At 41.5% G+C, this 57671-nt stretch carries 55 protein-coding genes (1 of these 55 running past the window's edge); 25 read left to right on the top strand and 30 right to left on the bottom strand.

The genetic code is table 11. The annotated features are described in order from the left end of the window. Positions 1-587, top strand: the 3' portion of a protein-coding gene (locus RMX69_RS09315) for a HEAT repeat domain-containing protein (RefSeq protein WP_289795386.1). The gene continues 322 nt to the left of window position 1, outside the view; the window shows 587 of its 909 coding nt (coding positions 323-909); its start codon lies off the left edge, out of view; the stop codon is at positions 585-587. A gap of 157 nt (positions 588-744) precedes the next feature. Here the strand turns inward: RMX69_RS09315 and RMX69_RS09310 are convergent, their stop codons facing one another. The 4 genes from RMX69_RS09310 to RMX69_RS09295 all read right to left on the bottom strand — a co-directional run bounded on the left by RMX69_RS09310 (position 745) and on the right by RMX69_RS09295 (position 3189). Beyond that, a complete protein-coding gene (locus RMX69_RS09310; RefSeq protein ID WP_289795385.1) occupies positions 745-1350 on the bottom strand; it encodes a HEAT repeat domain-containing protein in 606 nt (201 codons plus the stop codon). Between the two features lie 257 nt (positions 1351-1607). Then, positions 1608-2102 carry a bleomycin hydrolase gene (locus RMX69_RS09305; protein ID WP_289795384.1) on the bottom strand — a complete coding sequence of 165 codons (495 nt, stop codon included), beginning with the start codon at positions 2100-2102 and terminating at the stop codon, positions 1608-1610. A 78-nt stretch (positions 2103-2180) separates the two neighbouring features. Then, a complete protein-coding gene (locus RMX69_RS09300) occupies positions 2181-2738 on the bottom strand; it encodes a bleomycin hydrolase (protein WP_289795383.1) in 558 nt (185 codons plus the stop codon). Positions 2739-3018: 280 nt separating this feature from the next. Then, entirely contained in the window at positions 3019-3189 is a 171-nt protein-coding gene (locus RMX69_RS09295; RefSeq protein ID WP_416211620.1) for an NblA/ycf18 family protein, read from the bottom strand. Positions 3190-3482: 293 nt separating this feature from the next. Between RMX69_RS09295 and RMX69_RS09290 the strand changes: the two genes are divergently transcribed. The 3 genes from RMX69_RS09290 to RMX69_RS09280 all read left to right on the top strand — a co-directional run bounded on the left by RMX69_RS09290 (position 3483) and on the right by RMX69_RS09280 (position 5848). Further along, on the top strand, positions 3483-4100 hold the full coding sequence (locus RMX69_RS09290; protein WP_094349981.1) for a phycobiliprotein lyase: 618 nt from the start codon (positions 3483-3485) through the stop codon (positions 4098-4100). Then, on the top strand, positions 4101-4643 hold the full coding sequence (locus RMX69_RS09285) for a hypothetical protein (protein ID WP_322637258.1): 543 nt from the start codon (positions 4101-4103) through the stop codon (positions 4641-4643). Between the two features lie 437 nt (positions 4644-5080). Beyond that, positions 5081-5848 carry a phycobilisome rod-core linker polypeptide gene (locus tag RMX69_RS09280; protein WP_289795381.1) on the top strand — a complete coding sequence of 256 codons (768 nt, stop codon included), beginning with the start codon at positions 5081-5083 and terminating at the stop codon, positions 5846-5848. A gap of 200 nt (positions 5849-6048) precedes the next feature. Here RMX69_RS09280 and RMX69_RS09275 read toward each other — a convergent pair whose 3' ends face one another. The 5 genes from RMX69_RS09275 to RMX69_RS09255 form a co-directional block, all read right to left on the bottom strand. Then, positions 6049-6966, bottom strand: a complete 918-nt coding sequence (locus tag RMX69_RS09275; protein ID WP_289799901.1) for an RluA family pseudouridine synthase — start codon at positions 6964-6966, stop codon at positions 6049-6051. A gap of 456 nt (positions 6967-7422) precedes the next feature. Continuing rightward, positions 7423-7773, bottom strand: a complete 351-nt coding sequence (locus tag RMX69_RS09270) for a DUF952 domain-containing protein (protein WP_322637257.1) — start codon at positions 7771-7773, stop codon at positions 7423-7425. After that, on the bottom strand, positions 7770-8213 hold the full coding sequence (locus RMX69_RS09265; protein ID WP_322637256.1) for a KGK domain-containing protein: 444 nt from the start codon (positions 8211-8213) through the stop codon (positions 7770-7772). Before RMX69_RS09265 ends, RMX69_RS09270 begins: the two co-directional genes overlap by 4 nt. Positions 8214-8491: 278 nt before the next feature. Then, positions 8492-9997: a thioredoxin-like domain-containing protein gene (locus tag RMX69_RS09260; RefSeq protein ID WP_322637343.1), complete on the bottom strand. Its 1506-nt coding sequence runs from the start codon at positions 9995-9997 to the stop codon at positions 8492-8494. 460 nt (positions 9998-10457) lie between these two features. After that, the gene (locus tag RMX69_RS09255; RefSeq protein ID WP_289795380.1) at positions 10458-10931 is read right to left on the bottom strand and encodes a hypothetical protein; all 474 of its coding nucleotides are present in this window, start codon (positions 10929-10931) and stop codon (positions 10458-10460) included. 377 nt (positions 10932-11308) lie between these two features. Here RMX69_RS09255 and glsA point away from each other — a divergent pair, with 377 nt between their 5' ends. Next, entirely contained in the window at positions 11309-12223 is a 915-nt protein-coding gene (gene glsA, locus RMX69_RS09250) for a glutaminase A (protein ID WP_322637255.1), read from the top strand. On the opposite strand, the gene RMX69_RS09245 is transcribed toward glsA, so the two are convergent. Next, positions 12200-13885, bottom strand: coding sequence for a hypothetical protein (locus RMX69_RS09245; protein WP_322637342.1), 1686 nt, complete (start codon positions 13883-13885; stop codon positions 12200-12202). The genes glsA and RMX69_RS09245 overlap by 24 nt on opposite strands. A gap of 539 nt (positions 13886-14424) precedes the next feature. Between RMX69_RS09245 and psaA the strand changes: the two genes are divergently transcribed. The 3 genes from psaA (at position 14425) to RMX69_RS09230 (ending at position 19686) form a co-directional block, all read left to right on the top strand. After that, a complete protein-coding gene (gene psaA, locus RMX69_RS09240; protein WP_069070058.1) occupies positions 14425-16683 on the top strand; it encodes a photosystem I core protein PsaA in 2259 nt (752 codons plus the stop codon). Between the two features lie 134 nt (positions 16684-16817). Then, on the top strand, positions 16818-19043 hold the full coding sequence (gene psaB, locus RMX69_RS09235) for a photosystem I core protein PsaB (RefSeq protein ID WP_069070059.1): 2226 nt from the start codon (positions 16818-16820) through the stop codon (positions 19041-19043). Positions 19044-19215: 172 nt separating this feature from the next. After that, on the top strand, positions 19216-19686 hold the full coding sequence (locus tag RMX69_RS09230) for an REP-associated tyrosine transposase (RefSeq protein WP_322637254.1): 471 nt from the start codon (positions 19216-19218) through the stop codon (positions 19684-19686). 84 nt (positions 19687-19770) lie between these two features. Here the strand turns inward: RMX69_RS09230 and RMX69_RS09225 are convergent, their stop codons facing one another. Then, positions 19771-20184 carry a tetratricopeptide repeat protein gene (locus RMX69_RS09225; protein ID WP_322637253.1) on the bottom strand — a complete coding sequence of 138 codons (414 nt, stop codon included), beginning with the start codon at positions 20182-20184 and terminating at the stop codon, positions 19771-19773. A gap of 285 nt (positions 20185-20469) precedes the next feature. On the opposite strand from RMX69_RS09225, the gene RMX69_RS09220 reads away from it, so the two are divergent. Then, positions 20470-21357, top strand: coding sequence for a site-specific DNA-methyltransferase (locus RMX69_RS09220; protein WP_322637252.1), 888 nt, complete (start codon positions 20470-20472; stop codon positions 21355-21357). Between the two features lie 97 nt (positions 21358-21454). Here the strand turns inward: RMX69_RS09220 and RMX69_RS09215 are convergent, their stop codons facing one another. After that, the gene (locus tag RMX69_RS09215; RefSeq protein ID WP_289795375.1) at positions 21455-21667 is read right to left on the bottom strand and encodes a hypothetical protein; all 213 of its coding nucleotides are present in this window, start codon (positions 21665-21667) and stop codon (positions 21455-21457) included. A gap of 904 nt (positions 21668-22571) precedes the next feature. Between RMX69_RS09215 and RMX69_RS09210 the strand changes: the two genes are divergently transcribed. Together RMX69_RS09210 and RMX69_RS09205 are read left to right on the top strand one after the other, a co-directional pair. Next, a complete protein-coding gene (locus RMX69_RS09210; RefSeq protein WP_322637251.1) occupies positions 22572-23627 on the top strand; it encodes an SGNH/GDSL hydrolase family protein in 1056 nt (351 codons plus the stop codon). 132 nt (positions 23628-23759) lie between these two features. Beyond that, positions 23760-24116 (top strand): DUF4864 domain-containing protein, encoded by a 357-nt coding sequence (locus tag RMX69_RS09205; protein ID WP_289799897.1) that lies wholly within the window; start codon positions 23760-23762, stop codon positions 24114-24116. Between the two features lie 25 nt (positions 24117-24141). Here the strand turns inward: RMX69_RS09205 and larE are convergent, their stop codons facing one another. Beyond that, positions 24142-24969 carry an ATP-dependent sacrificial sulfur transferase LarE gene (larE, locus tag RMX69_RS09200; RefSeq protein WP_289799896.1) on the bottom strand — a complete coding sequence of 276 codons (828 nt, stop codon included), beginning with the start codon at positions 24967-24969 and terminating at the stop codon, positions 24142-24144. A 91-nt stretch (positions 24970-25060) separates the two neighbouring features. After that, positions 25061-26953: a hybrid histidine kinase/response regulator HrmK gene (gene hrmK / locus RMX69_RS09195; RefSeq protein WP_322637250.1), complete on the bottom strand. Its 1893-nt coding sequence runs from the start codon at positions 26951-26953 to the stop codon at positions 25061-25063. A 208-nt stretch (positions 26954-27161) separates the two neighbouring features. Between hrmK and RMX69_RS09190 the strand changes: the two genes are divergently transcribed. Next, the gene (locus RMX69_RS09190) at positions 27162-28028 is read left to right on the top strand and encodes a branched-chain amino acid ABC transporter permease (protein ID WP_289795372.1); all 867 of its coding nucleotides are present in this window, start codon (positions 27162-27164) and stop codon (positions 28026-28028) included. 21 nt (positions 28029-28049) lie between these two features. On the opposite strand, the gene RMX69_RS09185 is transcribed toward RMX69_RS09190, so the two are convergent. Both RMX69_RS09185 and lipA read right to left on the bottom strand, forming a co-directional pair. Then, on the bottom strand, positions 28050-28190 hold the full coding sequence (locus RMX69_RS09185; RefSeq protein ID WP_289795371.1) for a photosystem I protein PsaX: 141 nt from the start codon (positions 28188-28190) through the stop codon (positions 28050-28052). Positions 28191-28341: 151 nt separating this feature from the next. Further along, on the bottom strand, positions 28342-29286 hold the full coding sequence (gene lipA / locus RMX69_RS09180; RefSeq protein WP_322637249.1) for a lipoyl synthase: 945 nt from the start codon (positions 29284-29286) through the stop codon (positions 28342-28344). A gap of 234 nt (positions 29287-29520) precedes the next feature. Here lipA and RMX69_RS09175 point away from each other — a divergent pair, with 234 nt between their 5' ends. The 6 genes from RMX69_RS09175 (at position 29521) to RMX69_RS09150 (ending at position 37779) form a co-directional block, all read left to right on the top strand. Further along, a complete protein-coding gene (locus RMX69_RS09175) occupies positions 29521-30171 on the top strand; it encodes a response regulator (RefSeq protein WP_289795369.1) in 651 nt (216 codons plus the stop codon). Between the two features lie 1353 nt (positions 30172-31524). Further along, on the top strand, positions 31525-32844 hold the full coding sequence (locus RMX69_RS09170; RefSeq protein WP_322637248.1) for a response regulator: 1320 nt from the start codon (positions 31525-31527) through the stop codon (positions 32842-32844). A gap of 42 nt (positions 32845-32886) precedes the next feature. After that, a complete protein-coding gene (locus RMX69_RS09165; protein WP_289795367.1) occupies positions 32887-34038 on the top strand; it encodes an FIST signal transduction protein in 1152 nt (383 codons plus the stop codon). A gap of 6 nt (positions 34039-34044) precedes the next feature. Then, positions 34045-35088 carry a sensor histidine kinase gene (locus RMX69_RS09160; protein ID WP_322637247.1) on the top strand — a complete coding sequence of 348 codons (1044 nt, stop codon included), beginning with the start codon at positions 34045-34047 and terminating at the stop codon, positions 35086-35088. A gap of 674 nt (positions 35089-35762) precedes the next feature. Beyond that, positions 35763-36305 carry a methanogen output domain 1-containing protein gene (locus RMX69_RS09155; RefSeq protein WP_289795365.1) on the top strand — a complete coding sequence of 181 codons (543 nt, stop codon included), beginning with the start codon at positions 35763-35765 and terminating at the stop codon, positions 36303-36305. 82 nt (positions 36306-36387) lie between these two features. Beyond that, positions 36388-37779, top strand: coding sequence for an ATP-binding protein (locus tag RMX69_RS09150; RefSeq protein WP_322637246.1), 1392 nt, complete (start codon positions 36388-36390; stop codon positions 37777-37779). A 251-nt stretch (positions 37780-38030) separates the two neighbouring features. Here RMX69_RS09150 and RMX69_RS09145 read toward each other — a convergent pair whose 3' ends face one another. From RMX69_RS09145 to RMX69_RS09130, 4 genes are all read right to left on the bottom strand, one after another. After that, positions 38031-39635, bottom strand: coding sequence for an NAD(P)H-quinone oxidoreductase subunit N (locus RMX69_RS09145; RefSeq protein ID WP_322637245.1), 1605 nt, complete (start codon positions 39633-39635; stop codon positions 38031-38033). Positions 39636-39964: 329 nt separating this feature from the next. Beyond that, a complete protein-coding gene (locus tag RMX69_RS09140; RefSeq protein ID WP_289795363.1) occupies positions 39965-40237 on the bottom strand; it encodes a hypothetical protein in 273 nt (90 codons plus the stop codon). A 60-nt stretch (positions 40238-40297) separates the two neighbouring features. Next, on the bottom strand, positions 40298-41359 hold the full coding sequence (locus tag RMX69_RS09135; RefSeq protein WP_322637244.1) for a WD40 repeat domain-containing protein: 1062 nt from the start codon (positions 41357-41359) through the stop codon (positions 40298-40300). Positions 41360-41440: 81 nt separating this feature from the next. Next, entirely contained in the window at positions 41441-42412 is a 972-nt protein-coding gene (locus tag RMX69_RS09130) for a GTP-binding protein (RefSeq protein ID WP_322637243.1), read from the bottom strand. Between the two features lie 300 nt (positions 42413-42712). On the opposite strand from RMX69_RS09130, the gene RMX69_RS09125 reads away from it, so the two are divergent. Then, on the top strand, positions 42713-43657 hold the full coding sequence (locus RMX69_RS09125; protein WP_322637242.1) for an all3515 family Zur-repressed PEP-CTERM protein: 945 nt from the start codon (positions 42713-42715) through the stop codon (positions 43655-43657). Positions 43658-43709: 52 nt separating this feature from the next. Here the strand turns inward: RMX69_RS09125 and RMX69_RS09120 are convergent, their stop codons facing one another. From RMX69_RS09120 to prfC, 6 genes are all read right to left on the bottom strand, one after another. After that, a complete protein-coding gene (locus tag RMX69_RS09120) occupies positions 43710-44624 on the bottom strand; it encodes an alpha/beta hydrolase (protein WP_322637341.1) in 915 nt (304 codons plus the stop codon). A 94-nt stretch (positions 44625-44718) separates the two neighbouring features. Then, positions 44719-45159, bottom strand: a complete 441-nt coding sequence (locus RMX69_RS09115) for a SufE family protein (protein WP_289795359.1) — start codon at positions 45157-45159, stop codon at positions 44719-44721. A 400-nt stretch (positions 45160-45559) separates the two neighbouring features. Next, a complete protein-coding gene (locus RMX69_RS09110; RefSeq protein WP_322637241.1) occupies positions 45560-45982 on the bottom strand; it encodes a hypothetical protein in 423 nt (140 codons plus the stop codon). Between the two features lie 846 nt (positions 45983-46828). Further along, the gene (locus RMX69_RS09105; protein ID WP_289795357.1) at positions 46829-47341 is read right to left on the bottom strand and encodes an RNA recognition motif domain-containing protein; all 513 of its coding nucleotides are present in this window, start codon (positions 47339-47341) and stop codon (positions 46829-46831) included. Positions 47342-47972: 631 nt separating this feature from the next. Continuing rightward, positions 47973-50243 (bottom strand): M48 family metalloprotease, encoded by a 2271-nt coding sequence (locus RMX69_RS09100; RefSeq protein ID WP_322637240.1) that lies wholly within the window; start codon positions 50241-50243, stop codon positions 47973-47975. A 194-nt stretch (positions 50244-50437) separates the two neighbouring features. Further along, entirely contained in the window at positions 50438-52066 is a 1629-nt protein-coding gene (gene prfC, locus RMX69_RS09095) for a peptide chain release factor 3 (protein WP_322637239.1), read from the bottom strand. A gap of 123 nt (positions 52067-52189) precedes the next feature. Between prfC and RMX69_RS09090 the strand changes: the two genes are divergently transcribed. The 4 genes from RMX69_RS09090 (at position 52190) to RMX69_RS09075 (ending at position 54771) form a co-directional block, all read left to right on the top strand. After that, entirely contained in the window at positions 52190-52549 is a 360-nt protein-coding gene (locus RMX69_RS09090) for a DUF4870 domain-containing protein (protein WP_322637238.1), read from the top strand. Between the two features lie 388 nt (positions 52550-52937). Next, on the top strand, positions 52938-53918 hold the full coding sequence (gene hemB / locus RMX69_RS09085) for a porphobilinogen synthase (protein ID WP_193945206.1): 981 nt from the start codon (positions 52938-52940) through the stop codon (positions 53916-53918). A 185-nt stretch (positions 53919-54103) separates the two neighbouring features. After that, complete coding sequence (locus RMX69_RS09080) at positions 54104-54358, top strand: hypothetical protein (protein ID WP_322637237.1); 255 nt, start codon at positions 54104-54106, stop codon at positions 54356-54358. Then, positions 54355-54771, top strand: coding sequence for a type II toxin-antitoxin system VapC family toxin (locus tag RMX69_RS09075; protein ID WP_322637236.1), 417 nt, complete (start codon positions 54355-54357; stop codon positions 54769-54771). The genes RMX69_RS09080 and RMX69_RS09075 overlap by 4 nt, the downstream gene beginning before the upstream one ends. Before the next feature lie 51 nt (positions 54772-54822). On the opposite strand, the gene RMX69_RS09070 is transcribed toward RMX69_RS09075, so the two are convergent. The 4 genes from RMX69_RS09070 to RMX69_RS09055 form a co-directional block, all read right to left on the bottom strand. Beyond that, the gene (locus RMX69_RS09070) at positions 54823-55419 is read right to left on the bottom strand and encodes a hypothetical protein (RefSeq protein ID WP_322637235.1); all 597 of its coding nucleotides are present in this window, start codon (positions 55417-55419) and stop codon (positions 54823-54825) included. Between the two features lie 34 nt (positions 55420-55453). Then, complete coding sequence (locus tag RMX69_RS09065; protein ID WP_322637234.1) at positions 55454-55873, bottom strand: putative toxin-antitoxin system toxin component, PIN family; 420 nt, start codon at positions 55871-55873, stop codon at positions 55454-55456. Next, positions 55870-56139 (bottom strand): hypothetical protein, encoded by a 270-nt coding sequence (locus RMX69_RS09060; RefSeq protein WP_322637233.1) that lies wholly within the window; start codon positions 56137-56139, stop codon positions 55870-55872. The genes RMX69_RS09065 and RMX69_RS09060 overlap by 4 nt, the downstream gene beginning before the upstream one ends. Positions 56140-56217: 78 nt before the next feature. Next, on the bottom strand, positions 56218-56376 hold the full coding sequence (locus RMX69_RS09055) for a hypothetical protein (protein ID WP_322637232.1): 159 nt from the start codon (positions 56374-56376) through the stop codon (positions 56218-56220). 461 nt (positions 56377-56837) lie between these two features. Here RMX69_RS09055 and RMX69_RS09050 point away from each other — a divergent pair, with 461 nt between their 5' ends. Further along, positions 56838-57017 (top strand): hypothetical protein, encoded by a 180-nt coding sequence (locus tag RMX69_RS09050; protein ID WP_322637231.1) that lies wholly within the window; start codon positions 56838-56840, stop codon positions 57015-57017. A 9-nt stretch (positions 57018-57026) separates the two neighbouring features. Beyond that, positions 57027-57671: tetratricopeptide repeat protein (locus RMX69_RS09045; RefSeq protein WP_322637230.1), on the top strand; the 645-nt coding region annotated here is incomplete at its 3' end.

Genomic DNA, 57671 nt, shown 5'->3' with positions numbered 1-57671 from the left:
CTTTGGTCAATGCCCTCTTAAATGATGAAGATATGGTAGTCAAAACCTCGTCGGTGGGGGGGCTGGCCAAAATAGGTGAAGCAGCTGTACCAGCATTGCTGAAAATCTTAGCGTCAACTGAGTATCCAGAAAGTGCCAAAGGTCATGCAGTATGGGCGTTAGGATTTATTGGTGCAGAAGCGAAGGAGCATTTATATCGAGAGATTAACTCAGACTCCGCTGAAGTTCGGGCTGCGGTAGTGGGTGCGATCGCTAAAATTGCTCAAGAAGGTACTCAAGAAGGAGCATTTAATATTTTAATTAATGCCCTCAACGATCCATCTGAAATTGTCAGGTGTGAAGCCGCAGCAGCTTTGGGTAGCCTCACCTATCGCTCGGCAATTCCTAGTCTTGTTGAATTACTACATCATCCCGATTGGGAAACTCGAAAAGCAGCGGCTCTGGCATTGATGAAGATTGGCGACGGTGCTGCTTTAGAACCCCTGCAAGCCGCATTAATGGAGGAAGAAGAAGCGGGGGTTCAAGCAGTGATGAAGTTGGCGATTTCTCAAATTGAGAGGCAGTTAGAGGAAGAAGCTTGGGAATAAAGCGATGGACAGAATATGACAAAGGTAAATGGAAAATGATCCTTACTTTTGACCAAGCTGCTTATAGTAGTCTACTAGCTGAAGTTTATCTAAATGTATGCGCCCTATTGGGATTGATAAAAGTAGTTGTAAGAGCGATCGCTACTCTCTCTTATATTTATCTCTTATATTTAATCACTTGATCTAATCGGGGCAAAGCACTCACCGCTGACTCCCGAACATAAGGATCGATAGATTCATCATTTGTCAATGCCGTCAGCACTTCCACCCCTCGGATATCGCCCATAGAACCGATTGCATTAACGATCGCCACAGCCACTGCAACATTATCTATTGTTTTCAGAGCTTCAGTCAAAATCTCAAAGGCGGGAGAACCAATCTCACCCAATGCCATTACTGATGCGATATAAACAACTGGATTTGGGTCATTGAGCGCTGTTTGCAATCCCTGTAAGCCCTCATTTGGGAAGGGAACATCAGGATGATTAGCCGCAACCTGTGCTAGAGCTTTAGCACAACTACCCCGAATGGTCGCATTATCACTATTTACTAATGACTCTACCAGTAGCGGTACAGCATCTATACCAATAGCACCCAGTGCTTTTACCGCAGCTCGACGATAGGTGACATCTTCTTCATCTAAAATACCCATCAGTCGAGGAATAGTATTTTCATCACGGACATCAGCCAGTTCCCACATGGCTCGTTCTCGCAAATTGGGGTTGGGGTGTTTTAACTGTGCAAATAAAGAATCTATTGTCATAAAAGAAAACTTCCCTGTTTAAATCCCCCAAGTTCAATCATTAATTACGAATTACGTTAGCGAGTCCGCGTACTCTTACAGAGAAGCAAGCTACGCTTTTAGCATCTCGTAGAGAGCGTCATTACGAATTACGAATTATTAACAACAGAGGGACTCTTGTTCAATCACTCAACCTGATACAGGCAAAGCAACAGACTGAGAGTCCCTGAGTTTTAGAGTATGACGATCACTCGTCTACGTCTAGTCAATCCCTATTACTATGAAAGGGAGTTGATTACGTAGTCAAGAAGAGAGCGGAACTCAACTAACGCTTGAGGAGACAAGTCGCGAGGAGAGCAAGCGCGATCGCGAGTATAAGTCAACGCGGTAACGTAGGGAGCGGTGGGCAGACCCAAAGAGCGATAAACTTCACGAGCACCTGCAATACCCCACTCATCCAAAGGACCAGTACCGCCCACAACTAAGCTGTAGTTGATCAAGCGTAAGTAGTGCTTGATGTCGCGGAGGCACTTGTCTTTCTTAACTTGAGTGTCGCCAGCTTCACCATCTTGGCTCAGGTAAGGATATTTCTTGAAGGCAGCATCATAACCTTCCTTAGCTACGTTATCGATACCAGAAGCTAGCTTTTCAGCAGCTTCTAGACGAGCATTAGCACGCTGAATGCTACCTTGAACGGATTCTAGATCGGAACTGCTTGGAAAACGACCTGCTGCATCAGCAGATCCAATAACTGTAGTGATAACTGATTTCATTGCTTTTTATACTCCAGATTAGATTTGATCGAGTTTTAATTTCAGTTTGCTTGGCTAACAGCCTTTAGCCATGAGCGATTAGCTCAAAGCAGAAATTACGCGATCGAAGTAGCTAGCAGCTTCAGCAGCTAGAGCAGAGCAGTCGCCTTGAACAACTTCTTGTTTACGGAACTTTTTACCAGCGTTAGCTTCAGTGTTGGTGTTGGTGATGTGAGCGACGCTGATAGCCTTCAGGATTTGGAAAGCCCGTACAGAAGAGCCAGTGGGTACGCCCAAAGCTGTGTAGGTTTCTTTCAAACCGTTCAAAGCACGATCATCCAATACGGAAGAATCACCAGCCAATAGTGCGTAGGTTACATAGCGCAGAACGATTTCAGCATCACGCAAGCAAGCAGCCATCCGGCGAGTGGGATACAAGTTACCACCAGCTTGTAGCAAACCTGTATTTTCACAAGCAATCCCAGCAATAGCATCAGAAACCGCGCAGCTAGCGTTGCTGGCGATCGCATTCACTGCATCAAGGCGCTTGTTGCCTTCAGCGATGAAAGACTTCAGGGCTGCCAAGTCAGCACCACCGATAGGAGCGGTTTTGGCATCAGCCGCAATTACAGCTCTGGAAAAAGCATCAAGAACCATGAGTTCTCCTTAATATTCACAAATGGCGGATATTATTTCTGGCGTGTTCTCGATCAGGTTAACTGTGAGTAGCCAAACAAAAACATAGGGGATCAATAGTACCCTAGTCTTTACTATGAGAGACAAAGTAATAATCTGTAATATTTACCTATAATTTTGGCTTTCCCGATCAAAAAATCAAAATTTAGCCGAAATTGGGCAAAAAAATTAAGACTTACGCATTTTTATGGAACTCTGCCATTGCGTAAGTCTTAAGGAAAAAATCTTGGTTTTTACTGTATCAAGCTTGTTTTAACAGATGTTTGACCAAATTATCTTTTACCATCATCTGCCGTAAAACTTCTAGTAAATATTCTTGAGCCTCTTGTTGACTCAAACTTTTTACTTGGTCTTTCAAATTTTGTAAGCGAAACTGTTGTTCTAAAGTTAATTCGACTGGAAAGTCCATCATTCACTCCTGTGATTGACTGAATCGAAAGGTATTTGTTGTTATTGGAAGACGATCGCTTTCTAATAGTCTAGCACTTGGACATTAAAATGTCTACATTGTCAAGCTATAAAGAACCATGCTTATAAAAGTTTACAATTACATAACAACACTTCTGTATCTCCTTTTTCAGGGTGTTTCTTGAAGCTGGCCGCTAATCGCTGTAATGTTTAGAATGTTTATATACCAACTACTCTAAAAAGAAAGACCTCGTAAAACATCATCCGCAGGAGTAATAAGTAGGAGTCAGAAGATTGATAGACGCAATGGAATTTTTTCAGCTAAGTGCTGGTAAGTGGCGATCGCAACGTGCAACTCATCATCTGGCGTTCAAGCGCTCAGAGATAGGAGAATCGGATATACAGGTAGAAACTCTCGATGCCGATCATCCAGAAATCATTGAACTGTGCCAGTATCATGAGATTGACCCCAGCCTTTCAGTCGGTGGTTCGCGTGTGCGTTGGCTAGGAACAATGGCTTGGGATCGAGAGGGTGAGGAGAATCATCAGGGGAAAACTATATTTGCGATCGTGCCTGATGGCGATAACCCAAGGCAAGGTAAATTACTCCGCGAAAGAGGCTACGCCGAAATAGTGCCTGTAGTCGGTCTTTTTCACATGGATGATGAAGATGGACTAGTGTTGACAACCGAATACGAAACAATGAGTTCCATTGAGCGATTCTGGTTCGCCAGCCCAAATATGCGACTACGAACCAGTACAGTCAAACGGTTTGGTGGCTTTAGCACCGCATCATTTTGTAGTGAAAGCCGCATTGAAACTTCTGTTGAGGTTTCTAGCCCAGAAGAAGTAACAGAAAAACTTGGGACGGATGTTCTGGAAAAAAGACAGTTTTATTCAGTTTTGGGCTGGTGAATGATTCTTAAGCAGAGCGATGCTTTTACTCGTGGGCAAGATTATCTGCGTCTGGTACAGGGACTTGCCCTAGAACCGGGTATGGTGGATGTGTTTGATAACCTGCGCGATCGCATCCCCATTTGCACTTGGATCGGCGAGAATATTAACGCTGTAAACGCTCAGATCAACACCTATCTGGAAGTTTGTCATGAGTGCTTTCATCCCCAAGAACGTCGCCAAATCCAAATTTTTGCAGTCCCCATAGCTCAATCCTTCGGCATAGATGGGCTGTGCAATATTCTCACAAACCCAATCACTATTCTGGTAGATGTTGGTCGAGTTGCACCTAGAGATTGGTTTGGTGTAGTTGTCCATGAATACGCCCATGCCCATCTAGGAGAGTTTGGTCACAATGAGCAGTTTGCTAGTATCCTATCTCATCTATGCTTAGGATTGGGATTGGAACCACCCTCCTGGCAGGCAGGAATGGAAGCAACTTTGCGTAGTTGGCCTTACTGTAAATCAACCATAGATCCCCTGGAATTTTGGATAGGTCGCTGACTCGCCGAGGGGGCAGGGGAGCAGGGGAGCAGGGGAGATGAGGGGACAAGGAGATAAACAAAACTCTTAACTCCTAACTCCTAACTCCTAACTCAGCACTCCTAACGCCCAATGCCCCATATTCTATTAATTTCTTTTGCTAAATGTTAAAAATTATTGCTTCAATTCAAAAAGGTGAAACTGAATCTCCTAATCTAAAATATGTGAATAAAATTTTTTAGTCGATTTACGTAGTCATTAAGCTAGAAGTCTGATTACCTATTTATTGATTAGCTATGGGTTGAATCCAGCAGACTAATCATTTATCCTACGAATACTTAAATTCTGCTTAGTTAAGTTTCGTGAAATTTTATCAGAATCTGAAGTTCTGATACAACTACTCCCTTAATATGTGATTAAAAGTTGTTAACTTTAATTAAGAACATGGAGGCTTTAGAGTGCCACTTCCTCTGTTAGAATATGAACCTTCAAGTCAAAATCAGCGTGTAGCTGGATACGAAGTACCTGGTGATGAGCAGCCCAGGATTTTTACTACAGACAATATACTTTCTCCGTCAGATTTAGGCGATCTGATCGAAGCAGCATATCGTCAAATTTTCTTTTATGCTTTTGCTGCCGATCGCGAAACATATTTAGAGTCTCAACTCCGTAATGGACAAATTACAGTACGGGACTTTATTCGTGGGTTGGTGCTTTCCAACACCTTTAAGAAAAGCTTCTACGACCTCAACAATAACTATCGCTTTGTTGAGCAAGTAATTCAGCGGGTTCTAGGACGCGATCCATACAGCGAGCGGGAAAAAATCGCTTGGTCAATTGTGGTCGCTACCAAGGGGATTGTAGGCTTTATTGATGAAGTGCTCAACACTGAAGAGTACCTGAGCAATTTTGGATATTCCACAGTGCCTTATCAGCGCCGTCGGATACTGCCATCCCAGTCTGCGGGTGAGTTGCCATTCAACATCAAATCTCCGCGATACGAAGATTATCACCGTGCCAAATTGGGTTTCCCCCAAATCATTTGGCAGGTCGAAGTACGCAGATTCCTTCCACAAGAGCAAAAGCCCAAGGCTGGCGATCCAGCTTTATTCTTGGGTTTGGCACAAAGTATCAATGCAACTGGCAATGCTCCACAACGGATCTCGCCATACAACATCGATATCGAAAAGTCTGTACCTTATCGGCAACTGTCAGGAATTAAATAACGATTTTTGGTCGGTGGCTGGCTAGTACATCCATTGGATCGTTTTATAGCGTGCATAAGTCTTGGGTTATGTAGGAGTTTTATTTAGATATAACTAAGTGAAACAAACTCTATCCCATGTCTAATGCACGCTAGTTGTTAATGGTTTTTTATCAATACTTGATGTATTTAAAACCGGGTTAGATTCAAGCGTGGATGAGGTTAAAGTGTAGTTCGTCTTTTTAGCATCTCTAAAAGTTTTGTAAAGTGGGCGGGAGGAGTAGCTGTCACCTCAATCAACTCCTCAGATAGGGGATGCTGCAATTTGAGTCGCCAAGCGTGTAGTGCTTGACCAGGCAAATTTACACCCACTGAATGGCCAGAACTATAAACTGGGTCGCCGACAATGGGATGACCAATTTTGCTGCTGTGGACGCGAATTTGATGGGTGCGTCCAGTTTCTAATTGAAAGTGGATTAAGGTGAAGTTACCAAGGCGTTCTAGTACTTTCCAGTGAGTGACGGCGACTCGTCCGCCTTGTTCAACAGGCATAACAGCCATTTTTTTGCGGTCTTGGGGATGGCGACCAATAGGCAAGTCAATAGTGCCACTTTCAGTTTTTGGCGCACCATAAACTACGCCCAAGTATTCTCGTCGTGCAGTTTTTGCTTTCAGTTGTGCTTGTAGATGATGATGGGCAATATCTGTTTTAGCAATCGCGATCGCACCTGTAGTATCCTTATCCAATCTATGGACAATTCCCGGACGTTGGACTCCGCCAATTCCTGGTAAATTGGGACAGTGAGCCAGCAGGGCATTTACTAAAGTACCATCTGGATGACCGGGCGCAGGATGGACAACTAAACCTGCGGGTTTGTTGAGAATAAGTAACTGGTCGTCTTCATATAGGATATCTAAGGGGATATCTTCTGCTTGCAATTCTAAAGGTTGAACTTCTGGGATTTCGAGAGTGATGCGATCGCCTAGCTTGACATTGATCTTCTTAGATGTGCAGACTCGATCGTTAAGTTGGACGTTACCCTGTTCGATTAACTGTTGGATGCGAGAACGAGATAAATCTGGTAATTCTTGGGAAAGGTAACGGTCGAGGCGATCGCTTTTGGTGTTGACGCAGTGTATCGTACTCTTAAGGGGAAGCAAGCTAGGTAAAGCATCCTCCAGTGGAGTTGACAAGCGATCGCTATTTTCTTGGATTTGTAAATTAAATTCGGTCACAATTGCTCTAGATTAATTCCCGTTCTTTAAGTAAAGCGCGAAATACTTTAAAAGGGCGTTATAAATCACGTCTACCAAGGCAAAACCTTGATTTTACCTTAGAGGTTGTTTGAAAAGTTTGAAAAGTCTAAATTATTACTTGCCCTACACAAGCAAAGTCCGTCTGCGCGGACTAACACAAAATCAAGCTTCTTAACCCACGTAGGTGGGTTTCGTCTGTGTAGTCGCGATTTCCAATCGCCCAAAACTTTTCAAACATCCTCTTAGCGAACGAGAATTAAATTTGAGATGTAGCAAATGCTCTAACCAAAAAGCGTCTCCTCCTCTCCTTCTCCGTGTCCTCTGCGCCTCTGCGGTTCGTTATTCTAAATCTATAACTTCTTGCGGCAACTCAAATAAACCATCTTCCCCAGCTTCAAAATCAATCACCTGATACACAGCATCAATATTTAACTCACCATAAATGTGAGGAAATAATTCTACTATTTCAGCAGGTTCATAGCGAATTTCAGCTTGGACTTTTTCAGAATCAATCAAAAGTAGTACCAATTCTTTTTGATTATCAAAAAATCTCTTTGCAACCTTGAGTATTTGCGTAGATTTTGAACAATGTATAAAACCTTCACTGTCTAACGAATCAGCGCGATATGTGCCAAGATTTTTTGCTTGTTCCCATTGTTGACGTTTGGTAATATGGAGAATGGTGTTCATGTCGCTTGTATCATTTTACGAATATCATCTAAAGGCGATTCAGGTTCATTAGGATTATCAGGATAAAATTCTAACACTACAGTAATATTTAGGTTGCCATGTTCCCTCTTCATGAATGGAGAAATAATTTCTGTATATGCTTTTATTCTAAGTTTTCCTGATTGCCAGCCTGTAGAGCCAACTCTGAAAACTTGACAGTTTATGCCTTCGGTAGAAGATTGCCATGTAATATCTTCAACTTGAAAATTGACTTCGTTTATACACAGTCTTTTAAAAAGTCCTGAAACTGAAAAATCAACATGATTTTCCCTTAATGGTGTACGAAATTTATGACTAAAATTTTCAGATATCAATTCTTTGAATCTGCTAACGATATATGTATCTTTATTAAATAACAAAACATCAGCATCAAAGTCTAATAGTTGGCATATCTTGTTCATATTAATCCTAGTAGTTAATGTAAATTAGGAATTGTCAGCATGATAGTTTAAAGTAATCAACTATTTTAATCGGTAATTATTAACATCAATTCAGTGATAGTACTGATATTCAAGCTGCTCAAGATAGTTTAGCAATCCTAAATAAGTTACGAACAAAAAGATCCCCGACTTCTTTAAGAAGTCGGGAATCTGAGTCTCTGGAGTTTGCAAATCAAATAGGATTGCTATTAATTATAATGCGGCTGTAAATTTTGACTGGCTTGGCTTCTTCAATAAAATTACGGAATACAAACATCTGGCGCACATAAACCAGGAAATTGAAGAGTTGTCACCTTAAAAGTATCCAAATCTACACAACGAATAGCATGGTTATTAGTATCAGCAATATATAAAAAAGAACTCAAAGCACTCAATCCCGAAGGTTCAAAAAAGCGGCTATTTTTACTTTGACCATTTTGTAAACCAGCAAAACCATCTCCCAAAACTGTTTGACAATTCCCACTAGGACTAACTAATTTAATTTTATGGTTATAAGTATCTGCTACCCACAAAAAATTCTGCGCGTATTCCACTCCTAAACAGTGTTGTAAACGGACATCTTCACCTTGTCCATCAACATCGCCAAAACCAAATAAACCGCCACTACCGCAAACAGTTCTTACTTGATACGGTTCGACAATTCCAATACCACGAATTGAACTAACTTCACTGTCAGCAATATATAATTCTTGCCCATTATTAGTAATACCACTAGGTTGAGCAAAGGCAGATTCGGTAAGTGAACCATCAATACACGCTTCTGCACCAGTACCAGCATAAGTTTTGATAATGCCAGTTTCTAAATCCATTTCCCAAATTTGATGCGGCCCAGCCATTGCAATAAATAGAGTATTTCCTACTTTCACTAAATCCCAAGGGGAATTCAGCGCGGTTTCTAAAGCAGCACCGCCATGAGGATGAATATTGCGGCTTTGTTCACCAATTCCCGCAATAGTTTTGACTACTTGGCGCTTTAAATCAACTCGCCGTAGCGCATGATTTTCTGTATCAGCAACGTAAAGAATCTGATTTTCGGCATCATAAGCCATTCCTTGCGGTGCAAAGAATTGCGCTTCGTTAAAAGCACCATCGGTTAAGCCAGATTGTCCAGTCCCAATTAATTGTAAAATTTCCCCATCAAAGCTACTCATAACTAGGCGGTGATGTCCAGAGTCAGCGATGAATAAACCTGCTTGAGTAGCTAGAACTTTACCAGGAAAAGCTAAAGGTGTGATTAATGGTTGGCGCTGTTTTTCTAAAGTTAAACTTATTTCTTGGAAATTAATTGTGCCTTTGTTTTGGTGTTGCTGAATTAACTTTTGAATCAACTCGTCTAAAGTATCACGGTTTCCTTCACCAGAAATCTGGCCAATCACGTAACCTTCTGGATCGATAATTATTAACGTAGGCCAAGCACGCACAGCATACTCTTCCCAAATCCGAAAACCTTTGTCAACTACAACTGGATGTTCAATGTCATAGCGCAGAATAGCTTGGCGAATATTTTCTGTTTCTTTTTCATTTTCAAATTTGGCAGAGTGAACGCCGATAATAGTAAGGCTATCTTTATATTTTTGTTCTAAATATTTCAGGTTTGGCAGAATATGCAGACAATTAATGCAGCAGTATGTCCAAAAGTCTAAAATTACGACTCTACCCTTAAGTTGTTTAAGAGACAATGGTTTATCGGTATTGAGCCAAAAATAATTTCGCGGTAATTCTGGCGCTCTGACACGGGGAATCATACTAATTGGTAATTCGTAATTAAGCTCGACTTTATCCATTTTCTAGCAACGCGATACTCCTACAGAGTCGTTGCACTAATGCTAATGCTAAAACCTATATGGGGTATTATTTTTACTTTTTAGTAGGACTTATGCACGAGTCACGGAATAACGAACCATAGAGGCACAGAGAGAGGGCACGGAGAAACAGAGTTTGAGAGATAATTTGTGTAAGTCCTATTTAGATTTCACCGTGAATTCAGTGACATCGAAAAAGTTTTTGCTAAAAAGTTAGGGTTTTTTCTCTATTAAGGAGAACTAAGTTCTTAATTTTGAATAAAGTCGAGTTAAAAAATGTTTGAAAAGTCTCAAAGTATACCATAAACACCACTTCCACTCCTCTCAAAGCATCGAGGAGATGCCGCAGGCGGTGGGGTTATTTCTATGCAGCTTCATAAATAAATGGTATAAACAAGGCAGCTTATCTGTTGGTATTTGTTGCCCATACAGGAATATTATCACCTCTATAAATTACCAAGTTTCCATCATTTTGAACTTCGAGACGACAATTAGAACCAAGCCCACCTGTATTACTTGCCCACACAGGGTTTCGACTATAATTATAACTGACTAAATTGCAGTCGGTTTGCATTATGGTGTAGTAAACTGATGTGTCAATAACGTTTGATGCCCACAGACGAGTGTTGTAAGCATAAAGAACAAAGTTTCCATCAGATTGCTGGATAGCTTTATATACCCCATTAGGTGAAATCAAGTATTGATTAGTGGCAGCGAATAAGTATTCGCCTGTATAAAGTACAGATGTAAGAGATGTAAGGATAGATAGATCAATATCCGCTAGAGCCTTGTTTTGTTGAATTAGCAACGTAGCTTGTGATGAAATTGCAAATGCTGTTGTTAAACCTAGAATTTTAGACAGTTTAGATAAATTCACAAACCTACCTCCAATACAGTTCTGTTGTTTAGAAACAATGCTGAGGTGTGATAAGTAGTACTGTAAAATTAAGTCCGGGGGTTCCCGACCTGGTGAGGTACGTTTTTAAAGCTGCTTATTTTGTTAGAAAAGATTTAGATGTACCTCAGTTACTTAGGAAACGCTATATACATTTGTCATTGTGAATAAAGCGAAGCAAAATGAGGCAATTCTGTTATGTTTGGAATTGTTTCTCTACGAGACGTTACATTTCATGCCGCTTGCAATGACAGAAATAATTTAATTTTGCGTAACCACTTAGGGGTAAATTCAGCCATTAATATCAGACTATACTGTTAGTTGCCGTTTAAAAAATAAATTGTTAAAAAGTTTACACTTTGAAAGGACTTGAAAAACTAACTACTACGAAGTTATCAGCCTGGGTGCAGTTAGCTCAAACCCAAGTTGAACGAGGACAAGTTGCCGATCGCATTCCGCAATTAGCTAAAGCCGATCCTGCTTGGTTTGCAGTTCATATCTGTCTTAAATCGGGTGAAAGTATCAGTTTTGGGGATATAGCTTCTATTTTCCCGCTAATGAGCGTGATTAAGACATTTTCTCTCCTTTATCTGCTGGAACATTTTGGAGCAGAAACGGTTTTTAAGTGGGTTGGGGTGGAACCATCGGATGCACCCTTCAATTCTTTAGAACAATTAGTTAGCGATCGCGCCCACCCTCGCAACCCTATGATTAATAGTGGGGCAATCACTCTCGCTGATAAGTTACCAGGAAAGGACGCAAATCAACGCACTCTTTTATTTTGTCAATGGCTCAACCAATTAGCAGGTTGCCAATTAAGCTTAGATGAGGTAATGCTGGCTTCAGTGCGATTAACCCGCTCAACAGCTAATGAAGCGATCGCAAACTATCTCGCTGAAGCTGGACATCTAGAAAATATTGAAACAGCGCTTGATACCTACGAGCAAATATGCTGCATATCTGGGCGAGTTGAAGATTTAGCTTTGTTGGGAAAACTGCTAGCTTGTGAAAATAACTTTTTAAAATCACAAAACCGCCTAATTGTCAATGCTGTGATGTTAACTTGTGGATTGTACGAAGCTTCTGCCAAGTTTGCAGTCAGAATTGGTCTACCAATGAAATCAGGGATTGGTGGTGGACTGGTAGCAATAGTACCAGGAGAGGGAGCGATCGCTTGCTACAGTCCTGGGTTGGATGATATCGGAAATCCTGTAGGTGCGATCGCATTTGTTGAGGCTTTAGCGCAAGAGTTACAGTTGAGTATTTTTGGTTAACTCTGGTTTTTCTGTTTCGGGAGCGCTTATTTTAGGTAACGGCGTTGATTCAGGAGTCGGCGTTACCTCTGGCTGTGGTTCTGGTGCTGGAGACTCGATAATCTCTGGCAGCGTGGGTGGCAAACTGGGAGATGGCGCAACTGTTACTTGTGGAGTTGGTGTCTTGCCGGTTTGACGGTTGAAAAATCCCCCAAATCTAGATTTTTTTGGCTGAGGCGCAACTTTTTCAGGTAGCGGCGTAGATTCAGGAGTCGGCGTTACCTCTGGCTGTGGTTCTGGTGTTGGCGTAATTATTTCTGGTACTGGAGACTCGATAATCTCTGGCAGCGTGGGTGGCAAACTAGGAGATGGTGCAACAGTTGTTTGTGGTGTGGGAACTTTACCAGCCCCACGATTAAAAAATCCGCCAAATCTAGGTTTTGTTGGTTGAGGGATAACTTTTTCAGGTAACGGCGTTGATTCAGGAGTCGGCGTTACCTCTGGCTGTGGTTCTGGTATCGGAGACTCAATGATTTCTGATGGTGTCGGGGATAAGGTGGGAGATGGTACAGCCGTTGGAACTTCCAATTCTGGTTGTTCTGGCTGTGTTTTAGATTCTTTGGGAACTTCAGTTTCAGGAATGGGCTGTTTTTCTAGCTTCGGTTGTATTTGGGGTGTTTTTTCAACAGAAGGGGTAGGTGTGGGTTTAGGTACAAGTTTATAATTCGGATCTACAATGCCCCGAACCTCATCTGCTGTGAGTTCTCCTCTCACGATTTTTGATAAAGTGTCTTTACCCTTTGGCTGGTAGTCAATCAACCGGACTGTAGTATTAAAGGCATTTTTGAGAGGATTTCCCTGATTATCGAGAAATTCTAACTTTATCCAGTTTTTACCAGTTTGGAAACCTTTAAGATAAACAGCTTGCCAGCGATCGAAAATAAAACTTTCACCATTAATTGTGACGCGGATACGCCAATCACTAAATCCGTCGTTAGCGTTTTCCTTCTCAATCAGATGTAGGGGAGCGTTAGTTAGATAAAAGTCCAGTAATATTGGCTCTGCCCCATAGGTGCTTTGAGGACGGCTGTAAGTTAGCAGGGGTAATTTAGAATCTGGGGTGTTGTCGTCGGTTTTGGTGAAGACGTGAAATGTTGTTTGGGCATAAGCACCTTCATTCTTAAAGCTTTCATGCCAAGGACGAGAGGCAAAGACGCGCAGGGTATGAGTACCTGGAGACAAGTCAGGCAAAACCAAAGGCTGATTCAGGTCGTAAACAGGTATATAAGGTTGATTATCCAGAATTACGTGTAAATGTGGCCCCAATTGTAATTGTGGGTCTTTAAATATTGGTAGATCCCTAACTTGAAAACTGGCTGTAATTTTATCATCTTGAAAAACTTCATCAGATTTTGGAGTAACAATTGTCACTTGTGGCTGATAAACTTCCAAAATTGTCCGCAGTTCTTGAATAACAGATGGTGGGGAAACTTCCGAAAATTGCTTTGAAATTTGAGAAATCTGTGGAGAGTTTTCTCTATAGCTATTAGATACTTCCTGGCTAGCGACTTTCTCGCCGCAACTGGTCAAGCTTAATACCAGCAACAATGTCATTATCCACCTAAGAATCGGGAACCTCTCAGGGACGAGCTTCTCTAACACCCTTTTCTGCCACGAGTTCATGCGTTGCACCCAGTGATAGTCTTCGACAATTGACAGATTATTTTCGCTCAAACTGTCCATCTGGAACTATAGCCCAAAAGGTGAAATCCACCTCACATCGCCTAAGTTTTCCTGTGTCTATTTCAGTAGATTTTAAAATAAGTCATACTTTTTACAGCTTTTTACTTACAACAATGGAAAGATGACACAAATGTTCATGAGTAATAGTAGTAAAAGCTGGAACGCCCAACACATACAGCAAAACCATAAAACTTACCAATTGTTATTCTTTGTAAATTAAAATGGTTAATCTATTGACTTTTAGACAAATAGTTTGACGTTAAAAGGCAGATAAGGCGGGAATTCCAGCAATATTCCACCAAGTTTGAATTATTGTTAAAATATCTCCAACAAAGTGCAGGTGAAGACTCTATAATTCAACGAGAAACAACTCTCCACATAGGGTCTTCATCGCGGCTTCAGTAAAATTCTGAGTATCCGGTAATGGTTCACTTTGTGGTATTCATGATTCCTCATTCCTTATCAAGAGAGGAGGTCAAATGACAATAAGTCCTCCGGAGCGAGAGGAAAAAAAGGCAAGAGTAATCGTTGATAATGACCCAGTTCCAACCTCATTTGAGGCATGGGCAAAACCTGGACATTTTGACAGATCCTTAGCCAGAGGTCCCAAAACCACCACATGGATTTGGAACCTGCACGCACTCGCCCATGATTTTGATACACATACAAGCGATTTAGAAGACATATCCCGCAAGATATTCTCAGCCCACTTCGGCCACTTAGCCGTAGTGATGGTTTGGTTGAGCGGGATGATTTTCCACGGCGCGAAGTTTTCTAACTACGAAGCTTGGTTAAGCGACCCATTGAACGTTAAACCAAGTGCCCAAGTTGTTTGGCCCATTGTCGGGCAAGACATTTTAAACGGTGATGTTGGCGGTGGTTTCCACGGTATTCAAATCACCTCCGGTTTGTTCCAAGTATGGCGTGGCTGGGGGATTACAAACTCCTTCCAGCTTTACTGCACAGCGATCGGTGGATTGGTATTAGCAGGCTTGTTCCTATTTGCCGGCTGGTTCCACTACCACAAACGCGCTCCCAAACTGGAATGGTTCCAGAATGTGGAGTCGATGCTGAATCACCACTTGCAAGTACTGCTAGGTTGTGGTTCCTTGGGATGGGCAGGTCACTTAATCCACGTGTCCAATCCGACCAACAAGCTTTTGGATGCAGGTGTTGCTCTTAAAGACATCCCCTTGCCCCACGAGTTCATCTTGAACAAAGACTTGTTGACCGAGTTGTATCCCAGCTTTGCTGCTGGTTTAGCACCTTTCTTCACCTTGAACTGGGGTCAGTATGCTGACATCCTGACCTTCAAGGGCGGTCTGAACCCGGTAACAGGTGGCTTGTGGATGACTGACATTGCTCATCACCATTTAGCGATCGCAGTTCTCTTTATCGTTGCTGGACATCAGTACCGTACCAACTGGGGTATTGGTCACAGCATTAAAGAGATCCTCGAAAACCACAAAGGCCCTTTCACCGGCGAAGGTCACAAAGGTCTCTACGAAAACCTGACCACATCTTGGCACGCTCAGTTGGCTACTAACCTAGCCTTCTTGGGTTCGCTGACCATCATCATCGCGCATCACATGTACGCGATGCCCCCCTATCCATATTTGGCAACTGATTACGCTACACAGTTGTGCATATTCACTCACCATATTTGGATTGGTGGCTTCTTGATTGTTGGTGGAGCGGCTCACGCTGCGATCTTCATGGTGCGGGATTACGATCCAGTTGTGAATCAAAACAACTTGCTGGATCGGGTGATTCGTCACCGTGACGCGATTATTTCTCACCTGAACTGGGTGTGTATTTTCCTTGGCTTCCATAGCTTTGGACTTTACATCCACAACGACACAATGCGTGCATTGGGTCGTCCTCAAGACTTGTTCTCTGATACAGGGATTCAATTGCAGCCAGTATTTGCCCAGTGGATACAAGGTATCCACGCCTTGGCTCCTGGTACAACTGCACCTAATGCCCTAGAACCAGTTAGCTATGTCTTTGGCGGCGGTGTCTTGGCTGTTGGCGGTAAAGTGGCAGCTGCACCCATTGTTTTGGGCACAGCGGACTTCCTAATTCACCACATTCACGCTTTCACCATTCACGTCACCGTCCTAATTCTGCTCAAAGGTGTACTGTACGCCCGTAGCTCTCGTCTGATTCCAGACAAGGCAAACTTGGGCTTCCGCTTCCCTTGCGACGGCCCCGGTCGTGGCGGTACCTGTCAAGTCTCTGGTTGGGATCACGTATTCCTCGGACTTTTCTGGATGTACAACTCCCTGTCTATTGTAATTTTCCACTTCAGCTGGAAGATGCAATCAGATGTTTGGGGAACCGTAGATGCAGATGGGACAGTAACTCACATCACTGGTGGTAACTTCGCCCAAAGCGCCATTACCATCAACGGTTGGTTACGAGACTTCTTGTGGGCACAAGCTACACAAGTCATCAATTCCTATGGCAGCGCGCTATCTGCCTATGGTCTACTCTTCTTAGGCGCTCACTTTGTCTGGGCATTCAGCTTGATGTTCCTGTTCAGTGGTCGCGGCTACTGGCAAGAACTGATTGAGTCCATTGTTTGGGCGCATAACAAACTGAAGGTAGCACCAGCAATTCAGCCTCGCGCTCTGAGCATTATTCAGGGTCGGGCTGTAGGGGTAGCTCACTACCTCTTGGGAGGAATTGCCACAACCTGGGCATTCTTCCATGCACACATCCTTTCAGTAGGGTAGCAATCAGTTGTGGAGTGCTGAGTGCTGAGTGCTGAGTGCTGAGAAAATACTCAAAACTCAGAACTCAGGACTCAAAACTCAGGACTCAAAACGCTGGTATTTGATGGCTAAAGGTCAGAGGATTTATTAAACCTATGGCGACAAAATTTCCGAAATTTAGCCAGGATCTCGCACAGGATCCGACGACTCGTCGGATATGGTATGCGATCGCTACAGGCAACGATTTTGAAACCCATGATGGCATGACGGAAGAAAATCTTTACCAAAAGATTTTCGCAACTCACTTCGGTCACTTGGCAATCATCTTCCTGTGGGCATCCAGCCTCCTGTTCCACGTGGCCTGGCAAGGTAACTTTGAACAGTGGATTAAAGATCCCCTTCACATCCGTCCCATCGCCCATGCGATTTGGGACCCCCACTTTGGTAAACCAGCGATCGAAGCTTTTACCCAAGCGGGCGCTAGCAATCCGGTAAACATTACCTACTCTGGTCTCTACCATTGGTGGTACACCATCGGTATGCGGAATAACGGCGAACTGTACAACGGTTCAGTGTTCTTGCTATTATTCGCTGCTGTATTACTGTTTGCTGGTTGGCTGCACTTGCAACCCAAGTACCGTCCTAGCTTGGCATGGTTTAAGAGCGCTGAACATCGCCTAAACCACCACTTAGCAGGTTTGTTTGGTGTTAGTTCATTGGCTTGGGCTGGTCACTTAATTCACGTTGCTGTCCCCGAAGCTCGCGGTCAGCACGTAGGTTGGGATAACTTCCTGAATACCCCACCCCATCCAGCCGGTTTGACACCATTCTTTACAGGCAACTGGGGTGTTTACTCTCAAAACCCTGACACTCCTGGACATATCTTCGGGACATCGCAAGGTGCAGGAACTGCAATTCTGAGTTTCTTGGGTGGTTTCCATCCCCAGACAGAAGCTTTGTGGCTGACTGACATCGCTCATCACCACCTAGCGATCGCAGTTTTATTCATCGTTGCTGGTCACATGTACCGGACAAACTTTGGGATTGGTCACAGTCTCAAAGAAGCATTAAATGCCAAGAGTTTCTTTGGTATTCCTGTTGAAGGCCCGTTCAACCTACCTCACCAAGGTATCTACGACACCTACAACAACTCCCTGCACTTCCAATTGGGATGGCACTTAGCAGCGCTAGGTGTTGTTACTTCCCTGGTAGCGCAGCACATGTACTCCATGCCTTCCTACGCATTTATTGCGAAGGACTACACAACTCAGGCAGCGTTGTACACGCATCACCAGTATATTGCTGGATTCCTGATGCTTGGTGCTTTTGCTCACGGAGCAATCTTCTGGGTACGTGACTACGATCCAGAACAAAATAAAGGCAACGTACTTGACCGCGTGCTGAAGCACAAAGAAGCGATTATTTCCCACCTTAGCTGGGTATCCCTTTTCTTGGGCTTCCACACCCTTGGTTTGTACGTACACAATGACGTAGTAGTTGCTTTCGGCACTCCTGAAAAGCAAATCTTGATTGAGCCAGTATTTGCTCAATTCGTCCAAGCTGCTAACGGTAAAGTACTGTACGGTTTAGATGCTTTGCTATCTAACCCCGATAGTATTGCTTACACAGCATGGCCTAACTACGCTAACGTTTGGCTTCCAGGTTGGTTAGATGCCATCAATGCTGGTACTAACTCCCTGTTCTTGACAATTGGCCCTGGCGACTTCTTGGTTCACCATGCGATCGCTCTAGGTCTGCACACCACCACGTTGATCTTGGTCAAAGGTGCTTTGGATGCCCGTGGTTCTAAGCTGATGCCCGATAAAAAGGACTTCGGCTATGCCTTCCCTTGTGACGGCCCCGGTCGTGGCGGTACTTGCGACATCTCAGCATGGGATTCCTTCTACCTCGCTACATTCTGGATGCTCAACACCATTGGTTGGTTGACCTTCTACTGGCATTGGAAACATCTAGGTATTTGGCAAGGCAACGTAGCTCAGTTCAATGAGAACTCTACATATCTCATGGGCTGGTTCCGCGATTACCTCTGGGCTAACTCTGCTCAGTTGATTAACGGTTACAACCCCTACGGCGTGAATAACCTGTCTGTCTGGGCTTGGATGTTCCTATTTGGACACCTAGTTTGGGCTACTGGCTTCATGTTCTTAATCTCCTGGAGAGGTTACTGGCAAGAGTTGATTGAAACCCTTGTTTGGGCACACGAACGCACTCCTCTAGCTAACCTAGTTCGCTGGAAAGACAAGCCCGTTGCTCTGTCCATTGTTCAAGCTCGTGTAGTTGGTCTAGCTCACTTCACTGTTGGCTACGTCGTAACTTACGCAGCATTCTTGATTGCTTCTACTGCTGGTAAGTTCGGTTAATTTCGGCTGCTAGTTTTGTAGATAAGTAATTTAAATCCCCTGCCGCAAGGTGGGGGATTTTTTTTTGGGTTTTAGGTGGGGAGGATGGGAAAAATAGAGAAGGGGCGGGCAAGATGCCCACCCCACAAGAAAGAAAAGTTGCAGAAAAATTACAAATAGTTTTGTATTCTGAATGCAAGAGCCAAAGTTGAAAATTTTTCGGAGAAGATTACCTCATTGGGAGTTAGATGGGGCGGTTTATTTCATTACCTTTAATACTTGGGAAAAGTTAGAACTTACCCTAGAAGCTAGAGAAATAGTTTTTAATTCTTGCTTGTTTTTTGATAAAAATAGATATCGTATATTTGTCCTTGTAGTAATGACAAATCATGTGCATCTGCTTATTCAACCTTTACTCAAATCGGAAAAGGAGTTTTGGTCATTGAGTAGCATTATGAAAAGTATTAAAGGTTATAGTGCTAAACAAATTCCCAAAGTGATGAAACATATAGGAACAGTTTGGCAAGATGAAAGATATGACCGTATTGTTAGGAATGACCAAGAGTTTCAACAATATTGGGAATATATCAGAGAAAATCCTGTAAAAGCAGGACTATCATCAAGCCCAGAAAATTACCCCTTCTTTTGGCAACTCCCTGAATAATCTCACTTATCACATTCTCTCTTCTCTTGTGGGGTGGGCATCTTGCCCGCCCCTTTGTAGCCTTAAGTGCCAGTCTAGAATTGACTATTGAATCAATTTAATTCTCTCTATTGTCTCTAAATATTTTTTTGTATCCCCTTGTTGTAAATAAAGGTTAGCAGCTTGCTGCCAATCTTTAATTGCAGCTTGCTTATCTCCTAAGTCATAGCGGAGAAAAGCTCGATTATTGTAGGTAGTAGCATTTTTTGCGTTTAACTGAATCGCTTTATCAATGTATAACTGTGGATTTTTAGAATCTAGCTTAATAGCTGTGTTAAGGTCGTCTAAAGCTGATTTGTAATTTCCAGAAGCCCTGTGAGCGTTACTTGACTTAATATACTTTGATGGAGAAGTAAAATTAGTATAGTTAAACCAGATTATACTCACTCCTATAATTGCTGCACCTATATAAGGTATTAAAGAATATTTAGACTTGTGATTATCTAAGTTGCTTGTCATATAAATCACACCGATTTCTTGATTGAATAGAATTTTTTCTGAGAGTAAAAATTTTTTGTAGCATTGTCGGTATTATACTAATGTGATGTACCAAATTTTTGATATTATGCTGATATAAATACTGGCTACCCCTGACTTGACATTATATGCCGGATAATCTTGATGCTTTTATGGGGTAGGCATCTTGTCAATAACCAAGGGCGGGCAGGATGCCCACCCCACAAGAGATTATTGGATACTATTTTTGATTTGGAAGTCCCCAAAGCCGGGATAATTTTATAACTCTTGAACTTACAACAAATAAATTTAAAATCATATTACACCCAAAATCACGGCGCAATATATCTAGGTGATAGCCTAGAACTAATTAAGTCTATTGAAAACAACAGTATTAATCTCATCCTCACCTCACCTCCATTTGCACTGACCCGCAAAAAAGAATACGGTAATGAAACCGCTGAAAAATATATTGAGTGGTTTCTACCTTTTGCTTATGAATTTAAAAGAGTCCTGGCAGATAATGGCTCATTCGTATTAGATTTAGGCGGCGCTTACCTACCAGGTAATCCCGTGCGGAGTATCTACCAATACGAACTTTTAGTGAGGTTATGCAAAGAAGTAGGTTTCTTTCTTGCTCAAGAATTTTACCACTATAATCCGGCTCGACTGCCAACCCCTGCTGAGTGGGTGACAATCAGACGAATTCGCGTTAAAGATTCAGTCAATACAGTTTGGTGGTTGTCTAAAACCCCGCATCCTAAAGCAGATAACAGAAAAGTTTTAAAGCCTTATAGCCAAAGTATGAAACAATTACTCAAAAATGGTTATAAGGCAAAAATACGTCCTAGCGGACATGATATTTCTGATAAATTTCAAAAGGATAATCAGGGGGCAATTCCGCCAAATTTGCTAGAAATTGCGAATACTGAATCGAATAGCGCTTATTTACGACGCTGCAAAACAGCAGAAATTAGACCCCATCCAGCACGTTTTCCGCAAGGTTTCGCCGAGTTTTTCATCAAATTCTTAACTGATGAAGGTGATAGGGTATTAGATCCATTTGCAGGTTCTAATACAACCGGCTTTGTTGCTGAAACTCTGCAACGTCGATGGATTTCTTTTGAAATTAATGAAAATTATGTAATGGGAAGTCGTTACCGATTTAGCCAATAACCAAATTAAGTAAAGAGTCAGGAGTGAGAAGTTAAAATTGATAACCCTTCGGCAGGCTCAGGGCATCGCTTATAACTCTTAACTCATAGCTACTCAATTAAATGTCCCCATTCACCTGCATTTGATGAACTTGATCGGCTAGCTCTTGACGACCTCGGTCATCTAGTTTATCAATAGCTAACATCCCCATGAGAATAACTTCTTTCAGGGTCAAACGTGTCGAATGTGCCTGTTTTTGCACAATCTCTTTAATAATGGGACTGACACCAATCGCTGTACTAGCTCTTGCCACAGAAGAAAAGGAAAACACTAATGATTAAGCCTAAATCTTAGCACTTTCAATGAGGTTATTTTCTAGAGTGAAAACTTAATTTAAATGTGTTTCAACTCATACTTCAATGAGTAAACATAAATTTTAAATTATGTATAATGAGTTCTCAAATTTTCAGTATGGCAAACGTCGTACTTGCTCATTGAAGACATATCATCGTATGATATCAATATTCTCAACAGTTATAATTTTGCCTATTTCTCCAAAATTTCCACCAAGTCCTCAATTGTAAAATTAAAGGCATGAGCTAATTTGTATATAAATGTAAAGTCAACTGTTGCCATTTTACGACGACACTCATAACTTATAACTGGGCTGCAAATTATCCCAGAACGGTCAGAAAAGAAAGTTCTTTGCTTGACCATCATTTTACTTGTGCTAGTTCTCCAATCGTTAATCTGAACTAATCACATCTTTTAAACTGGTGCATTTGCACTGCTTAATTTCACATTATAAAGTGAAAAATGTAGACGTGTTCGCGTAGTGTCTTGTAGAGAAACGGCTTGTCGATCAATTGTCGCGATCGCGACAATTGACTAAAATCTAGAAACCTAAAATCTAATGTCCTGAGATCCTCAAAATCACTCACTAATCGCCTAGTTTGCAAACACTTGCAATATTTGTGCAAACTGAGTTATGAAAAGTAGTCGGCTGAAGAAAACAGTGCCCTCAGTAGAAGTATTCGCATAAACGAGACTTGTATACCACCGGGAAAACCGTACTTTAAAGAGATCGTAAATTGTCAGATATAATCTCATGAACACGCTTTACAGAACTATACAGCGTAAATAAGAATAATAACTTAACCGAAGTAAAATTTTCCTGAATACAGCCAATTAATGCCGTCATAAGGAAAAGCAGTGAGTAGAGGAGAGAGAAAGCGATGAGGGACCCTTATCTGTTGGCAGCAGGCTTGTTAACAGGATTAGCAATACCAGCATCGGCTCTTCCACATCTGTCAATTGTCCTGCCAGAAAGTTCTAGATTCCTGTGGGATTTAAAACAAGGTTCACAGACAATAGTCAGTACAAAAATTATCAAGAGCGTTGATCTCTCCTTACCCGAACTCAGCGGCCAAGCGTTCCAACCCCTAAAAAGTTCGCAGCCAATAGTAAGTGAGAAAAACGTCCCTAGCGTACCAGAATTCAGCAGTCAGGGATTACCAGTATCAACAGAGTCATCACTCAACCCCAGCACCCAAGCAACAAGCCTCTTATTGACATCTGGAAATCAACTTTACTACCAAAGATTGGCAGCTCTGAAAACAGGTCAGATTTATACACGCGTAAATAGTGATAATTTGCAATCATTGTGGGAGTCGATCAAGAAACGTCAGCTAACTTATGATGACTGGAAAAGTTTATTAACTTTAGAAGCAAGAGCGATCGCTCAAGGTCAAGGTGCCAATCATCTAAGTATTTTAGTTGGTGATTCTTTGAGCATGTGGTTTCCCAGAGAAAAACTGCCTGCTGGTAAATTGTGGCTGAATCAAGGCATATCTGGAGATACTTCTACTGGCGTTTTAAAAAGATTGGGGGCATTTTCAGCAACGCGCCCAGATGTTATTTACCTCATGGCTGGGATTAACGACCTACGAAAAGGCGCTAGTGATGACACAATTTTGCATAATTATCGCCGGATTGTCCGGCGTTTACGCCAGACTCATCCCAAAGCTCAAATCATTGTCCAATCAATATTGCCTACTCGTCTACCAAAAATTTCTAATAGCCGTATTCGTCATCTCAACATCCAACTAACCGTGATTGCTAAACAAGAAGGCGCTAATTATCTCAATATTTATAGCTGGTTTACGGATATGGAAGGTAATTTGCGCCCAGAATTAACCACAGATGGGTTGCACCTGTCTCAAGAGGGATATGATGTGTGGCGAACGGCACTACAGCAGATAGAATACACACTCACTCAGCGTGAGAATTGAGCGATCGCTTTGCCGACACTTGGAGCGATGTCTACGATGGTCATTGAGCCTTGTCGTACCCCTCCGGGGAAGCAAGCTACGCGCAGCGTCTCGTAGAGAAGTGCGGGCTGCGCCTACGCAATTTTTAAATTTATGGAAGTTACTGATACCGATGCCATCAACATACGTTCTGTAATTGAATACCAATTGGCAGCCTTTAAAAAAGATGATGCTCAAGGCGCTTTTGCCTTTGCTAGTCCGGCGATTCAGGCGCAATTCGTAACCCCAGAAAATTTTATACAGATGGTAAAGACAAGCTACCCAGCAGTATACCGTCCTCGTTCTGTATTTTTTGAAAAAATAACAACCATCCAGGGAAACATAACTCAACCAGTGTTGCTACTTGCTCCTGATGGAGTTCCCTTGAGGGCTTTATATTTTATGGAAAAACAGCCCAATAATATCTGGAGAATTAACGGTTGCTTTCTAGTTTCTCTAGAAGGTAAATAAACTTTATATTTATAAAACTAAAATCCTATACTTTAACGCCCAAGGCTTCCCTATTTAAAACCTGATTTAACTTACCGCTACGATAACCTTCTAAATCTAAGGTTACGTAGATAAATCCAAAATCTTGAAATGCCGAAACTAGTGTTTGTAAATCATTAGTTAATACAAACTCTTTGATTTGTTCTGGTGGTAATTCAATACGTGCTGTATCCCCTTCCGATCGCACGCGTAAATTCTGCCAACCTAGCTTTCGCAGATAAATTTCTCCTCTGCCGACTCGTTGCAACTTAGCGACAGTAATTTCTTCACCGTAAGGAAACCGGGAACTGAGGCAAGGTTGAGCAGGTTTATCCCACCAAGGTAAACCGAGTTGTTGCGAAAGTTGGCGAACTTCTATTTTAGTGACACCCACTTCTGCTAAAGGCGATCGCGCACCTCTTTCCTTAGCCGCCTGAATTCCTGGGCGATAATCATGCAAATCATCAGCATTTACCCCATCCACTACATAAGGATAACCCAGTTCTAAAGCTAAAGGTTTGAGAGTGTCGTGCAACTCGCTTTTGCAAAAATAACAGCGGTTAACCGGGTTAGAGGTGTAATTGGGATTTTCCATCTCGTGAGTCTGGACGATTTTATGAGGAATCCCAATTGTTGCAGCTTGAATTTTCGCGTCTTCCAATTCTTCTGGTAACAACGAAGGAGAAACAGCCGTGACAGCTAAAGCGCGATCGCCCAACACATCATAAGCAATTTTGGCAACCAAAGTGCTATCAACGCCCCCAGAGTAGGCAATCAACGCTTGCTCCATTTCTCTAAATAAAGCTCTTAATTGCTCAAATTTTTCTGTCAGCATCATTTCCCAATCCTGCCAAAACCTTACAGCACCCAATCATTTATATTGTAGTCATTAGTTATGGAGCATTGGGCACAAGAGGCAGAGGGATTTACTGTAACTTCCCCTCTGCTCCTCTGCTCCCCTGCTCCTCTGCTCCCCTGCTTCTCTGCTCCTCATCAACCAACATTGGTGCTTGACTATACTTAGCCACCAGACTAGCTAAAAGTGGTAAATCAATCGGTTTAGAAATATAGTCATTTACTCCAGCCGCTAGACAGGTTTCGCGATCGCCTTTCATCGCCATTGCTGTTTGAACAATTACCGGAATCTTCCCATATTGTTGATGTTCTCGCAGTTGTTGCACCAAGTTAAGACCATTTTCATCTGCCAAACAAACATCCATTAAAATTACCGCTGGTTCTAACTGTGCTAGGGCTTCCCACATCTCGGCAGCATTCTTAACCCAAGTCACTTGATATCCCAATTTACGTAAATAAATTTGCATCAAGTCAGCATTGGGTAAATCATTTTCTACCAGCAAAATTTCTACAGAAGAACTAGGTGTCAAAGGCAGAGGAAATGAGGGTAAATTTACTTCCCCTGCTTCCTCATCTACCCTGACTTCCATCTCTTGCTTAAGAGGAAGTACAAGAGTAAAACGGGAGCCACGATCTATTTCAGATTCAACTTTCACCGAACCACCGTGAATTTGGGCGAGTTTCTGAGTCACTGCTAAACCCAAACCAGTACCTTCAATACCATCTGCTACGGCCTTGGCAATTTGGAAATATGGCTGAAACAGTTGAACTTGGTCTTCTTGGGAAATGCCAGTGCCAGTATCCCAAACTGTAAAATGCACAAATACACCTTTGGAAGCAATCTGTAAGCCAACACTTCCTTTACTGGTAAACTTTAGGGCGTTGAAGAGTAAATTCAACAACATTTGCTTGAGTCGTAAGGGGTCAGCTACTAAGGTTGTAATATCGGGTTCAAGTTCTAAGCACAGTTTCAAACCCTTATTAGCAGCTTTCTCTTTCACCAGTGCCAAAACATTGTTACACAGCAGTGGCACATCTACTGTTTCCCACTGTACTTCTAGCTGATTTGCTTCAATTTTAGAGAGATCCAAAATATCATTAATCAGCGCTAGTAAATGTTTACCGCTAGACTGAATGATATTTAAATACTCTTGCTGACGTTCTTTACTTGGTTCGTACCCTGGAGCTAAAAGCAGATGGGTAAACCCAATAATGGAACTAAGCGGTGTGCGAATTTCGTGGCTAGTGTTTGCCAGAAACTGATTTTTCAGTTGATTAGTGCGCTCCAATTCTTGATTAGAGTTACTTAACTGTTGACACCGTTGCGGCCAAGACAAGATGTGTCTAAGTTGTACTAAAGCTGTACTACAGCATTTGGCAGACCTTGTTATCAATTGCGATCTGAGTTGAGCTTGCGATTCTATGAACGACTCATGATGAGGACTTAGGGGCGCTGTGGCAAGAATTAGCCAGCCGATAACGCTGCCAGAATCATCCGCCAACCGCCAAGCGCTAGGTAGTTGTTGATTCTCAAGCTGTTGCAAATCTTCAAGTTTTATCACCTCTTGCAATCTCAACAGCAGCTTTTTTTCTGCTGTCAACACTTCTAGAAATAAAGGTGGTGAATTTGGGGATGGAGAACGAGAAATATAACAAACTGTGGCAAAATTTTCTTGTGTTTGACACATAGCGATGCCTACGGCACATTCTGTAAGTGCCAGATTACTGCTATGAACAGCACTATTAATCTCGTTAACCACGGTTTGGAAAATTTCCGCTTGTGCTGCTTCTGGCTGTGGGACAGAGTTACAAGCAGAAAGCAAGCAATCATTAAGGCGACTTTGCAACTGGTTTAAGCTGCTCTCCAGCCACAGTTGCGCGCGAAGTTGCTCAATTGTTGTCAAAAGTTTTGGCGTTGCATCTATCAGTGAGTTCTGGTCTGGTAAGCTTGAATACTGCTGCATGGTCAACTAGACCGCTGAACAAGTTTAGCTACGCATAAAAATCCCAACAGGATTTTATGTATATTAGCGGACAATTCTTTTTTATTTATAAACGATAACTTATGTTGTTATAAACCATAACTTATGATGTCGAGTTTAGCAGCTACTCCAAAAAAAAATTATTGTATGAACCACTAACCTAAAATTTGTTCAACGCAACTTAAGACTTATGGATGCACAATTCGCCCAACTAATCGTGAATGGGATTGCGGTGGGGAGCATTATTGCTCTAGCCGCAGTCGGACTGACTCTTACTTATGGAATTTTACGGCTATCTAACTTTGCTCATGGTGACTTTCTCACTTTAGGAGCCTATCTAACTTGGTTGATAAACAGCATTGGAGTCAATATTTGGCTGTCGATGATCCTAGCGGCGGCGGGAACAGTAGCAGCAATGCTGTTATCGGAAAAGCTACTGTGGTCAAAGATGCGCTCTATCCGTGCTACTTCGACTACGCTGATTATTATTTCTATTGGACTTGCCTTATTTCTTCGCAATGGAATTATTTTTATCTGGGGTGGCAGGAACCAAAATTATAATTTACCTGTTACTCAGGCTTTAGATATTTTGGGTTTAAAGATACCGCAAAATCAATTATTGGTATTAGGATTGGCGGTACTAGCAATTTTGGCGCTGCATTACCTGCTGCAAAATACCAAAATTGGTAAGGCGATGCGAGCAGTTGCAGACGATCTTGACTTAGCGAGGGTTTCAGGTATCAATGTCGATCGAGTAATTTTCTGGACTTGGGTAATTGCTGGCACTCTTACGTCATTGGGCGGCAGTATGTATGGGTTAATTACAGCTGTGCGCCCGAACATGGGATGGTTCCTAATATTACCATTATTTGCCTCAGTAATACTTGGTGGAATTGGCAATCCCTACGGTGCGATCGCAGCAGCTTTTATCATTGGCATCGTCCAGGAAATCAGCACTCCTTGGCTGGGTTCACAATACAAACAAGGTGTAGCACTGTTAATCATGATTTTGGTGCTGCTCATTCGTCCCAAAGGTTTATTCAAAGGAACGATTTGAGCAGCACCATTCCACTTCTAATTATTCAATAATGTGGAAATACCAGGCTGCTACCAGGAAATTGATAGCTAACAAGAACAGTGCCCAGCCTGTGCGATAGGGGTAGGGAGGTTTAGCTCCACTGTCGGCAACTGGGGAATTCTTCGTTGTTTTAGCGGTCATAATGCGATTCTCCTTATGTCATGACTTTTTAAGAAATACCAAACTGGGGTACCAAATACTCAAATTCTTTAAGAATATTTGTGTGAAGTTAAGAATTGGCATTAGGCATGGGACATTGGGCACGAGAGGCAAAGGGGCAGAGGAAAAAAACTTACTGCAACTTCTCCCCTGCTCCTCTGCTCCTCTGCTCCTCTGCCTCCTCTCCAGCATGATAGGAACTGCGAACCAGAGGCCCAGAACGAACATGGTTGAATCCCATTTCCCATGCTAATCTGCCAAGCCGATCGAATTCCTCTGGAGTCCAATATTTTTGGACTGGCAAATGTTCAAGAGTTGGACGCATATACTGCCCAATAGTCAAGCGATCGCATCCCACAGCCCTTAAATCAGCCATTGCTTCAATTACTTCATCAACTGTTTCTCCGTGTCCTAGCATCAAACCTGATTTGGTGGGAATTGTCGAATCGATTTCTTTAACTATAGCCAGCACCAAGAGCGAGCGATCGTATTTGGCTCCCCGACGCACTGGCCCTGTTAACCGCCGCACTGTCTCAACATTGTGATTAAAACAAGCTGGTTTGGCTTTCACAATCATCTCTATCCGCTGGCGTTGACCTGATTCCCCAACACCAGCACCACCCCAAAAATCTGGGGTCAGCACTTCAATTTGAGTCTCTGGATTCAATTGGCGGATAGTCGCGATCGTCTCTACAAAGTGTCCTGCACCTTGATCGGGCAAGTCATCACGGGCTACAGAAGTCAACACCACATAACGCAATCCCAAAAGCTGCACCGCCTGGGCAACCTTTTCAGGTTCCTCTAAATCAAGAGGCATTGGTGCATGACCTTTATCTACTTGACAGAAAGCACAAGAGCGTGTGCATGTAGGCCCCATTAGCAAAAAAGTTGCAGTTTTTTGGGCATAGCACTCTCCGCGGTTAGGGCAGCGTCCTTCTTCGCAAATCGTGTGAATTTGGCGCTGCTTAATAATGCGTTGTACGGTAGAGATTTCACTGGCTTTACCAATTGGGCGACGTAACCAGCTAGGCATTGCCTTAATTTCAGACTTTAGTTCGGCTTGTTGTGACGAAATCATAAACATCCAAGCAAGATGCGGATATAGATGTAGTGGTCTGTTGATTAAATATCACAATGACACAAATTTAAAAGAGCACAAGCAAAAGTTTTGCAAAACACCTCTAACAATGTCATTTATACCGAAATATACTATCCCCCAATTGCTAGAAATTATGTATATAGTGGGAGGATTCTCAAGGACAATCGGCAAAGCCGCTATTTACACTTATAGTTTCTGTTAGAGCAAACAGTCGTGGCAAGCAACAAGATTTTAGTTATCGATGACACTACAGTTGTCAGGGTAAAAGTACGAGAAATGTTGCCTCCGGGCAATTTTGAGGTACTAGAAGCAAAAGACGGTGTGGAAGGACTAAATTTCATTCTTCAGGAAAAACTCAGCCTGATTATGCTGGATTTCCTGTTGCCTAAAATGAGTGGCTGGGAAGTTTTCCAGAAAGTTCAAGCCGATCCAGAGTTAAGGAAAATTCCTTTAGTGATCATGTCTGGTCGCAAGGAAGAGGTGACTGAAAAAATCACAGAACCATTTGAATATTTTGAATTTCTGGGCAAGCCTTTTGATCAGAAACAACTAATTGGCGCTATTAAGTTAGCTATGGCTAAAGCGAAACAGCCACGCCCAGAACTAGTAGCAGTAGGGGCAGGGGTTGCTGTCAAAAATGGCACAGTAGCAACCTCTAGTGTCCCCAATGGTACGGTAGTAGCTCCTAGCGTTGCAAACTCTAGCGTCGCAGCCCCCAGCATCACAACCCCCAGTACTGGAGGAGTCTCCGAGGCAGAAATTAATGCATTGAATGAGAAAATTGTCAAAATGCAAGCAGAAATTGATGGTTTGAAGAAACAGCTAACTCAGGTGGTGACTTTTATTAAACAAAAAATCAAGTAGTATTTGTGCTCGTTATTATTATCGCAGCCAAAAATACACCATCTATACTGGTGTCCGATTAAAAGCGGATAAAAATAGTTAGTTCAAAAACACTTATGTTGATAAATCATCATTATTTAGTGAGGTACAGCTTAACCTAAGCCCGGTAAAGCTGTACTTTATCTTACCTCTTAGTAAGTGTGGAGAAGGGTTATGTTGATATTTTGATATGTACTTCAGTTGATGAGAAAACACTACAGTTTAAGATTCAGATATTTAGTAAAAAAATATATTAAAAGTCATATTTTCTAATACAAATTAAACACAAAAATCCTCTTTCATGATGAGGATAGTCTTTGCGCAGGAATAATAAGCCATAGAAACAATAATTATGAGCATAGTCCAATACGATTCAGTTAAGGCTAAAAGTCGTGTAAATTAAGCATTGTCCCAAGAATGAAAATGAGCGTGTGGTGCATCTCAAAGATTTCTCATTGGTGTCTCCAGATATACAAAGTAGTGAAGTACTGAAAGCAATCGAGATAGCGATTCCAGCTTTTGCCATCGAACAGGTGATGCCTTTGGCAAGCCGCTTCTCTACGAGACGCTGCGCGAACGCGTCTACGTTAAGCTGATGTGCAGCTAAATTTTATAACACGAAAACGTAAAATTATTGTAGTGCGGGCATCTTGCCCGCATCGCATATACAAATTAAATACGCAACAGCTTAATACCAAAACCGAAGAAGAACGCAGGCGATCGCTACCAGCACAATTAGTGGTTAGGGACTTGCGTGAAAATAAAGTACCAATAAACCGAGTTTCGACACTTCGACTGAGCGCAGTCGAAGTGTCGAAACCCTCCTGGCTGGGACACTATTAACCCGCAGATCCCTTAGTCTGGTAATAGCAATGAGTCTTTTGGTCTAAAGACTCGATGCGGGTAATTGTTTCGATGTTCCAGACAGCGATGAAAATGCAAGAGCTTCAAAACGAGTTGAAGCTCTTGCATTTTCATATCACTAATCAGTTTTTCAGCCTTCACTGAACCGTATTGAACTTAAGGCATCAAGAATATTGTTCTTAGATAGCGCTAATTTTCTAATAAAACAAGAGTGAAAATAACTAATTTCAGAGCGATCGCCTTTATAAAAGAGGACTTTAAACTTTGGTGATTGATGTCTATTAGCGATCGCCCCAACGCAAAGTTATAGGCAATTTAGCTTGAAGATGTTGCTGTTATCAGAGTTTTTGGGAACTATAGGGTTGTCAGACGATAAATTTGCAGTCTGTCTACCAATCAAATAGTGGTGACTTAGCTGCGATCGCAGGGCAATAGGGAATAACTAACAATGAATAAAATTAATTTAAATATATGAATGAACAACCAGATATAGAAGTGCTTTATACCCCAGATGATAGTTTAATCCTAGTGGTAGATGATACTACTACCAATTTAGAAATAGTCTTTAATACATTAACTAATGTAGGCTTTAAAGTTATCACAGAAAATGATGGAGAAAGGGCACTTAAGCAGGTTGAGTTCCAACTGCCTGACTTAATTTTATTAGATGTAATGATGCCAGGAATAGATGGATTTGAAACTTGTAAAAGACTGAAAGAAAATTCAGTTACTTGTGATATACCCGTAATTTTTATGACAGCAAATTCTGATACTCACAGTAAGGTAAAGGGTCTAAACATAGGAGCAGTTGATTACATCACAAAACCCTTTCATGAAGAAGAATTATTAGCTAGAATTAAAACCCATCTTCAATTACGAAATCTCACAAAAACTTTAGAAAAACGAGTTTTAGAAAGGACATCAGCATTATCTAGGGCATTAAAAGACCTACAAGAGTCTCAACTTCAGCTTGTACAGACAGAAAAAATGTCTGCTCTTGGTCAATTAGTAGCAGGAGTTGCTCATGAAATTAATAATCCAGTTGGTTTCATTCATGGCAATCTTGGACACGCTTCAGTATATTTCCAAGAAATGATTAATATTATTGACCTCTATCAGCAGCACTATCCTAATCCAGTTCCAGAAATTCAAGAAGAAATTGCAACGATAGATTTGAAGTATATACTTGCCGATCTACCTAATTTAATTTCCTCAATGAAAGAGGGAGTTCAGCGTATTCGCAACATTAGTACCAGCTTGAGAACCTTTTCTCGAGCAGATAGCGATCGCAAAGTGTCTTGCAACATTCATGATGGCATAGACAGTACAATTATGATTCTCAAACACCGTTTAAAAGCATCTGAATATCGACCCGATATTCAAGTAATTAGAGATTATGATATATTGCCAGAATTAGAATGCTTTATCGGACAACTCAATCAGGTATTTATGAATTTATTAGCTAATGCTATTGATGCTTTAGAGGAATCTAATGTAGGACTTACCTATATGGAGATTGAAGCAAATCCTAATCAAATTTTGATTCAAACTACTCTCACTGAAGATAAAAATTATATCTTGATTAGGATTAAAGATAATGGCGTAGGAATGTCGGCTGATGTCCAACAAAAAATCTTTGACTATTTATTCACCACTAAGCCTGTGGGTCAAGGTACAGGACTAGGGTTATCAATTGCTCGTCAAATTGTTGTCGAAAAACATGGAGGAACTCTAGAGGTAAGTTCATCAATAGGACAAGGTTCAGAGTTTATCATTCAACTTCCTATTTAATAATTATAGTAAGTTACGTTTACCAACATAATAAATAAATTTATGTTCAAGGCAGTAGTAGGTCACAGTAACGATCCAGATTCTCTAGCAGCAATTGAAGAAGTTCTTCAACAATCTGCCAGTTCTCTTGCAGGAGATATACCAAAAGCTGGGATTATTTTTGCTGCAATTGACTTTGATCATTCTCTCATTTTGCAACAAATCGATCGGGCTTTTCCGGGGATTGAGTTGATTGGTGGAACAACAGATGGAGAAATTTCTTCAGTCTTAGAGTTTCAGCAAGACTCAATCACTTTGATGTTATTTTGCTCAGATGAAGTTGAAATTTATGCAGGAGTTGGACGAAAAGTTTCAGACGATCCAATTACTGCAACTAAACAAGCTGTGGAGCAAGCCAAAGCAAAAAGTACCGCAGATCCAAAGCTATGCTTAACTCATCCAGAGAGCCTCACAACTAGTGGTGTCTCTATATTAAATGGCTTAAAGCTAGCTCTTGGTCAATATGTGCCAATATTCGGTGGTTTGGCAGGCGATCAATCAAGATATCAAAGTACGTATCAATTTTTTAAAACAGAAGTATTAAGTGATTCTGTACCAATTCTACTTTTTTCCGGCACAATATTGTTTTCTCACGCTGTTGCAAGTGGTTGGCATCCCATTGGTCAAACAAGCAAAGTGACTAAGGTAGATAAAAACATAGTCTATGAAATAGATGGTAAACCAGCTTTAGATTTTTATCATCATTATTTAGGTTTGCTTCCTCCTTCAATGGAATATCCACTAGCAGTGTTTGATGAGAATAAAGACAATTTTTATATAAGAGCACCTATTGCTTACAATCAAGAATCTAGTAGCATAACCTTTTTTGGAGATATTCCCGATCGAGCAATTATTCAAATTTCCGAAGCAGATTATGAAGATATTTTGGCAGCTTCCAAAGCATCATTTATGAATGCCTTAAATAATTATCCTGGTACAAAACCAAGTGCTGTTTTATTTTTTTCGTGTGTAGCTCGTCGGCAAATACTTGGTACTAAGGCACAAGAAGAGTATCAAAATACAAAACTTTGTCTGACTGACTATTTACCTGCCTGTGGATTTTATTCTTATGGAGAAATTGCTCCTATAGATGGAATTAGCCAAACGCAATTCCACAATGAAACTTTTGTAACTTTAATTTTGGGAAATCAGTAAAAATTAATGGAAATATTAGATTATCAACAACAAATTAAGGAATTAAAAAAAGCCAATCGAATTAGCCAAAAAAAATTAGAGCGTTCTGAATTAGACCGGAGAAAACTTGAAGAAACAAATCGAAAAAAAGAATCTTTGCTCAGGAGAGTAATTGATGAATTAAAGGAATATCAAAATAAATTAGAAGAAAGAAGCCATGAGCTAGAAATGATGCTGCTTAATCTTCAGATAATGGAGAATAAGATGTCTACTTTGGGAAGTATGGTAGCAGATGTAGCTCATGAGATTAATAACCCAGTTGGGTTTATTGCAGGTAATCTGACTCCAGCGAAAGAGTATATTGAGAATTTATTACATCTAATTGATCTCTATCAGCAGACCTATCCTAAAGCATCTCAGCAAATTGAAGAAACAATCAAAATGATTGATCTAGAATATGTACGCGAGGATCTACCTAAACTCATTTCCTCAATGAGAGAAGGTACAGATCGTATTTCCAATATTAGTGACAGCCTGCGAACTTTCTCTAGAGCAGATACAGAAGAAAAAACTCTGTTTAATATTCATGAAGGTATTAACAGTACTCTCCTCATTCTCAAGCATCGGTTACAAGCTAATAAGATTCGTCCTGCTATTCAAGTAGTTCAATATTACGAAGAATTGCCCTTAGTAGAATGCTTTCCAGGACAATTGAATCAGGTATTTATGAATCTATTGGCAAATGCCATTGATGCTTTAGATGAATCTAATGCTGGGCTGAGTTTTAATGATATTAAACTAAATCCTAATCAAATTACAATTCATACTGCCCTCACTGAAGATAAGAATCATGTCTCGATTCGGATTCAAGATAATGGGGTGGGAATATCGGCTGATGTTCAGCAAAAAATGTTTGATCATTTATTCACAACAAAACCTGTGGGAAAAGGAACAGGATTAGGATTATCAATTGCTTATCAAATAATTGTCCAAAAACATAAAGGAACTCTAGAAGTAAATTCTGTGTTAGGAAAAGGTTCTGAATTTATTATTAATATACCTATTTGTTAAATCATCAAACATATAAGTTGTTAAAAGTATTTAAAAAAAAGATCCAAGATAATAGCAAGTGAAAGTGATGGAAATTTGCGACTTCCTACCTCATAATTAATTACATTTTTAAAGCAGAAATTTTATTTATAGAAAACAAAAAATTGTATCCTGGTTGCGAACAAGTAGATTTTTGTGCGGGTTGATAATAAAATATTTTTAGTGTTAACAATATTTTGCCCCAAAAGATTCTCCCAACCCAAGCCCACTAATCATGGGGAAAATACTTAATATTTTGCTTGCTAACTTTTAAGACTAGATCTAATTCCCCACTTTTTAAGGAGGGTTAGAAAGGATAATGGGGACTTAACCTAGAAGAAACTATGCAAAACCGTAAACTGTCACAACGATAAGGCTCAGAATTTGTTATGGAGATTATTTTTTATTAGAACCAAAAGAAACATTAAATTCTCAGAATAAAAATATTAAGTAGTTACTTTAGAGACATTTTGGGGAACTCTAAGTAAGTCGGTGAGAATAAATCAAACTAGATTAAGTAATGTAAAAAATATTGAGATTATTTCTTAGTGTTCGCGCAGCCTTCTCTGCGAGACGCTTCGCTAACACTACAAACCTTGAATTATTCACACCGCTGTACTCATAACTCTACTTCTTAGATTGTATCCTCAAAATTTATGATCAATGTACCCAAGCACTCAATAGCTACGCTTAATCTTTCTTTAGAACGCGACATATTCTTACGCACACTAATCAGAGAATTATCTGGTACTTTGCAGGATGTAGTTGGTTTAGAAGAAGCTTCGGGATTTATTAGCGTTGTTGGTGAAAGGATGGGAAGGCAGATTAACCAAGATTATAAATCTGCCTTGGAAATCTCTAACCTTTCTCGTAAGCAGGTAGCTGATGTCTTGATTGATTTAAAAAAACGCATCCAGGGCGATTTTTATGTGATTGAGCAGGATGATGAAAAAATTGTCTTTGGCAACCGTGTTTGCCCATTTGGCGACAAAGTACTTAATCGCCCTGCCATGTGCATGATGACTTCAAACGTTTTTGGAACGATCGCAGCTAATAATCTGGGATATGCGAAAGTAGAATTGCAAGAAACCATAGCACAGGGTGATCCTGGATGTAAAGTTATTGTTTACTTAAAACTTACAGAAGAAGCAGAAGATGCAGAAGGTCGAGAATACTTTAGGGGACTAGAATCTGTGTAAACCCTTCAGCATCAAAATAATTCCGGGACATAAGCTTAGTGCAGATATGTAAAGTGAATCGAACCCTGAAATTGGAAGCACCATGACTCCTGAACAGTTTCTTGAATTTGCCAGAGTTTTACCAGAACCTTTACTTCTGGTGAGTGGAGAGGGTCAGTTGTTAGCTACCAATCAACCAGTGGCAGATATGTTGGGGTTACGCCGTCAAGAACTGCAAGGAAGAATGCTTTTTGAAATTGTAATTGAGCCTGCCAACGATATTATCAGGTATCTGCAAGCTTGTTCAAGTAGCAGGGCAATGGTTATTGGCTCCTTGACTTTACGAAAGAATGATGGGCAAACGTTAATATGTCGTAGTCAGGGAGCCGTTATTCAACCTTGGTCTCCTGAATCTTCAGCTTTAATTCTCTTACGCTTGGAAAATAGAACTTTGACCAGCAGTAATTTCGTTCTCCTGAATGAAAAAATTGATGAGTTAGCCAAAGAAATTCAGAGACGAAAACAGGCAGAGGAAGCACTCAAGAAAGCGAATCAAGAGTTAGAAATTCGGGTTGAAGAACGTACTACTGCTTTACAAGAAACACTAAACGAATTACAACTTACTCAAACTCAGCTTATCCAAGCTGAAAAAATGTCTAGTTTAGGTCAGATGGTCGCTGGTATTGCTCATGAAATTAATAACCCAGTGAGTTTTATTTATGGGAACCTTCACCACGCCCATAAATACACTCAGGATTTACTGAAATTGGTGCAAATTTATCAACAAATTTGTCCAAATACTCCTCCAGAAATCCAAGAGCAAATAGAAGAAATAGACTTAGATTTTCTGATTCAAGACATAACTAAACTCTTCAAGTCAATGCAAGTGGGAGCAGAACGCATTCAGGAAATTGTTAAATCACTACGTAATTTTTCCAGGCTGGATGAAGCAGAACTTAAGCAAGTCAATATTCATGAAGGAATTGATAGTACTTTAATGATTTTGGAGCATCGCCTGCAAGCTAGGCATGAGTATCCAGAAATCAAAGTCATCAAAAAATATAGTCAACTGCCGAATGTAACTTGCTATCCTGGTCAACTTAATCAAGTGTTTATGAATATTCTTGCTAATGCAATTGATGCACTGGAGGCGTCGGCACTCAACGGTAATTGTTTAGCAGTAAATCCACAAAGAATTGACAATCAAAAACTGATAAATAATAATCCCCAAATTCAAATTAAAACTGAGTTAGTCGATGAACAATGGATAGCGGTTAGTATTGCTGATAATGGTTTGGGGATAAATGAACAAGTTCGCTCAAAGCTATTTGACCCCTTTTTTACCACTAAATCTGTGGGCAAAGGTACTGGACTAGGACTATATATAAGCTATCAGATTATAGTTGAAAAACATAACGGACAACTTAGCTGTTTTTCTGTTCCAGGAAAAGGTGCAGAATTTATAATTAGGATACCTATTAACTCAGTATCATAAAATTTAACTTAGAGGACGTTTGAAAAGTCTCCTCGTCGGTATCAAAACGTTTTCGATCCCCCTAAATCCCCCTTAAAAAGGGGGACTTTAAGGATTCCCCCCCCTTTTTAAGGGGGGTTAGGGGGGATCAACCAGTGCTTAAAATCACAGCTAACCACTTTTCAAACATCCTCTTAAAAGATATGACAAAGCCTGTCTGCTAATTAGCAAACAGGCTCTACCCTTGAGGACAAAGTTTGGTTGAAACTCGGTTAAATCTTCGCAGTAGAATCAACTGAGGGTTGAGACTGACTAACCGAATCTAACTTTGGCAAAAGCAGTACATTTTGTGCTTTTACATTACTGTTGATTGTTGCTTGCAAAAATGGGGTATTGGAGATAGAGTTGTTAGCCAATGTAAACAGTGGATTTGACAAAATCCCTGCTACTGTAGTGGCAATTAATGTTACTACCAACCCGACTTGCAAAGGTCTTAGCCCAGGCAAATCCCAACGCACTTGGGGATAATTCTTCACTGCGTCAGACATTTCATGGGGTTCTTTGACTACCATCATCTTAACTACGCGAATGTAGTAGTAGATGGAGACGACGCTGGTAACTAAGCCCAGCAAGACTAACCAATAAAGTCCTGCTTGCCAACCAGCCCAGAATAAGTAAATCTTGCCGAAAAACCCAGCCAATGGTGGAATACCACCCAAGGAAAGCAGGGAAATACTCAACGCCAGTGTTAGGAGTGGATCTTTTTGATATAAACCAGAGTATTCGGCAATCTGGTCGGTTCCCGTGCGTAGTGAGAATAGGATGATGCAGGTAAAGCCGCACAGGTTCATGAACAGGTAAACCAGTAGGTAAAATACCATACTCGCATAGCCCGCTTGTGTACCAGCAATCAAGCCAATCATCACAAACCCAGCTTGGGCAATGGATGAATAAGCTAGCATCCGTTTCATGCTGGTTTGAGCTAGGGCGACTACGTTACCCAAAATCATGCTGAGAACGGCTAGAGCTGTGAAGACAAACCTCCACTCGTCAGCAACAAGAGGGAAGGCTGTGAGCAGCAAGCGGATGGCTAGGGCAAACCCAGCCGCTTTAGAACCGACAGATAAAAAGGCGATGACTGGGGTGGGAGCGCCTTCGTAAACGTCTGGTGTCCACTGGTGGAAGGGTGCGGCGGAGATTTTGAAGCCAATACCTGCGATCGCAAATACCAGGGCAATCACTAAACCCAAAGATTGGCCGACTTTAGCTGTGGCAATGCCATTAGCGATCGCACTAAGTTCAGTTTGTCCTCCAGATAGTCCATACAGCAGTGATACACCGTACAAAAATATTGCCGTGCTGGAAGCTCCAATTAACAAGTATTTCAGCGCCGCTTCATTAGAGCGGGGGTCACGCTTGGTATAACCTGTCAACAGGTAAGAGGAGATACTCAGGGTTTCTAGGGAGATGAAAATCATCACCAACTCACTAGCCCCGGATAAAAACATCCCTCCCAGAGTAGCACTCAGCAAAATAGCGATGAATTCGCCTAAAGCAGTGCCACTCTGCTCAACGTAGCGAATTGACATCAGTATAGTGGCGATCGCAGATAAGGCAATAATGCCGCGAAAGACGATACTCAGGTCATCACTGTTAAAGCTACCGGTAAAACCGATGGGATTAGGAGAGTCCCATTGAAAATAGAGGGCGACAATCGAAGCAAATAAACCTGCGATCGCTAGATATCCAATCCAGCGCGCGGATGTACGCCCCAAAATCAAATCAACTATCAAAACCCCCAAGAGGGTGAGAATAACAATCCCCTCTGGTAAAATCGTTCCAGCGTTTAGCTGGGATGCAATATTAGCAAAATCCATGAGATGTATAGGTTTTGGCGATTAGACATTAAGGCTAACTCTGTTCACTCTAGCAAGTTTTCTAATCCCCGGACTAGCTCTTTTAACAAGAGCTTAACAGGTTGGATGCAGACGGCAATTGCACCAACCTTACTACTTTACCAGCAGCTTTCTCAGTATCCAGGGATTCACTTAACAACTTGCCTACTTCGTTTTTCAGGCGTGACTTTTAGCGAATATCATCAATAATTATGCTGCAACCAGTGCGATAGTTACGTACAAAAAGCTTATAAAATTAATAAGGGCACAGCATTGCTGTGCCCCTACAATATCCATAACTTCTAACTTTATTAAAAATCGACAGATGGCAGTTTGCCTTGTAAAGACTGAAATTTAGACTGAACACAGTTTGCACAATTGCAACCAAGTTGATCAATAATCGGATTAGATGTTTGAGTCAACATTGGTGTTACCAGATCAGGAATTTGTTGTGTAGATACTACCGTAACAATTTGTGTAGGGTATAGAGATTGCAGGCTGGATGCGTTTGCTGGATTGACTACCAGCAGCATGGATACGAGAAATGCGGGACAGGCGAGTAAAATCAGTTTGACTATGTTCATAATTTACACAAAGATAGCTTTGCTGATACAGCATAGCTAATAAATTGCCTAGCTTCAACCTTAACTGCGCCCGAATCCTTGACCCCGCAAAACCTTTGACCAAACAAGTAATTCGCCCTGTTCACCGCCTGCGGCCAGTAACTTACCTTCGGGATGCCAAGCTAGGGTGGAAAATCCTGCTGAGACACCTGTGATAATTTGGGATACTTCCTTGGCTTTGTTCCACAAACATAACCAGCCATCAGCAGCAGCAGAAGCGAGAAGGAAGCTTTTGGGTGCAAAGGCGATCGCATTGATCACACCTACATGATTTGTTAAAACTCGCGCTTCCCAACCTAAAGTGTCATCCTCTAGCTTTTCCCACACCACAATACCTTCAACGCTAGAAGATGCCAGTATTGGCGCACCGACTTTGGTCATAGCTTCTGACCATGCCAATTGGCGAATTTTACCAGGGAAGCCACGCATCACCCAAGGGTCGGGGTTGTTCCATTCTAAAACGGTGACACTACGATCCATGTTGCCAGAAGCCAGGTATTTACCATCAGGCGACCAAGCCATAGCCACACTGACAGTAGTCATATCTAGGTTGTATGGTTCTTCATCCCAGTTTTGACTATGCCAAATCTTGATACCCTGATAACCGCTAATGGCTAGGTATTGCCCATCAATGCGCCAATCAATGCCCAAAACTGACGAGTTTTCAAAATTCAGCGTCACAACAATTTCACGAGTATCTGCATCCCAGACTTGGACATAACGCCCCAAACTAAAAGCTAGTTGGTTACTGGTGTAATTCCAAGCTAGCTTGTCAACCCATGCGGGGGCATTTTCCAAAGTGGCGATTAATTCAGTATTCTGCCAAATTTTCACCTGTCCATCTTGTCCACCAACGGCTAAAAATTTTCCATCTGGCGAAAAAGCTAGACAGTCTACAGATTTACCGTCACCAGTTTGTAAGCTTGTGAGTTCGCCATTATTCCATAGAACAACTTCCCCGGCGGCAGAAGTTGCTGCTAAAGTTTTACCTTGTGGCGACCAAGCGATCGCAGTTACATAATCTGAAAGTGTCCCCGAATAGTGTTGTTCAAATTCCTTAGATTTGCTGGTTGTGGTGTTCATATTTGTAAAGAGGGGATGGGGAATGGGGAATGGGGAATGGGGAATAGGGAACTGGTAAATTCCCTACTCTCCACTGCCTATTTAAGCTAGACAAGCAAGAAAATCTTGTTTGAGTTGGGCTGCATCAAGGTTGCGGCCAATAAAGACTAGTTCGTTTTTGGGTGTTTCACTGGGTTTCCAGGGGCGATCGGGTTTGCCATCAAATATCATGTGTACTCCCTGGAATACAAATCGATTATCTTCTCCAGCAATATTTAAAATGCCTTTCATCCGAAAAATATCTGGCCCTTGGGTACGCAATAATTCAGAAAGCCAAGCGTTTAATTTTTCTCCATCAACTGCACCCGCTTCTACTAAAGCCACAGAAAATACAGTTTCATCGTGTACGTGGGCATCTTCTCCCAAGAAATCTGGATCAATTTCTAATGCACGATCTAAATCAAAAGCTTTTACACCTAATAAAGCATCCATTCCTAGTTCAGAATTTTGGGTGCGGTAGATTTTTGCGATCGCATTCATCGCCCGAATCCGTTTCTCCAATTCATTCAACTCTTCTGGCGCTACTAAATCTGTTTTATTAAGTAAAATTACATCGGCAAAAGCAATCTGTTCTTGGGCTTCGTCTGCATCCCAGTGCTGCGAGATGTGCTTGGCATCTACCACTGTCACCACCGCATCTAGAGACAGTTGGCTTTGTAAATCTTCATCAACAAAAAATGTCTGAATCACTGGTGCAGGGTCGGCTAATCCAGTTGTTTCAATTACTAAATGGTCAAATTTATCGCGTCGCTTCATCAAATTGCCAATGATGCGAATTAAATCGCCGCGCACTGTACAACAGATACAGCCATTATTCATTTCAAATATTTCTTCATCTGCATCGATAATCAATTGATTATCAATACCCACTTCCCCAAATTCATTGACAATCACAGCAACTTTTTTGCCGTGTTCGTAGGTGAGGATGTGATTGAGTAGAGTCGTTTTACCTGCTCCCAAATAGCCTGTAAGAACAGTAACGGGAACTGAATTGTTGATTACGTCAGCCACCATACTCTAAATTCCTCTTGTCTCACCTTATGGATAATCATTATCGCCCATGATAAATCTTTTTATATTTTTGTGCGAACTTGCTATTGTTTTGGCTTTCAGCAAAATCATCACATAATTTAATCACAAAACATTTTATTTTTATGCATCTGCAATAAGTAGTAAATATTCAAGAGTTGGCGTAGCTGATAAGAATATTCCAACTCACCCTGCGGGAAGTCGCAGGTTAGTACATTGACAATTCTACAACAAGCATGATAATCATTATCACATAGAAAAATTATAGATTGATGGAGAAGCGTGGTGGTTTCAAGAAACACTACCTGCTCGAAAAAGCAAGTAACTCAAACAGGGCAAGCATCTGCGTCTCTTGCAATCAGCTTTTTGGTTGTTGCACCACTGGTTTTATCTACCGCTTTAGCGCCAGCACAAGCAGATGATACTCATAATCATTCAGATGAAACGGGCTTTTACATTGGATTAGATAGTTTGGAGGCTCTCTCTACAGGGACATACGCAGGTTTAGAGAACCCCAACTACAATCGTTTAACCCTTCTCTTTGCACATAGGAATGAAGACACGCCGGAATCAAGCCATTTCCACGGCATTGGTACTTATAGCTACTCAGGTGCTTTAGATAACCTAACTATTAACCCAACCAATACAAATAACCGAATTCCTGAGTCTTACTCAGAACAACCGCCGCTAACATTATTACCTGGTACAGGGTTTTATACTGGTCGCTTGATTAGTACTGCAACAGATAAGGAATATAGTAATCTGACAATAGAACCTATCGCGTCGCTAAAAACTTCCAAAGAATTAGACAACCAATATTTGTTCAATAGCTCCAATGGTCGTTGGCAGTCGTCCCTTGAAGGTGCAAATATTGGTTTACAATTAGCGTCAATTAGCAGCGGATTGAATATTGGCGATTCAGCAGGCGTTGATATTGTCAAGTCAGTCGGTGATATCTACACAATCGGCAGTGGTGATGATTTTTCGTTCACCCCTACCTTTTGGACTGATGCTGCTGCACCACTGGGAACTTATTCTGCATCATTCAAGCTAGTGGATTTAGGCAGTGATAATCACCGTATTCCCTTTAAAGAGTCTGGCACTTTCAATTTTGATTTTGAAGTCAAGACTGTGCCTGAGTCGTCAAATGTCCTTGGTCTTGGTATAGTCGGTCTACTAGCGCTTTCTCTTTCTCGCTTGCAAAAACTTAATCGCAATAGTTTGAACTAATTTTCATTTCGCACCAAGGTGCAAAATGATCTTTGCGTCTTGGTGCGAAGATTTAATTTCCTGACGAGAACAAAAAATCTTGAACTGCTTTTAAAACAACTGCTGGGTATTCTTCATGCAATCCCAGAGAACCAGGGATAACAACACTTCTCACCCCTGGTAATGCTACCAAAGCGTTCATTTCTTCTCGTGATTTTGGGGGGCTGGATTCTCCAATTACTACCATGAGCGGTACAGTTAAAGACTTTACAAGTTCTAAAAAATCAGATTGTGCGTGTACAGCATCAAGATTACCAGTGACAAAGGCAGCAGATGCAAATCGCGCTCCTGGTTGTTGAGTTGTGTGCCACTTCTTCTCAATGAAACTCGGTGTAATTTTAGCCGCGTCAGTAAAGACATGACGGCGATACATAAAACTTAATAAAGATGGGGCAGTATTGAGTTTGTAGAGAGCTTGACCAAGTATAGGCGATCGCACCAATTCTCTCACAATGCCAGCTATTTGCTGACTAGCCCCCATTGTCGGCAAAGGGCCACGCCAAGTAGGAGCTAACAATATAATCTTTGAGAAAGCAGCAGGTTGTTTCACAGCTAATTGTAAAACGTAACTAGCAGCATGACCAGCCGCCACCACGGTAATGGAAGTATTAAAAACAGCTTTGACAAAATCTTCCAGAAAGTGCTGATATATTTCCGGTCGATAATTCAAACTAGGGCGAGAAGATTCACCAAAACCAGGCCAGTCTATGGCTACAACTTGAAAATTGGGAGCTAGTAACTTGGCAAGTTCACCGACTTCCAAACGCGTCGAAACACTGCTGAAAGATGGTAGTAGCAATAGCGGTGAACCTTTACCGAGGGTTTCATAAACAACCCGCAATTGCTGATTTTCAAAATTCCAGAGATATTCTTGAACTACTCCACCAAAGCCAATAGCAGCAGCAGTAGATAATAGATTGCTTGGCATAAGACTAAATTTTGGTAGTTGTACGCTATTTGTCATTTGTCAGTTGTCCTTTGTCCTTTGCAAATCACCAATGACCAATGACAAATGACCAAGTTTAGTTAGGCAAATCTAACTTACATTCCAATGCTTTTTTTTGCATGGTTTTAAAAATATTGTAAAACCCATTCGCACGGGAAGGTGTCAGGCTAACGTTTAAACCTGTTTCTTGAATAAAATCTGGGGTAAGTTGGACAATCTCAGTTGGCGTTAGTCCATGCAATCCTTCAACGAGAAGACCTACTAAACCTTTGGTTAACTGGGAATCAGACTCGCCCTGAAACACAACTTTACCGTCATCCAAAGCTGCGGTGATAAAAACTTGAGACACGCAACCAGGAACTTTATTTTCGGGTAATTTCTCCGCTTCTGGGAACTCATTGAGCTTCTGAGCATACCAGATTAGCTGTTCGTAGCGTCGCTTCGGTTCGGAAGCGCGTTGAAAGCGCTGGACAATTTTAGCGAGCGCAGGTGGCAAAGAATCTAGAGTTGAGGACATAACAGAAGCTGAAAACTATCGGTATCTCCTTGAGTGTAGATTATCTTTAGAGCAATCGCGCCTCCGCTTCTGTTGGCATTACTGACTCTAATTTATCAAATCCAGATAATTACTGCGTAGGCGCAGCCCGCCGTAGGCATCGCATTGATAAAGATCAGGTTTTTTTATGTGTGTAATCAGGGGGTAATGAGCAATCGAACAGAAAGTTCCGCTAAGGCTGTAACCCTTACTGGATAAACATTATATCAAGCAATATTTTTGGCAATTCTCAATGTACCAATTAAGCTATTATAAGCACTGCTGTAATTTTTTGTTTTCACGCTGTCTGCCATGATTTTTTTATAGAACAAATCATGGCAGACTAGTATTTTAAAAATATTTGCAACTAAGAAGCGTTGCATTAGACGAGACTTAGTATCCCATTGGAACCTAAGACAAAAGCATAATTTCCAGGAGCGTTGACGGTAGTTTTATTTAGTTGAATACCAGCTGTGTACAAATCTCCATCAAACCTCACATCAGCTATTGTTGCTTGGTCTGAAAAGACTATTGAATTACCGGGTTTTAGTTGAAGGTCTTGCGAAATTGTATTACCAAAGCTTAAATCAAAATAGAGCGGAGAAGAAGTCCCATTGTATATGTCAAGTGTATTTTTCGATCCGGTTGGATTGAGATTGGGATTGACGAGTATTGGGTTGGCTGTGAGGTACAAAGCTCCACCGCTAATAACTTGAGAGGTCTCGTTATCTAACTTTTTGATTAAACCTAGAGCTTCTAAATCTGTTTTATTGTCTGAACTAAATTGCGAGTGTTGAGAATTCATACGTAATACTCCAATTAAATGCAATATCCAATGCTAGGGATATATTTATTCATCCCATACTGTTTAGTTCGATGCATTTTCTGATTTATGCACTCAATAAAAACATATCCCCACACCCCTCCCATTTGTCACAAATTAAAAATAAGTGAATTTTGTCAATACATCTTTGAGCATAAATTTGTAGGGATTGCGGTAGGGGTAGTGAGTGCGATCGCCCTCTAATATCGTGTCCGCAGAATTAGTTATGCTAACCACAGTCATTGCAGCCCACACGCCAGATGCTCCACTTGGGGAGACCCCATCGCCCTTGGCGTCTCCCCTTGGGAGAAGACCGCACTGGCTCCCCTTAATCCCCTCCCCGCTCTTCGGGAGGGGAGACAAAGCGTAGCTTTGGCGAGGGTGGGGTTCTTCGGGTTTAATAAGCAATCAAGCGGACATGATTTAACACGGTATCACTACTCATTTGACCCCAATCACAAAAACTTAATTTTATTTTTTTTATAAGCAAGCTTTAACAATAAGTCTACATAAACTATAGTTGCATCAATATATACTTTTTTGTTACGCAAGTATGATAAATTTGTGAAACTTATGTGTCGTTTGATTTGATTAAAATCCAGATAAATTTTATGGAGCTTGGGCGGTTTGCACGCTCTTTGCTGCTAACTCTTAGGTACGACTTGATGTGACTAGTAGCGATGCGATACCTACAGCGGACTGCGCCTACGCGCTTACAAAATTAGCTGCAAGTTCATTAAACTAAGCAGCTAGATAATTATCAACAATTAAAAATTAAAAATCAAAAAATATTCTGATTTTTAATTTTTAATTTCTCTCCCTTGAGGATTAATTTGTAGTTTGTGCAGCTAGCATCTGCTTCAGCTTTTCTAATTCCGAAGCCCAACGAGGATCTGGACGAATGGCGTCCGAATCGGTGGTTGTAGTGCTGGTTTCGCGAGAACCTCCGCCACCGCCGCCACGACGAGGCTTTTTAGAGCTTTTCTCACGACGGCTACCTTCTCTGTTCGGGCTAGGAGTCGGGGTACTATTACTAGTACTAGCAAGAGTAACTGGTTTAGGAGCTTGCTCGTCGCCCTCTTCACCCTTTGTCCGAGGTAATGCCTTCTCTAGCTTAATGGGAGTGTCTTTGAACATCTGACCATTATACTTTTCAATAATTTCGTCAGCTTGTTCGTCATTGTTGACTGTAAGAAAACCGAAACCACGGCATTTGCCAGTTTTGCGGTCTTTAATTAATTTAGTAGTTACAGCATCACCTTCTGCTGCAAAAACGGCTTGCAGATCTTGACGATCTATTTCATCTTTAGGCAAATTACCTATATATAGGCGAACGGACATGAACTATACCTCCAGAGTTGAATGAACATGGCAAGGCAAGAAAACAATCACTTAGCTTTGGCTTTTAAATAGATGCTATTGACCAAGACTGCCATAAACCAATTTTTTTGCTCGAAACTGTCAACTTATACAACAATACAGTTTTTCGTCGGGATCAAGCTTGTTTAATCCAAAGGCTCACACTATGGTGAGCTAATAACACCTTAATTCTAAGAATTGTAAATTTAATAGCCTATTGCCTGCTAAAGTACACGCTTTCTTCTATGCCCTTTTTCGCAGAATCAAATACCATTCCTTACATTACCACGGTATTTTCTACGTAGCTAGTTTAGCGCATATCTTTTCGGCATTAGTATTACTGCATGGTAACATAAAACACATTTTTTTATGCAAGTGAGCATATTTTGAAACAAAAACCAGCCACTGGCTGGTTAATTTGCTGCTGTGTTGGGAGGATAAAAAGGTATAGAGCGGGGAAAAAGCACCTAAATCCACAACTAAGCGGTGATACTGAGTTATGTCGGTTGCTGTTGTTTGTGTAAATAAATGTAACACTTGTTAAGAAAACCTGCAACTTTTGTTTACATTCCAATTTGTCCTTTGTCCTTTGTCAATAACCAATGACCAATGACTAACCAGTGAGAAAGACATATGCGCCCCAAGCCTGTGCTGCAACAGCTAAAAAAGTAGACCAAATGGGATGAGGGCTATGAATGGTTTTACCACTTTGAGTTTCTAGAGTTTGGATATCGATCCAAGGTGTTGCTCCTCGGCGAAACCAACCTGTAACGATAATTTGCCGGCCAATTAGATCCTGGTGATTGACTGACTGTCCTAGCCAAGAAATGTGGTGTAATTTCACCAAACCCGCGCTAGATTGCAAGATTAAATCTTGCGCTAGGGTGTTACTAGTGCCTTGACGACCTAATAATTTACCCACAAGACGCACGCTGACGCTATCAATAGGTAAGGCAGAAGGGTCAGCTAACAGGTTGGGTAAGCTGTCTTCAGTTTGTACGGTGGCAGGTTTAATATCGGGGAAGAAAGAATTAATCCGCATCACAGTACCGATGCTAAAGCCAATCAGAAGACAGCCTGTAATGAAAGACCAATCTTCATATATCCACTTTAGATTTAAAAACTTGAGTGTGAATGCTAGTTGCCAGGTTAGCCAAACTAAAGCTGCAAACAGAACCCCTAGAGGAATTCCCAACCAGGGAGCGACTTGTAATAGAAAAGACTGACGCTTAACCTTTGATGGAACGCTATCAAAATGTAGTTCGGTGTCTAGATGCCAGTGACGAGCTATTTGGCAGAGACGTTCGATGCGATCGCCCATTAAAGGATGGCTATTATTAATCGTAAACCATCGGCGATAGGGATTGGCGGTATCCCACTTCAAAAAGGATTCAAAAGATAGATTACTGGCAATAGTGCCCAAAGATAAACTTTGTTGGTAGCTGACTGGTGTTAAGAGATTTAAGCTTTCCAGTTGCCAACTGGTGTGTTCTTGTTTTTGGATATCAGCGGCAATGCCAATGGCAATTTTGAGTAAAGCGCGAATCAGGGCATTGGGATTACCAGTAATTTCAGCGGCGACGCGATCGCTATAATAAAGCCGCAACCGCGACAACCACAATGCAGTTCCAGTCAGCAAACACCAAATTCCATAAATTAGACTCGCCAGAATTGTCACTGGCCAGCGCCAAATTTTCGCTGATATTTTGTCTCCCAACTCCGACACTTGCTGATATAGCTTATGAGTTGGGAGTGTCACCAGCAGCAACAAAGACATTACAGCAAAATCCCAGTGAGCAATATGCCCTAGTTGCGTGGCGTAAATAATGGCGATTTCATCATCTGCCAGCTGCTCTAATAGCCCTTGACTCACAACAATTCTGGCATTACGTGGTAAACTACCATAAGTCAGAATAATTGGTGCAGCCGTTGGTAAAATCCGCAGTTTGGGTAACGGCCAGTGCCGCTGTTGGGAACAACGTTGTAGCACCCGAACGGCTTCGCGGCTATGGGTATTCAATACATCTTTCGGAAATTCTCGTTGACCATACAAATTCGCCAGTAGCAGATCCAGCAACCAAGGTAATACTCCGATTAAAATCACCAATGCGATTAGCAACAGTTGAGTAGGATCGTGGTATAAAAGCTGTATTGGCTCCAGATAAGGTAGTTTGACTAAAGTCTGGTTGATTAATCCCAGTGCGAACTTGAGGATTTCTCGTATTACCCAAAACAGGGCGATGAATGTCCCTGCGGAGAGTAGTCGTAAGGGAATTAATTTTGGTTTACGTAGTGGTTGCCATGCTCTGGCGCGTTGTGCTTGTCGCCAGTAAATAACACCGAATAATTTGGCTTGGGTGCGAGTAACAGAACCCATGAAGCCGCTTAGGGATGCAGCCAGTGGTGGTGGCGGTGTCGCTAATGTAGCTTTGAGTCTAGCTAGTGGCACCATCGACGGGATGTCGTCGCTTTTGGTTTCTATTACTCGATCATCGTTCGGCTTTTCCTCTGATGTAGGAGTTTCCGGGGGAGTAATGGGGGTTGAATCTGGTGTTGAATTCTCAAAAGCAACAAATCCAGTTTCAACTTTTTTTGATTCTCGCTCGGATTTTTTACGTTTTGTCAGGTGTTCGAGAGCGCGTGTTGCCCACTCTTGAACTTGCGGATTGTTACTCTCAATGAGATTCTGGGAAATAGCGATCGCTTTGGAAACTTCGCCAGTGCGAGCATAAGCCATCACTAAACCAACCTGAGCTTGTAAGCTAGCAGTCCCATTATTTTGGCTGCTAGCAATAGGTTCTAGTTGGGTGATCGCTGTTTGGTAATTTCCCTGCTTGAGGGCAACTAAACCAGCCTCCAAAGACGGTTTGGCATGTGAAGGCATACAAATTCTGGCACTCCAATCTCTTCTAAATGATCCACGTTTGGGCAAAAGCGCGAACCTCGGATGCCGTGGAAATCAACCGCGCTCAAGTTTTGTTTGTCAAGTGAATGATAAAGATTAGAATTCAGGAGTCAGGAGTCAGAATTCAGTTGAGTCTTCATCTGAATTCAGAATTCTGGATTCTGTATTCTTCTTCACTCCTCCACTGGTTGTTGACTAGAAAATACTGGAGCGATCGCGCTTAATTTTAACTCTGGATGGTCGCCCAATAACTGTTGACAATTCCATTCATTACGGAATAGCAACACTGGTCGTCCCATACTGTCTTTAACTGTAGTGGTATTGAATATTCGTCCCACCTTTTCTAATGCTTCCCAACCACCCTCAACCCAACGGGCGACACTGTAGGGCAATAAATCTAATATGGTTTCTACACCATACTCATTTTGTAAGCGAAACTGTACCACCTCGAATTGCAACTGACCCACCGCCGCCAAAATTGGATCGCGCTTGGCTTCATCAGTTGAATACATAATTTGCACAGCACCTTCTTCTCGCAATTCCGCAACACCTTTTTGGAATTGTTTAGACTTCGAGGGGTTGGGATTCCTCAGAGACGCAAACAGTTCCGGCGAGAAATACGGAATCCCCTCATATTCGAGCTTTTGTCCCGTGTAAATTGTATCCCCGATCGCAAAAACACCGGGATTATTCAAACCGATCACATCGCCAGGATAAGCCACATCAATCGATTCTCGCTCTTGAGCAAAGAGTTTTTGCGGGCGAGACAGACGGATGAGTTTACCAATGCGAGCGTGATTCACCATCATATCTTTTTCAAACTTACCAGTGCAAACCCGGATAAATGCGACGCGATCGCGGTGCTTCGGGTCCATATTCGCTTGCAGTTTGAAGACAAACCCCGAAAACTCCGGGTATGTAGGGGGAACTTCGCCAACACTGCTGATATGAGAACCGGGTTTGAGGGCATAGTCGAGGAAATACTTGAGGAATAACTCGACCCCAAAATTAGTCATGGCGCTACCAAAGAACACAGGCGTCATTTTGCCTTCATGTATCAACTGTAAATCTAGCTCTGGCCCAACTCCTTCTAACAGTTCTAAATCGTTTTTCAGTTGGTAGTACAGGCTTTGTTCTAGCTGTTCTTCTATTCTCGGATCGCCTAATTCCACTATTGTATCGCGGGCTTCTCGGCTGCCGTGGGCGCTGCGTTCAAACAAGTGTATTTGTTGCTTGTGTCGGTCAAAAACACCTTTAAAGCGATCGCCCATACCAATCGGCCAGTTGACTGCATAAGTTTGCAATCCCAATTCTTGCTCAATTTCATCCAGCAGTTCCAGAGGTTCCCTTCCTGGGCGATCGAGCTTGTTGATAAATGTAAAAATTGGGATACCGCGCAACTTACACACTTCAAACAATTTGCGCGTTTGGGGTTCCAAACCCTTTGCCGCATCAATCAACATCACGGCATTATCGGCGGCGGCAAGGGTACGATAAGTATCTTCACTGAAATCTTGGTGTCCGGGAGTGTCTAATAAATTTATTTGACAATTCCGGTATTCAAATTGCAACACTGTGGAGGTAATGGAAATACCCCGTTGTTGCTCCATCGCCATCCAGTCAGAAGTAGCTTTGCGCTGTGCCCGTCGCGCCTTAACCGCCCCAGCTTCGTGAATTGCACCCCCGTACAGGAGTAGCTTTTCAGTTAGTGTAGTTTTACCAGCATCGGGGTGAGATATAATCGCAAAGTTGCGGCGAAGTTCAACTGCTTGAATAAGTTCAGACTGAAGTTCAGTAGACATAAATGTATTTGTTTGTTAGCTAACTTAATTTTTTTGACTCTGGTAAGTCTTTTAATCTTAAGACAACGATGCTCATGATAGGGTCGTAGTATAACCAACAATCTGACTAAATAGGAGAAAGCAATGTACGACACAGACAAGCGAAAGCTTCTATCTGCTTTGTCTCATGGAGCGATTTTTTTCAGCACAACATTGGTATCTGTCGGTGTACCCATCGCCATATTGCTCGTATCTGACGATCCTGTTGTTAAAGAAAACGCCAAAGAATCCATCAATTTCCACTTTAATGTTTGGTTTTATGGTGCAATTCTGGGAGCGTTGTTTTTTCTATTCGGTTGGTTAGTATTACCTCTATTATTGCTGGGGCCACTAGCTGGTCTGGGATATCTATTACACTGGGGATTAACAATTTGGGCGCTCATTGGAGTTTTCAGTAATCCTGATATACCCTTCCGTTATCCCTATATTTTCCGAGTTTTTTAACACAAATTTATTGGATTAGGCATAGAGCATTGGTAATTGTCAGTTATTTACTACCAAGCACAACATTTCATTAAACTTAGTAGCAAATTCTCTGCGTGCCTCTGCGTTTACCTTCTCTACGAGACGCTGCGCGAACGCTAATGCGAATGCGCCACTTTGCGTTTAAATTTTTGAATTTTGAATTGCTTCATAATGTTGTTTTTTTTCCAGTCCGTCGGATAGGTGCAACCAAGCTGTAGAATACAAAATTGCCCCACAACTTGATTAAGAGTAGGGCAAAGGACAGTTAAGCACTGTTTGTAGTCTCTCTGACGGCAGGAAAATTTTAGCCTGCTTTTGTGACGCTTTGTTTTGTGTCTATTTGCGTTGTTTTTCTTGATAAAATTTTATGTTTCCTACACATCGCCCCCGTCGTCTGCGTACTCATCCCCAACTGCGCCGGATGGTTCGTGAAACTGTTTTAACAACAAACGATTTAATCTACCCATTATTTGCTGTACCGGGTGAGGGAATCGCTAATGAGGTGAAATCGATGCCCGGAGTCTACCAACTTTCGGTAGATAAAATTGTTGAAGAAGCAAAAGAAGTTTACGACTTAGGAATTCCTTCTATTATTCTATTTGGTATTCCAGCTGATAAAGATGTGGATGCCACTGGCGCTTGGCATGATTGCGGTATCGTCCAAAAAGCGGCGACGGCAGTAAAAGCAGCAGTGCCAGATTTGATTGTAATTGCTGATACTTGTTTATGTGAGTATACTAGCCACGGTCATTGTGGTTATCTGCAAGTTGGTGATTTAACAGGACGAGTTTTAAACGATCCAACTCTGGAATTGTTGAAGAAAACAGCGGTTTCTCAAGCGAAAGCCGGTGCCGATATCATCGCACCTTCTGGGATGATGGATGGTTTTGTCCAGGCAATTCGTCAGGGTTTGGATGAAGCCGGATTTCAAGATACGCCGATCTTGTCTTATGCTGCTAAGTATGCTTCGGGTTATTATGGTCCATTTCGGGATGCAGCAGACTCGACACCACAATTTGGGGACAGAAGAACTTACCAAATGGACCCAGGTAACGCCCGCGAAGCGATTAAAGAGATTGAATTAGATATCGCTGAAGGTGCTGATATGCTCATGGTTAAGCCAGCCTTGGCATACATGGATATTATTTGGCGCGTCAAGGAAGCGAGTAACTTACCAGTTGCGGCTTACAATGTTTCTGGTGAGTATGCGATGGTAAAAGCTGCTGCTCTCAATGGTTGGATTGATGAAGAGCGGGTGGTTATGGAAACTTTAACTGGATTTAAACGGGCTGGTGCAGATTTGATTTTGACTTATCATGCCAAAGATGCGGCGAGATGGTTAAAGTAGGCTAGGCATATTGAATACTAATTTAGTGGGAAATCTCACGCAGAGGCGCGAAGACGCAGAGTTGTCTTTTGGTGTTTGGGCGTGAGATTTTTTGTATTTTGGGTTTGGCTGGTGCGAAATTCAAACAAAATTTAACTAATCCGCATTATCCTTGTCATACGTGTATTACAAAGATAATAAAAGTTATGCTCAGTGTCAGACTGGATGAAGAAACAGAACGGCAGCTACCCGATATTTTAGCTCACGAGCAAACGGAAAAGAGTGAATTAATCCGACGCTTGATTGCTGAACGCTGGCTAACCTTACAAGCGGGTAAAACTTTGCTAGAGAGGCGGGGTGGACACCCTGAACATCTGCTACAAGATGCACCAACGGATTTATCGGAACGCTCAAACCGTAAAAAAGCGATCGCTCAATATCTCAACAAGCGGCATTCATGACCTATTATCCGCTTATAATCGCGGATAGCGGGTTTTTGTTTGCGTACTACAGCGCTAGAGATCAGTATTACCAACAGGTGCGTCGCTTCTTTGAAAACTGTACTTCCAGGCTAGTAACTACGCCTATTTGTATTGCAGAAGTGTTGTGGTTGCTGAACTTTGATTGGCGTACACAAAACGAGTTTTTTCTAGATGTTGCAAAACAACTCTATGAGTGTGAGCAAATATTACCGCAAGATTTTTCGCGCATTGCTGAGTTGAATACTCAGTACAGAGATTTACCAGGGGATTTTGCAGATTTATCCTTGATTGTCATTTCGGAACGCTTAAATATTGCTGTCATAGCTACTTTAGACAGTGATTTGGATATTTATCGGCGTTATCGGAAAAAGCCTTTTGAGCGGGTGTTTTAGGGATGCGATGTCTACGACGGGCTACGCCTACGCTACTTAATGATAATTTTTTCACCGGACACCACTAGCTAAAATTCCTAAAATTTTGTTGACATCTTTAAGATAATATTCACTTAAGTCTATCTGGATAGATTGCCCTTCTAATTTTAAAAATTGCCAGATACTTCCAGTGGTGACAGTTCCATAAATTATCAAATTTTCATTACCTGCTCGTTCGTTAAATATTCTTGCTGCTAACATTTCGGCTACACATTGTCCTAAACCAGCAGGAATATTTTCTTTTTTAGCTTCCACAATAATGATAACTGGTGCAGTGATAATTAGTCTTTCTGGAGAACGGGTAATTAGAAAATCACAGATTCCATTTAAACCTTGTGTAAGATCAACATTGAATTCAACACCAGAGAACAAATTTATCTGATCATTTAACTGTCGTCTCAATTCTAGTAAAATCGGAGAAATAATCATCTCAGAGCGAGCTTTTTCACTATTACTAGCAATAGCTACAGGTATATTATATTGAAGAATTTCTTTTAATAAATTGCTGGATTCTATATCAGGTGTATTAGCAAAAATATCAGTTTGCTCAATAGTATTTATTTGAAACTTCTGTTTGACTTTTTCTAAAGTAAAATCACTATATGACATATCAGGAGATACCTTCAGGCAACAACGCTAAAACTTAATCTAAGAAATAACGACTTAAAAAATCTTGCGGAGTTAAAATTGGAATTCCGTTGAATTCTATCAACACCAATAAATCTAAATCTCCAGTAACAATTGCTTCAGCATTTGCCGCAACAGCCGCAGCCAAAACTAAATTATCTTTTGGATCGCGTAATTGAGGAGCATCTACGGAGATAGTTGGACAATCATTTGATAAACCCTTGACTACAAACATTAAATCCTCAAGCGTATAACCTCTTTGTTGTAGTCGTAGTTGAAACTTATCACGTTTTAAAGTTTTTTCTAGTTCTAAGAATAAAAATTCAGAAGCAAATATATTAATTTGTTGATTTCTTGCTAAACGCAAGGTTTTACCAGGAACACCTCCCCACAACAAGGCTGAAATCCAAACATTGACATCAAGGATAACTCTCATGGATTAGACCATAACTCTTGTCTGACATCCTTAACAATTTCACTAATTTCTTCTAGTGTGGGTTGATTTGGATCAGGTTCTAATTGTTCAAGACTTTGTAAAAAATCATCTAAATCTAGATTTTGCTGAGTAATTTTTTCTAAAACAATACAATTTTCCTTTAGAATTACTCTGTATTCATCACCAGGTATCAGTTGAGATTCAATTTCTGTTGGGAGATTTATTTGCTTTTCATCAGTGACTCTGATAATTGGATCTGTCTGCATAAGTTTACTCCTTTATCGCATTATAATGAATACCTAAATCAGCCCAAAGTTCTTGTCTAACTTCTTTGACTATTTGACTTATTTCTTCAAGCTTGGTTGATTTTGATCTGAACCAGCCTCTTTCACTTGTTTTCTTAATTCTTTTAGTGTTAATCGTTTAGAAGTTTTTTTGAAAAATATCTCATCTTCTGTAACCGAGACTTCATACTCATTAGAGGGCTGAAGCTGTGCTAACACTTCTGGAGGAATTTCTAGCTTTCCATCAGCCGTTACTTTGGCAATAATAGCTGTGTTTTTAATTTTTATATTTGAGTCTAATTCGATTTTATCCTTTTATTTGTGGCATTTGGCTGGGGTGTAGATAAAGAATTGCTTGTAGTTAGGTTAAGGCAAGAGACGCGATGAATCGCCGTCTCTACAATAATCAGTTTTTCGTCTTGACGGCGATTTATCGCGCGCGTTTTTGTGATTTGGTATTTTCATCAAAAAACCTTAACCGAGCCGTATTACCTTATCTCCTGCTAGGAGGCGTGAGAACGAGGAAATCAGGGTTTATCGAGAGAGTTCGTTGCAAAAACAGAAACCACAACCGTAAACTTTGACCGCACCCATAAAATCAACATAAAGTTTCAGCAATATCCCTGATGATAATTAAATAATTTACTAATACTAGTAGTCTGCCAAAGCAACTTTGATGAGTGAATAAGTTTGTAGTCAGGACTTTAGTCCTTGATTTGAGCGCTGTTCGCGTTGGCGGAGCCTCTCGTAGAGAAGCGTTCCCGCAGGGTAGCGCTCACTACAAACGCAGCAAACATAGCTTGGCAGACTACCAGGGATTGGGTTCGGTAGGAATAGGGTTGTTAATAATCACAGATTGAGGCTAAACAATGATGGGGAGTGCAAAGTCTCAGTGGTTTTTTTGGTGCTTGCTACCAAAATTTACCCGTTACAGTTTAACTTTATTGCTGAGTGCGGTAATCCTTGCTGATGCAGTGGGGGCGACACCGAGAAACCGAGGGTTGCAGATAGCACAGCAGCCAGGAACCACTCAACAAAATGCCACTCGCGCTGCTGCGGAACGGTTTACTCAAGAGGGTATGCAGCTTTATCAACAAGGGACAGGAGAATCACTGCGACGGGCAATTGGCAAATGGCAAGAAGCGCTGAAGCTTTGGCAACAACTTGATGATAAAGGCTGGGAAGCCAACATCCTCTTTGGCATTGGTAAAGTCTACTCCGATTTAGGAGAAAAGCAAGAAGCGCTCAAATATTACAACCAAGCTTTACCCATATTCCGTGCAGTGGAGAATAGGGAAATGGAAGCCACCACTCTCAACAATATTGGCGGTGTCTACTCCGATTTAGGAGAAAAGCAAGAAGCACTCAAATACTACAACCAAGCTTTACCCATATACCGTGCAGTGGAGGACAAGGGAGGGGAAGCTAACACCCTCAACAATATTGGCAGTGTCTACTCCAATTTAGGAGAAAAGCAAGAAGCACTCAAATACTACAACCAAGCTTTACCCATA

This window comes from Nostoc sp. EspVER01, assembly GCF_034530635.1.
Lineage (GTDB): Bacteria > Cyanobacteriota > Cyanobacteriia > Cyanobacteriales > Nostocaceae > Nostoc.
Note: the sequence above shows the minus strand (reverse complement) of the source record. Positions and strands in the feature narration are given on the sequence as shown.

Excerpts from the sequence above, each read along its gene's own strand:
- RMX69_RS09075 (WP_322637236.1), top strand. The coding sequence starts at position 54,355 with ATGACCTATTATCCGCTTATAATCGCGGATAGCGGGTTTTTGTTTGCG.
- RMX69_RS09120 (WP_322637341.1), bottom strand. The coding sequence starts at position 44,624 with ATGCCAAGCAATCTATTATCTACTGCTGCTGCTATTGGCTTTGGTGGA.
- psaA (WP_069070058.1), top strand. The coding sequence starts at position 14,425 with ATGACAATAAGTCCTCCGGAGCGAGAGGAAAAAAAGGCAAGAGTAATC.
- RMX69_RS09245 (WP_322637342.1), bottom strand. The coding sequence starts at position 13,885 with ATGAACTCGTGGCAGAAAAGGGTGTTAGAGAAGCTCGTCCCTGAGAGG.
- RMX69_RS09155 (WP_289795365.1), top strand. The coding sequence starts at position 35,763 with ATGATCAATGTACCCAAGCACTCAATAGCTACGCTTAATCTTTCTTTA.
- RMX69_RS09060 (WP_322637233.1), bottom strand. The coding sequence starts at position 56,139 with ATGCAGACAGATCCAATTATCAGAGTCACTGATGAAAAGCAAATAAAT.
- lipA (WP_322637249.1), bottom strand. The coding sequence starts at position 29,286 with ATGATTTCGTCACAACAAGCCGAACTAAAGTCTGAAATTAAGGCAATG.
- RMX69_RS09305 (WP_289795384.1), bottom strand. The coding sequence starts at position 2,102 with ATGAAATCAGTTATCACTACAGTTATTGGATCTGCTGATGCAGCAGGT.
- RMX69_RS09205 (WP_289799897.1), top strand. The coding sequence starts at position 23,760 with ATGGAAGTTACTGATACCGATGCCATCAACATACGTTCTGTAATTGAA.
- psaB (WP_069070059.1), top strand. The coding sequence starts at position 16,818 with ATGGCGACAAAATTTCCGAAATTTAGCCAGGATCTCGCACAGGATCCG.
- RMX69_RS09295 (WP_416211620.1), bottom strand. The coding sequence starts at position 3,189 with ATGATGGACTTTCCAGTCGAATTAACTTTAGAACAACAGTTTCGCTTA.
- hemB (WP_193945206.1), top strand. The coding sequence starts at position 52,938 with ATGTTTCCTACACATCGCCCCCGTCGTCTGCGTACTCATCCCCAACTG.
- RMX69_RS09065 (WP_322637234.1), bottom strand. The coding sequence starts at position 55,873 with ATGAGAGTTATCCTTGATGTCAATGTTTGGATTTCAGCCTTGTTGTGG.
- RMX69_RS09225 (WP_322637253.1), bottom strand. The coding sequence starts at position 20,184 with ATGACAAGCAACTTAGATAATCACAAGTCTAAATATTCTTTAATACCT.
- RMX69_RS09115 (WP_289795359.1), bottom strand. The coding sequence starts at position 45,159 with ATGTCCTCAACTCTAGATTCTTTGCCACCTGCGCTCGCTAAAATTGTC.
- RMX69_RS09300 (WP_289795383.1), bottom strand. The coding sequence starts at position 2,738 with ATGGTTCTTGATGCTTTTTCCAGAGCTGTAATTGCGGCTGATGCCAAA.
- RMX69_RS09110 (WP_322637241.1), bottom strand. The coding sequence starts at position 45,982 with ATGAATTCTCAACACTCGCAATTTAGTTCAGACAATAAAACAGATTTA.
- RMX69_RS09230 (WP_322637254.1), top strand. The coding sequence starts at position 19,216 with ATGCAAGAGCCAAAGTTGAAAATTTTTCGGAGAAGATTACCTCATTGG.
- hrmK (WP_322637250.1), bottom strand. The coding sequence starts at position 26,953 with ATGCAGCAGTATTCAAGCTTACCAGACCAGAACTCACTGATAGATGCA.
- RMX69_RS09160 (WP_322637247.1), top strand. The coding sequence starts at position 34,045 with ATGGAAATATTAGATTATCAACAACAAATTAAGGAATTAAAAAAAGCC.
- RMX69_RS09130 (WP_322637243.1), bottom strand. The coding sequence starts at position 42,412 with ATGGTGGCTGACGTAATCAACAATTCAGTTCCCGTTACTGTTCTTACA.
- RMX69_RS09090 (WP_322637238.1), top strand. The coding sequence starts at position 52,190 with ATGTACGACACAGACAAGCGAAAGCTTCTATCTGCTTTGTCTCATGGA.
- RMX69_RS09270 (WP_322637257.1), bottom strand. The coding sequence starts at position 7,773 with ATGAACACCATTCTCCATATTACCAAACGTCAACAATGGGAACAAGCA.
- RMX69_RS09285 (WP_322637258.1), top strand. The coding sequence starts at position 4,101 with ATGATTCTTAAGCAGAGCGATGCTTTTACTCGTGGGCAAGATTATCTG.
- RMX69_RS09170 (WP_322637248.1), top strand. The coding sequence starts at position 31,525 with ATGAATGAACAACCAGATATAGAAGTGCTTTATACCCCAGATGATAGT.
- RMX69_RS09135 (WP_322637244.1), bottom strand. The coding sequence starts at position 41,359 with ATGAACACCACAACCAGCAAATCTAAGGAATTTGAACAACACTATTCG.
- RMX69_RS09145 (WP_322637245.1), bottom strand. The coding sequence starts at position 39,635 with ATGGATTTTGCTAATATTGCATCCCAGCTAAACGCTGGAACGATTTTA.
- RMX69_RS09100 (WP_322637240.1), bottom strand. The coding sequence starts at position 50,243 with ATGCCTTCACATGCCAAACCGTCTTTGGAGGCTGGTTTAGTTGCCCTC.
- RMX69_RS09140 (WP_289795363.1), bottom strand. The coding sequence starts at position 40,237 with ATGAACATAGTCAAACTGATTTTACTCGCCTGTCCCGCATTTCTCGTA.
- RMX69_RS09210 (WP_322637251.1), top strand. The coding sequence starts at position 22,572 with ATGAGGGACCCTTATCTGTTGGCAGCAGGCTTGTTAACAGGATTAGCA.
- RMX69_RS09185 (WP_289795371.1), bottom strand. The coding sequence starts at position 28,190 with ATGACCGCTAAAACAACGAAGAATTCCCCAGTTGCCGACAGTGGAGCT.
- RMX69_RS09070 (WP_322637235.1), bottom strand. The coding sequence starts at position 55,419 with ATGTCATATAGTGATTTTACTTTAGAAAAAGTCAAACAGAAGTTTCAA.
- RMX69_RS09265 (WP_322637256.1), bottom strand. The coding sequence starts at position 8,213 with ATGAACAAGATATGCCAACTATTAGACTTTGATGCTGATGTTTTGTTA.
- RMX69_RS09260 (WP_322637343.1), bottom strand. The coding sequence starts at position 9,997 with ATGATTCCCCGTGTCAGAGCGCCAGAATTACCGCGAAATTATTTTTGG.
- RMX69_RS09150 (WP_322637246.1), top strand. The coding sequence starts at position 36,388 with ATGACTCCTGAACAGTTTCTTGAATTTGCCAGAGTTTTACCAGAACCT.
- RMX69_RS09165 (WP_289795367.1), top strand. The coding sequence starts at position 32,887 with ATGTTCAAGGCAGTAGTAGGTCACAGTAACGATCCAGATTCTCTAGCA.
- RMX69_RS09080 (WP_322637237.1), top strand. The coding sequence starts at position 54,104 with ATGCTCAGTGTCAGACTGGATGAAGAAACAGAACGGCAGCTACCCGAT.
- RMX69_RS09105 (WP_289795357.1), bottom strand. The coding sequence starts at position 47,341 with ATGTCCGTTCGCCTATATATAGGTAATTTGCCTAAAGATGAAATAGAT.
- larE (WP_289799896.1), bottom strand. The coding sequence starts at position 24,969 with ATGCTGACAGAAAAATTTGAGCAATTAAGAGCTTTATTTAGAGAAATG.
- prfC (WP_322637239.1), bottom strand. The coding sequence starts at position 52,066 with ATGTCTACTGAACTTCAGTCTGAACTTATTCAAGCAGTTGAACTTCGC.
- RMX69_RS09190 (WP_289795372.1), top strand. The coding sequence starts at position 27,162 with ATGGATGCACAATTCGCCCAACTAATCGTGAATGGGATTGCGGTGGGG.
- RMX69_RS09310 (WP_289795385.1), bottom strand. The coding sequence starts at position 1,350 with ATGACAATAGATTCTTTATTTGCACAGTTAAAACACCCCAACCCCAAT.